At 61.1% G+C, this 56071-nt stretch carries 53 protein-coding genes (1 of these 53 cut by a window edge); 20 read left to right on the forward strand and 33 right to left on the reverse strand.

The genetic code is table 11. The features are described 5' to 3' along the window. Window positions 1–148: 148 nt before the first annotated feature. Window positions 149–466, reverse strand: coding sequence for a DUF883 family protein (locus tag ACLEJR_RS11730; protein WP_440792531.1), 318 nt, complete (start codon window positions 464–466; stop codon window positions 149–151). Between the two features lie 157 nt (window positions 467–623). Between ACLEJR_RS11730 and ACLEJR_RS11735 the strand changes: the two genes are divergently transcribed. Continuing rightward, window positions 624–878: a hypothetical protein gene (locus ACLEJR_RS11735; protein WP_440792533.1), complete on the forward strand. Its 255-nt coding sequence runs from the start codon at window positions 624–626 to the stop codon at window positions 876–878. 4 nt (window positions 879–882) lie between these two features. Here ACLEJR_RS11735 and ACLEJR_RS11740 read toward each other — a convergent pair whose 3' ends face one another. After that, window positions 883–1791, reverse strand: a complete 909-nt coding sequence (locus tag ACLEJR_RS11740; RefSeq protein ID WP_440792614.1) for a LysR substrate-binding domain-containing protein — start codon at window positions 1789–1791, stop codon at window positions 883–885. 85 nt (window positions 1792–1876) lie between these two features. Between ACLEJR_RS11740 and ACLEJR_RS11745 the strand changes: the two genes are divergently transcribed. Continuing rightward, complete coding sequence (locus tag ACLEJR_RS11745) at window positions 1877–2800, forward strand: carbon-nitrogen hydrolase family protein (protein WP_440792535.1); 924 nt, start codon at window positions 1877–1879, stop codon at window positions 2798–2800. Here the strand turns inward: ACLEJR_RS11745 and ACLEJR_RS11750 are convergent. Continuing rightward, window positions 2790–3260 (reverse strand): LEA type 2 family protein, encoded by a 471-nt coding sequence (locus ACLEJR_RS11750; protein ID WP_440792537.1) that lies wholly within the window; start codon window positions 3258–3260, stop codon window positions 2790–2792. The genes ACLEJR_RS11745 and ACLEJR_RS11750 overlap by 11 nt on opposite strands. A gap of 263 nt (window positions 3261–3523) precedes the next feature. Between ACLEJR_RS11750 and ACLEJR_RS11755 the strand changes: the two genes are divergently transcribed. From ACLEJR_RS11755 to ACLEJR_RS11770, 4 genes are all read left to right on the forward strand, one after another. Beyond that, complete coding sequence (locus ACLEJR_RS11755; RefSeq protein WP_440814092.1) at window positions 3524–4240, forward strand: helix-turn-helix transcriptional regulator; 717 nt, start codon at window positions 3524–3526, stop codon at window positions 4238–4240. A gap of 51 nt (window positions 4241–4291) precedes the next feature. Beyond that, complete coding sequence (locus ACLEJR_RS11760; RefSeq protein WP_440792541.1) at window positions 4292–4633, forward strand: nuclear transport factor 2 family protein; 342 nt, start codon at window positions 4292–4294, stop codon at window positions 4631–4633. A gap of 262 nt (window positions 4634–4895) precedes the next feature. Continuing rightward, entirely contained in the window at window positions 4896–6017 is a 1122-nt protein-coding gene (gene zapE / locus ACLEJR_RS11765; RefSeq protein ID WP_440814095.1) for a cell division protein ZapE, read from the forward strand. Between the two features lie 53 nt (window positions 6018–6070). Continuing rightward, entirely contained in the window at window positions 6071–6565 is a 495-nt protein-coding gene (locus tag ACLEJR_RS11770; protein WP_440792545.1) for a GNAT family N-acetyltransferase, read from the forward strand. Window positions 6566–6618: 53 nt separating this feature from the next. On the opposite strand, the gene ACLEJR_RS11775 is transcribed toward ACLEJR_RS11770, so the two are convergent. After that, window positions 6619–8358, reverse strand: coding sequence for a phosphoethanolamine transferase CptA (locus ACLEJR_RS11775; protein WP_440792547.1), 1740 nt, complete (start codon window positions 8356–8358; stop codon window positions 6619–6621). Between the two features lie 366 nt (window positions 8359–8724). Further along, window positions 8725–8898, reverse strand: coding sequence for a DUF6026 family protein (locus tag ACLEJR_RS11780; RefSeq protein WP_440792548.1), 174 nt, complete (start codon window positions 8896–8898; stop codon window positions 8725–8727). 249 nt (window positions 8899–9147) lie between these two features. Here ACLEJR_RS11780 and gnd point away from each other — a divergent pair, with 249 nt between their 5' ends. The 3 genes from gnd to ACLEJR_RS11795 are packed head-to-tail and all read left to right on the forward strand — an operon-like array spanning window position 9148 to window position 12487. Further along, entirely contained in the window at window positions 9148–10152 is a 1005-nt protein-coding gene (gnd, locus tag ACLEJR_RS11785; protein ID WP_440792616.1) for a phosphogluconate dehydrogenase (NAD(+)-dependent, decarboxylating), read from the forward strand. Next, complete coding sequence (gene zwf / locus ACLEJR_RS11790; RefSeq protein ID WP_440814097.1) at window positions 10149–11669, forward strand: glucose-6-phosphate dehydrogenase; 1521 nt, start codon at window positions 10149–10151, stop codon at window positions 11667–11669. The genes gnd and zwf overlap by 4 nt, the downstream gene beginning before the upstream one ends. Continuing rightward, on the forward strand, window positions 11666–12487 hold the full coding sequence (locus ACLEJR_RS11795) for an HAD family hydrolase (protein ID WP_440814099.1): 822 nt from the start codon (window positions 11666–11668) through the stop codon (window positions 12485–12487). The genes zwf and ACLEJR_RS11795 overlap by 4 nt, the downstream gene beginning before the upstream one ends. 68 nt (window positions 12488–12555) lie before the next feature. Here the strand turns inward: ACLEJR_RS11795 and nhaB are convergent, their stop codons facing one another. The 3 genes from nhaB to ACLEJR_RS11810 form a co-directional block, all read right to left on the reverse strand. Continuing rightward, window positions 12556–14058, reverse strand: a complete 1503-nt coding sequence (gene nhaB / locus ACLEJR_RS11800; RefSeq protein ID WP_440814100.1) for a sodium/proton antiporter NhaB — start codon at window positions 14056–14058, stop codon at window positions 12556–12558. A gap of 94 nt (window positions 14059–14152) precedes the next feature. Further along, window positions 14153–15442, reverse strand: coding sequence for a hypothetical protein (locus ACLEJR_RS11805; protein ID WP_440814103.1), 1290 nt, complete (start codon window positions 15440–15442; stop codon window positions 14153–14155). Window positions 15443–15799: 357 nt separating this feature from the next. Then, on the reverse strand, window positions 15800–16066 hold the full coding sequence (locus ACLEJR_RS11810; protein WP_440792558.1) for a hypothetical protein: 267 nt from the start codon (window positions 16064–16066) through the stop codon (window positions 15800–15802). A 341-nt stretch (window positions 16067–16407) separates the two neighbouring features. Between ACLEJR_RS11810 and ACLEJR_RS11815 the strand changes: the two genes are divergently transcribed. After that, on the forward strand, window positions 16408–17733 hold the full coding sequence (locus ACLEJR_RS11815) for a sigma 54-interacting transcriptional regulator (RefSeq protein WP_440792560.1): 1326 nt from the start codon (window positions 16408–16410) through the stop codon (window positions 17731–17733). Between the two features lie 131 nt (window positions 17734–17864). Here the strand turns inward: ACLEJR_RS11815 and ACLEJR_RS11820 are convergent, their stop codons facing one another. From ACLEJR_RS11820 to ACLEJR_RS11860, 9 genes are all read right to left on the reverse strand, one after another. Then, a complete protein-coding gene (locus tag ACLEJR_RS11820; RefSeq protein WP_440792562.1) occupies window positions 17865–19148 on the reverse strand; it encodes a hypothetical protein in 1284 nt (427 codons plus the stop codon). Window positions 19149–19193: 45 nt separating this feature from the next. Continuing rightward, window positions 19194–19940: a hypothetical protein gene (locus ACLEJR_RS11825; RefSeq protein ID WP_440792564.1), complete on the reverse strand. Its 747-nt coding sequence runs from the start codon at window positions 19938–19940 to the stop codon at window positions 19194–19196. 57 nt (window positions 19941–19997) lie between these two features. Next, a complete protein-coding gene (locus ACLEJR_RS11830) occupies window positions 19998–20678 on the reverse strand; it encodes a C39 family peptidase (RefSeq protein WP_440814105.1) in 681 nt (226 codons plus the stop codon). 66 nt (window positions 20679–20744) lie between these two features. Then, window positions 20745–21725 carry a heme utilization protein gene (locus tag ACLEJR_RS11835; RefSeq protein ID WP_440814107.1) on the reverse strand — a complete coding sequence of 327 codons (981 nt, stop codon included), beginning with the start codon at window positions 21723–21725 and terminating at the stop codon, window positions 20745–20747. Window positions 21726–21787: 62 nt separating this feature from the next. Further along, complete coding sequence (locus tag ACLEJR_RS11840; protein WP_440814109.1) at window positions 21788–22366, reverse strand: adhesin; 579 nt, start codon at window positions 22364–22366, stop codon at window positions 21788–21790. Between the two features lies 1 nt (window position 22367). After that, entirely contained in the window at window positions 22368–22820 is a 453-nt protein-coding gene (locus tag ACLEJR_RS11845) for a hypothetical protein (protein ID WP_440814112.1), read from the reverse strand. 337 nt (window positions 22821–23157) lie between these two features. After that, on the reverse strand, window positions 23158–23682 hold the full coding sequence (locus tag ACLEJR_RS11850; protein ID WP_440792618.1) for an AAA family ATPase: 525 nt from the start codon (window positions 23680–23682) through the stop codon (window positions 23158–23160). Next, entirely contained in the window at window positions 23679–24242 is a 564-nt protein-coding gene (pnuC, locus tag ACLEJR_RS11855; RefSeq protein ID WP_440792573.1) for a nicotinamide riboside transporter PnuC, read from the reverse strand. Before pnuC ends, ACLEJR_RS11850 begins: the two co-directional genes overlap by 4 nt. Window positions 24243–24497: 255 nt before the next feature. Beyond that, window positions 24498–26132 carry a methyl-accepting chemotaxis protein gene (locus ACLEJR_RS11860; protein WP_440792575.1) on the reverse strand — a complete coding sequence of 545 codons (1635 nt, stop codon included), beginning with the start codon at window positions 26130–26132 and terminating at the stop codon, window positions 24498–24500. 272 nt (window positions 26133–26404) lie between these two features. On the opposite strand from ACLEJR_RS11860, the gene ACLEJR_RS11865 reads away from it, so the two are divergent. Both ACLEJR_RS11865 and ACLEJR_RS11870 read left to right on the forward strand, forming a co-directional pair. Then, window positions 26405–27235, forward strand: coding sequence for an undecaprenyl-diphosphate phosphatase (locus tag ACLEJR_RS11865; RefSeq protein WP_440792577.1), 831 nt, complete (start codon window positions 26405–26407; stop codon window positions 27233–27235). Further along, window positions 27232–27657: a DUF1294 domain-containing protein gene (locus ACLEJR_RS11870; protein ID WP_440814114.1), complete on the forward strand. Its 426-nt coding sequence runs from the start codon at window positions 27232–27234 to the stop codon at window positions 27655–27657. The genes ACLEJR_RS11865 and ACLEJR_RS11870 overlap by 4 nt, the downstream gene beginning before the upstream one ends. On the opposite strand, the gene ACLEJR_RS11875 is transcribed toward ACLEJR_RS11870, so the two are convergent. Continuing rightward, complete coding sequence (locus tag ACLEJR_RS11875) at window positions 27654–28004, reverse strand: MmcQ/YjbR family DNA-binding protein (RefSeq protein ID WP_440792580.1); 351 nt, start codon at window positions 28002–28004, stop codon at window positions 27654–27656. The two genes, ACLEJR_RS11870 and ACLEJR_RS11875, sit on opposite strands and share 4 nt — an antisense overlap. Further along, complete coding sequence (locus ACLEJR_RS11880) at window positions 28001–28909, reverse strand: LysR substrate-binding domain-containing protein (protein ID WP_440814117.1); 909 nt, start codon at window positions 28907–28909, stop codon at window positions 28001–28003. The genes ACLEJR_RS11875 and ACLEJR_RS11880 overlap by 4 nt, the downstream gene beginning before the upstream one ends. Window positions 28910–29038: 129 nt before the next feature. On the opposite strand from ACLEJR_RS11880, the gene ACLEJR_RS11885 reads away from it, so the two are divergent. Both ACLEJR_RS11885 and ACLEJR_RS11890 read left to right on the forward strand, forming a co-directional pair. Further along, window positions 29039–29647, forward strand: coding sequence for an FMN-dependent NADH-azoreductase (locus ACLEJR_RS11885; RefSeq protein ID WP_440814120.1), 609 nt, complete (start codon window positions 29039–29041; stop codon window positions 29645–29647). Between the two features lie 179 nt (window positions 29648–29826). Then, complete coding sequence (locus ACLEJR_RS11890) at window positions 29827–30864, forward strand: alpha/beta hydrolase family protein (RefSeq protein ID WP_440814121.1); 1038 nt, start codon at window positions 29827–29829, stop codon at window positions 30862–30864. Here ACLEJR_RS11890 and ACLEJR_RS11895 read toward each other — a convergent pair. Both ACLEJR_RS11895 and ACLEJR_RS11900 read right to left on the reverse strand, forming a co-directional pair. Next, the gene (locus ACLEJR_RS11895) at window positions 30858–32051 is read right to left on the reverse strand and encodes an MFS transporter (RefSeq protein WP_440814122.1); all 1194 of its coding nucleotides are present in this window, start codon (window positions 32049–32051) and stop codon (window positions 30858–30860) included. The two genes, ACLEJR_RS11890 and ACLEJR_RS11895, sit on opposite strands and share 7 nt — an antisense overlap. Window positions 32052–32526: 475 nt before the next feature. Continuing rightward, window positions 32527–34113 carry an ABC-F family ATPase gene (locus ACLEJR_RS11900; protein ID WP_440792590.1) on the reverse strand — a complete coding sequence of 529 codons (1587 nt, stop codon included), beginning with the start codon at window positions 34111–34113 and terminating at the stop codon, window positions 32527–32529. Between the two features lie 402 nt (window positions 34114–34515). On the opposite strand from ACLEJR_RS11900, the gene lpxO reads away from it, so the two are divergent. After that, window positions 34516–35415 (forward strand): lipid A hydroxylase LpxO, encoded by a 900-nt coding sequence (lpxO, locus tag ACLEJR_RS11905; protein WP_440814124.1) that lies wholly within the window; start codon window positions 34516–34518, stop codon window positions 35413–35415. 225 nt (window positions 35416–35640) lie between these two features. On the opposite strand, the gene ligD is transcribed toward lpxO, so the two are convergent. Both ligD and ku read right to left on the reverse strand, forming a co-directional pair. Continuing rightward, on the reverse strand, window positions 35641–37611 hold the full coding sequence (gene ligD / locus ACLEJR_RS11910; protein WP_440814126.1) for a DNA ligase D: 1971 nt from the start codon (window positions 37609–37611) through the stop codon (window positions 35641–35643). A 33-nt stretch (window positions 37612–37644) separates the two neighbouring features. Then, window positions 37645–38535: a non-homologous end joining protein Ku gene (ku, locus tag ACLEJR_RS11915; protein ID WP_440792596.1), complete on the reverse strand. Its 891-nt coding sequence runs from the start codon at window positions 38533–38535 to the stop codon at window positions 37645–37647. Between the two features lie 216 nt (window positions 38536–38751). On the opposite strand from ku, the gene ACLEJR_RS11920 reads away from it, so the two are divergent. From ACLEJR_RS11920 to ACLEJR_RS11935, 4 genes are all read left to right on the forward strand, one after another. Beyond that, on the forward strand, window positions 38752–39087 hold the full coding sequence (locus tag ACLEJR_RS11920) for a hypothetical protein (RefSeq protein ID WP_440814129.1): 336 nt from the start codon (window positions 38752–38754) through the stop codon (window positions 39085–39087). Window positions 39088–39122: 35 nt separating this feature from the next. Then, the gene (locus tag ACLEJR_RS11925) at window positions 39123–40268 is read left to right on the forward strand and encodes a PQQ-dependent sugar dehydrogenase (RefSeq protein WP_440814132.1); all 1146 of its coding nucleotides are present in this window, start codon (window positions 39123–39125) and stop codon (window positions 40266–40268) included. 1196 nt (window positions 40269–41464) lie between these two features. Beyond that, the gene (gene ilvA, locus ACLEJR_RS11930; protein ID WP_440814135.1) at window positions 41465–42472 is read left to right on the forward strand and encodes a threonine ammonia-lyase, biosynthetic; all 1008 of its coding nucleotides are present in this window, start codon (window positions 41465–41467) and stop codon (window positions 42470–42472) included. Between the two features lie 384 nt (window positions 42473–42856). Continuing rightward, the gene (locus ACLEJR_RS11935) at window positions 42857–43138 is read left to right on the forward strand and encodes a DUF1652 domain-containing protein (protein WP_440791656.1); all 282 of its coding nucleotides are present in this window, start codon (window positions 42857–42859) and stop codon (window positions 43136–43138) included. A gap of 76 nt (window positions 43139–43214) precedes the next feature. Here the strand turns inward: ACLEJR_RS11935 and ACLEJR_RS11940 are convergent, their stop codons facing one another. From ACLEJR_RS11940 to ACLEJR_RS11985, 10 genes are all read right to left on the reverse strand, one after another. Beyond that, on the reverse strand, window positions 43215–44153 hold the full coding sequence (locus ACLEJR_RS11940; RefSeq protein ID WP_440814137.1) for a carbohydrate kinase family protein: 939 nt from the start codon (window positions 44151–44153) through the stop codon (window positions 43215–43217). A 12-nt stretch (window positions 44154–44165) separates the two neighbouring features. Then, entirely contained in the window at window positions 44166–45653 is a 1488-nt protein-coding gene (xylB, locus tag ACLEJR_RS11945) for a xylulokinase (RefSeq protein ID WP_440814139.1), read from the reverse strand. Between the two features lie 214 nt (window positions 45654–45867). Then, window positions 45868–47349 (reverse strand): mannitol dehydrogenase family protein, encoded by a 1482-nt coding sequence (locus tag ACLEJR_RS11950; RefSeq protein WP_440814141.1) that lies wholly within the window; start codon window positions 47347–47349, stop codon window positions 45868–45870. Window positions 47350–47364: 15 nt separating this feature from the next. Continuing rightward, window positions 47365–48468: an ABC transporter ATP-binding protein gene (locus tag ACLEJR_RS11955; RefSeq protein WP_440791663.1), complete on the reverse strand. Its 1104-nt coding sequence runs from the start codon at window positions 48466–48468 to the stop codon at window positions 47365–47367. 39 nt (window positions 48469–48507) lie between these two features. Then, entirely contained in the window at window positions 48508–49338 is an 831-nt protein-coding gene (locus ACLEJR_RS11960; protein ID WP_440814143.1) for a carbohydrate ABC transporter permease, read from the reverse strand. A 10-nt stretch (window positions 49339–49348) separates the two neighbouring features. Further along, entirely contained in the window at window positions 49349–50281 is a 933-nt protein-coding gene (locus ACLEJR_RS11965) for a carbohydrate ABC transporter permease (RefSeq protein ID WP_440814145.1), read from the reverse strand. Window positions 50282–50441: 160 nt separating this feature from the next. Further along, window positions 50442–51752: an ABC transporter substrate-binding protein gene (locus tag ACLEJR_RS11970; protein WP_440791667.1), complete on the reverse strand. Its 1311-nt coding sequence runs from the start codon at window positions 51750–51752 to the stop codon at window positions 50442–50444. A gap of 325 nt (window positions 51753–52077) precedes the next feature. Next, complete coding sequence (locus tag ACLEJR_RS11975) at window positions 52078–52983, reverse strand: AraC family transcriptional regulator (RefSeq protein WP_440814146.1); 906 nt, start codon at window positions 52981–52983, stop codon at window positions 52078–52080. A gap of 76 nt (window positions 52984–53059) precedes the next feature. Continuing rightward, window positions 53060–54352 (reverse strand): glycosyltransferase, encoded by a 1293-nt coding sequence (locus ACLEJR_RS11980; RefSeq protein ID WP_440791670.1) that lies wholly within the window; start codon window positions 54350–54352, stop codon window positions 53060–53062. A gap of 76 nt (window positions 54353–54428) precedes the next feature. Then, window positions 54429–54800, reverse strand: coding sequence for a response regulator (locus tag ACLEJR_RS11985; protein ID WP_440791672.1), 372 nt, complete (start codon window positions 54798–54800; stop codon window positions 54429–54431). Between the two features lie 257 nt (window positions 54801–55057). On the opposite strand from ACLEJR_RS11985, the gene ACLEJR_RS11990 reads away from it, so the two are divergent. Next, window positions 55058–56071 carry the start of a response regulator gene (locus tag ACLEJR_RS11990; RefSeq protein WP_440814148.1) on the forward strand. It continues 2475 nt past the right edge of the window, so only the first 1014 of its 3489 coding nucleotides appear in the window; it begins with the start codon at window positions 55058–55060; its stop codon lies off the right edge, out of view.

Below are 56071 nucleotides of genomic sequence, written 5' to 3' on the forward strand. Positions count from 1 at the left end.
ACGCCTTTCAAAAGTAACCCGCCGTAAAGGCGGAACCGTAAGAAGCCGTTACCGCAGCAACGGATATGCACCCGGTCAAAAACCCCATACAACCCGTGAGCCCGCCATCGCGACCAGGCTCGCTCCCACAGCTTGCGCAGGGCACCGCCTAACGTCGACCAAGCAGCAACCCCACCACCAGCCCGAACCCCGCGCTGATCGCCACGGTCTGCCATGGGTGACCACCAATATAGGTTTCGGTCGCATCGACCACCGGACGGGTACGTTCACGGGCGCTGGCAACCGAATCCAGTGCCTGTTGCAGTTTCAAAGAGATCTGCCCACGCAGGTTCTCAGCGTCCTCGCCAACCAATGTCGCGCTGCTCTTGAGCAGTTTCTCCGACTCCTCGATCAATGCCCTCAGTTCACTGAACACCTGATCCTTGATTTGCTCTCCGTTCGCTTGAAGAGTGCTTTTACGCGCCATTGAGTGACTCCTTGTTGATGACCTTGCTCTATGGAGTGCTGCACCGCCTTGAAAGTTGCGAGATGGGCGGCGCAGCAGGGTCGTTTCATAAAACCGGGTTAAGGCTGTGCAATTCAAGGTGTAAGATGGCGGCTATTTACGCAACAGGTAATCCCCCATGAGTTTCAATCTGGCAGACAAGCCCCTGGCCGAGCGCGCTGCGCTGGAAGACGAAAAATCCCGGCTGTTCGAGCTGTGGCAAACCAACCTGGGCAAGGCCAAGGGCGAAGGCGCTCGTTTGTTCGGCGAGCGCTCCAAGCGCAAGGGCAAATGGGCCGAGTGGGTGCGCGCTGAGCTGGATGGTATGTCGCCACCGGAATACGCCAACATGGTGCGCAGTGAGGTCAATCGTCTGATGGCTGCCAACAAATAAGCCGCTACGCGAATGTGGCGACGATAGCCTCACGTACCTTGACCACTGCCGGGTCCATCTGGGTGTGGGTTCGCCAGCCCAGTTCGATGGGGTAGCGTGGTAGCGCCAGGGGGCAGGGCAGCAACGCGAGGCCGCTCAGCGAGGCGATGGCACGGGCGGCGTGCGTCGGGATGGTCGCTACCGCCTGGCTGCCTTTGAGCAGGAACGGCAGCGCAGCGAAGTGAGTGGTCGAGGCGCATACTCGCCGGCTCAAGCCGACAGCGGCCAGCCCTTCGTCCGTGATGCCTATGAAACCGCCCGATGACACCAGCAGATGCTCACGGGCCACGAACGCCTCCAGGCTCAACGTCTGCTCGTTTGGCGAGAGGCTGGCCGGGTCCACCAGACAAGCGTAATCGCCTTCCCCCAGCACTTGACGGCTGAGTAATCGCTGCGCAAAACCTCCCGCCGTGATCGCCAGATCGAGGCTGCGCTCCAGCAGCGCCGGCCCGACGATCTGGCTGTGGGTCTGGCGGAAAATCAGCCGCAGGCCCGGCGCCCGACGTGTCACTTCTTCGATCAAGCGGCGCCCGTGGGCGATTTCGAAATCATCCGACAGACCGACGATAACCGAGCGCCCTGTGTAATGGTTGGCGTCCGGATCGACCATTGCCAGGCTCTGGCGACACTTGTCCAGCGCCTCGCTGATCACCGGCTTCAATTGGTTGGCCCGCAACGTCGGCGCCAGGCCGCGGCCGGTGCGCACGAACAGTTGATCGTCATACAGCCCGCGAAGACGACGCAATGCGGCGCTGATGGCCGATTGGGTTACGCCCAGGCGCAACGCGGCGCGGCTGGCACTGGATTCATCGTGCAGAGCTTCGAAGGTCTTGAGCAAGTTGAGGTCGATGTCGGAGATATTCATATGGCTCATATCAGTTAGCAGCATCCAGGGCTTTATTCATGATCGGCCGACGCCTGAGAATCAGCAACACCTGATGATCAAGGAGTTAAATTCCATGCCCAAATCCATTGTCGCTGCCCTGCAGATCGGTTCGTTGCCTGGCGGCACGGCCGAAACCCTGGCGCAGATCCTTTCCTATGAAGACGCCATACGCCAGGCCAATGCTCGATTGGTGGTGATGCCCGAGGCGCTGTTAGGTGGCTATCCCAAGGGTGAAGGTTTTGGGACGCAGTTGGGTTACCGCCTGCCGGAGGGGCGCGAGGCTTTTGCCCGGTATTTCGCCAACGCCATTGATGTCCCCGGTGTTGAAACCGAAGCCCTGGCCGGGCTTTCGGCACGCACCGGGGCGAGCCTGGTGCTGGGCGTCATCGAGCGGGCCGGAAACACGCTTTATTGCACCGCGTTGTATTTCGAACCGGAGGCGGGACTTGTCGCCAGGCATCGCAAATTGATGCCCACCGGCACCGAGCGGCTGATCTGGGGCAAGGGTGACGGTTCGACCTTGCCGGTCATCGACAGTCAGGTCGGGCGCGTCGGTGCGGCAGTGTGCTGGGAAAACATGATGCCGCTGCTGCGCACCGCAATGTATGCCAAAGGCGTGGATGTCTGGTGCGCGCCAACGGTGGACGAGCGGGAGATGTGGCAGGTGACGATGCGCCATATCGCCCATGAGGGCCGCTGCTTTGTGGTCAGTGCCTGCCAGGTCCAGGCATCGCCCCAGGCGCTGGGCATCGAGGTGGCGAACTGGCCGGCCGAGCGCCCTCTGATTGCCGGTGGCAGCGTGATCGTCGGGCCCATGGGCGATGTGCTCGCCGGGCCGCTGAAAGACACGGCCGGATTGCTCACGGCGCAGATCGATACCGACGAGCTGGTGCGGGCGCGCTACGACTATGACGTGGTCGGGCACTATGCCAGGCCGGACATCTTCGAGCTGGTGGTGGACGAGCGGGCCAAGCCTGGGGTGCGCTTCACCAGGTAGCTGGGGAGCGCTGTAAATCGAGCGTTCCTCGGTCGACGAAACGCATTGTTCCGAACAAACCACCGGCGAGCTTGCCCTTGAGTACATAGGGCAGCCCGTCCAGGCTCTGGGTCTGGCTCAGGCCCAGGGTCTGGCGCAGCACGGAAAAGGCCGAAATACTCACAGGGATGCTGACTATCGCTTCGGAATACCGTGGGATCGAGCCGGTCTGGTCGCTGACCCCGGAGGCCAACGGGCGGCCATTGACCTCCAGGTCCAATGCCACGCCGTTGTAGTCGATGCTGGTTTCGTTGGGGTTCTGCAACCGCAGTTTCACCGCAAAGCGCATCTCCAGTTCCTGGCTGGGCAACGGTTCGATACCGACCACGTTGATGTTCAGCGGATCCCGATGAGGGAAGAGGGCGCAGGCGCTGAGGCTCGCCAGCATCAGGAACAGGGAGAAGCCGAGGATTTTGCGCATGGATATTCTCTCAGGAAAATAAAGGCAGGATACCAATCTCTGTGGCGAGGGAGCTTGCTCCCGCTCGGCTGCGCAGCAGCCGTCTCGATAAGCAGAGGCTGCTTCGCCCGAGTGCGGACCGGCCCAGCGGGAGCAAGCTCCCTCGCCACAAGCGCGCTGGTCAATAAATAGGGGCGCTGCATGTATAGCCCGACAAGCTCCTGCCAATTTCTGACACCAACCTCTGCTAATCTGCGTCAACTTTTTCGCCTGGATTGTCCATCGTGTCCCGTACCACTCGGCTGCTCACTTTGTTGCAAGTCCTGCGGGGCAAGCGCTGCCCGGTTACCGCCGCAACACTGGCGGCGGAGCTGGGCGTGTCGGAGCGTACCTTGTACCGCGACATCGCCGAACTCACGGCCCTCGGCGCGCCGATCCAGGGCGAGGCGGGAATTGGCTATGTGCTGCGCAGTGGACTATTCCTGCCGCCCTTGATGTTCACGGCCGATGAAATCGAGGCCATCGTGCTGGGCTTGCGCTATGTCGATCAACGCGCAGACGAGGTATTGGGCAAGGCGGCCGCCGACGCGTTGGCAAAAGTTGCGGCGGTGTTGGCGCCGGACCTGGGAGACGCCTTGCGCAACCCTACGGTGCTGCCGGGACCGCCGGGTTATGGCTATCCGCGCAACACGGTAGAACTCAACGTGTACCGCCAGGCGATTCGCACGCAAGCCAAGCTGCGCATCGATTACGCCGACGTGAACCAGACCCCGAGCCAACGCCTGATCTGGCCGCTGGCCCTGGGCTTCTTCAACGAGGCGCGGGTGGTGGTGGCCTGGTGCGAATTGCGCGGCGCCTATCGAACCTTTCGCACCGACCGCATCGGGGCCGCCGTCGAGCAGGGCGAGCAGTATCCGGGCAGGCGCAGTGACCTGCTGCGGGCCTGGTTCAAGCTGATGCAGCTGGATGAAATGGGGCGTTTTACTCCTGACAAAAACTGACATAACGCTGTTTTAGCATGGTGCCAGATCGATAAAACAAGGAGCCGTACCATGTCCAACCCCGTCTCTTCCCTGGCCCCGGCCATCGCCGGCTACATCGAGGCCGCCAATGCCCGTGACAGTTCGGCGGCGACGCGTTTCTTCGCTGAAAATGCCAACGTGTTCGATGAAGGCCAGCACCGTGTCGGCACCCAGGCCATCGCCCAATGGATGGACGACACCGCCCGACGCTATCAGCCCCGGGTCCAGGTGCTCAATGTGCAGCAACGCACCGGCAAGGTACTGGTCCACAATCTGATCTCCGGCACGTTCCCCGGCAGTCCGCTGGAGTTGCGCTACACCTTCCGGCTTGATGAGCAGGGGAAGATCAGTCGGTTGGATATCTCGATCTAGGCCCCTGCCTGGCACAAAATTTATGTGGCAGAAGCGCTTTCTTTGGCAAAAGATGATTCCTGTGGCGAGGGAGCTTGCTCCCGCCGGGCCGGGCTGGCGTACCTGTGCGCGCCAACCGTCTCGATAAGCAGGGTTGCTTCGCAACCCAGCGGGAGCAAGCTCCCTCGCCACAGGGTTTGCGTTAAATCAACCGAGCGGTGATCGCGCCTCCATGCCGTCGACATGGCATACTCCCTGCTTTCGTTTTCCGGATCCGGGCCGTATGACTTTCGACTCCCCCCTGAGTGCCTGGCAGCATGCCATCGAACATCACGGCTTCGTCCAGGACGAGGCCCAGGAGCTGGCGATCCTGTCCCTGGAGCAATGTCACAAGGCGTTGCACGAGGGTCGCAAATCCATCAAGGGCGTCTATCTCTGGGGCCCGGTGGGGCGGGGCAAGACCTGGCTCATGGATCGTTTCTACGAAAGCCTCAAGGTGCCGGCTCGGCGTCAGCACTTCCATCACTTCATGGCCTGGGTGCATCAGCGCTCGTTCCAGCTCACTGGCACTCCCGACCCTTTGAAGGCCCTGGCCCGGGAGCTGAGTGCCGAGGTTCGGGTGCTGTGTTTCGACGAGTTGTTCGTCACCGACATCGGCGATGCGATCATCCTCAGCCGCCTTTTCCAGGTGATGTTCGAGCAGGGCATGGTGATGGTCAGCACGTCCAACCTGCCGCCGGAAGAGCTCTACGCCAACGGCCATAACCGTGAGCGCTTCCTGCCCACCATCACCGCGATCAAGCAGCATATGCAGGTGGTGCCGGTGAACGGCTGGCAGGACCATCGTCAGCATCCGGGGGCGTTGCAGCAGCGCTATTGGGTGCGCGGTCCCGAACAGCCCGAGCCGTTGGCTGGCGTCTTCGCCCAGCTCACTGCCGGGCAGCAACCGGGCAGCGGGCCGATCCAGGTCGGTCACCGCTTGTTGGAACCCGTGCAGGTTACGGACACGGTACTCTGGAGTCGTTATCAGGACCTTTGCGAACAGCCTTTCTCCGCTCTGGATTTCATGGCCCTGTGTGACCGTTTCAGCGTGATCCTGCTCGGTGAAGTGCCCAGTCTGAGCGCGGAGCAACGCGAGGGTCGGATTGCCCGTGGCACCGAAGACGGTGTCGAGCGGGTCGAGGCCGGGGACCGCGAATTGCCGCAATTGTCGGTCCACGATGATGGCGTGCGTCGGTTCATCGCCCTGGTCGACGAATGCTATGACCGCAAGGTTCCGCTGTACCTGTCGGCCCAGGTGCCGATGGACGAGCTGTACACCGAGGGCTATCTGCAATTTCCGTTTCGCCGTACCCTCAGTCGCCTTCAGGAAATGCAGATGCAACGTTTTGGTCAGCCCGGCTGACCGGTATCCCGCCGACGGCCGCGAGTCGTCGGTATCAACGAAGTGAGATGGTCATGGAAGAAGCCAAGGACATTCTGGTATTGCAAGCCAGCTACACCAACCCGGTCCACGCCGAAGCGATCTGTCATGTGCTCAATGGCTATGCCGAGGACCCGATGGGCGGCGGTCATCCGCTGCCTGCCGAGGTACTGCTGCATCTGCCCGAAGAACTGGCCAAGCGCCCCCATGCGTTCAGCGTATTGGCATTCGTCAACGGTGAGCCGGCGGGGCTGGTGAACTGTTTCGAGGGCTTCTCCACGTTTGCCTGCCGGCCGCTGGTGAATGTCCATGACGTGGCGGTAATGAAAGATTTTCGAGGGCTTGGGTTGAGCCAGAAGATGCTGCAGAAGGTCGAGGACATCGCTCGTCAACGTGGTTGCTGCAAGATCACCCTGGAAGTGCTTGAGGGCAACGCCGTGGCCCAGGCCAGCTATGCCAAGTTCGGCTTTGCCGCCGGCATGCTCGATCCAGACCACGGCCGCATGCTGTTCTGGACCAAGCCGCTGTAGGCTGGAGGGCTCTCTGAAACCGTGGCGAGGGAAGCTTGCTCCCTCGCCACGGTTTATTTCTGCACCACGGTCGTCGTCGGTGGCTTGGGTTTGATCAGGCTGAAGTCGATCAGGCCCTTGTGCTGGTTTTCATAAGGATTGCCGATCAGCAGCGGCCGGGCCTTGAACTCATCGCTGACCAGGCTCTTGCTGCGATCGAGTTCATCGAAACTCAGGCCCGCCATGTCGGCCCAAGTGTGGATCAGATGAGAGCTGCTGTAGGGCCTGGACAGGTCGCCGATGAAATCCCAGTCGTGGTTTTCGCGCCATTTGGGGGAAGCCCAGGCCATGAACGGAATGGTGTACATCGGCGCGGTCGGTTTGCCTTCGTTGCGGCCCAGGGTGCCATGGCCCTGAGAATCGAAGACATCTTCGCCATGGTCCGAAAGGTACAGCAGAAAGCCGTTGGGATCGCTCTTGGCGTAGTCCTTGATCAGGCTGGATACCACGAAATCGTTGTACAGCACCGCATTGTCGTAACTGTTGTAGGTCGGCAGTTGATCGTCACGAATGCCCGGTGGGACACCCTGGCGGTCGGTGAATTTGTCGAAGGTCGGCGGATAGCGGTACTGATAGCTCATGTGGGTGCCCAACAGGTGCACCACGATCAGCTTGCGCGGCGCGCTGTCGGCCAGGGCCTTGTTGAAGGGTTCGATCACGTCGCCGTCATACTGGGCCGCATTCTGGTTGCGGTTGTTGTTCAGGTACACCTGCTCGTCGGCCTGTTGGGAAAAGGTCGTGAGCATGGTGTTGCGCTTGGTCATGGTCTGCTGGTTGGTGATCCAGAACGTCTTGTAGCCGGCCTGTTTCATCATGCTCACCAGCGACGGTGTGCTCAGGTACAGATCAGGGTGCTCTTCATCGGCGAACGTCAAGACCTGTTGCAGCGCTTCGATGGTGTATGGGCGCGGGGTGATGACATTGTCGAACACCGAGAGCTGATCCCGGAGCTTGTCCAGTTCGGGCGTGGTTTCCCTTGGGTAACCGTACAGGCTCATGCGCTGGCGATTGGTGGACTCGCCGATCACCAGTACCAGGGTGGCCGGCTGGTTGGCCATGTCATCTTTGAGGTTGCGCAGGGGCGAGATTTTGCTGGCGCTGTGGAGCATGCCCTGCATGTTTTCCAGCTGTTCGCCGTAGCGACGATAGGCCACCACCATTTGCCACGGCACGGCGGGCTCGATGCGATCCTCGAATTTTTCCAGGGCGCCGGCAAGACTGCCGGTGCGCTGGGTCTGTTTGATCAACGGGTAACCGACCACGGCCACGACGATGGCGAGGGCGGCGACCAGCGCCTGGCCGCGGGGCAGGTAAACCGGCCGCAGGCGGGTCCAGAGCCAGTAGCCGATGGCGGTGTGGGCCAGGAACGCCGCGACCATCCACCAGGCAAAGTACTGCGTCAGGTACTCACCGGCTTCAGCCACGTTCGATTCGAACATGATGAAGATGACGCTCTGGGAGAATTCCTGCTGGTAAATGAAGAAATAGCCCAGGCTGGCCATGGAGCAGGCCCACAGCACCACGCCGATCAAGGCGGCAAGCAGGCGTGTCCGGGTGGGGAAGAGCAGCATTGGTGCCAGCCACAGCGCACTCATCACGAAGGCCTGGCGGAATCCGGTGAAACCAGAAGTATCACTGACCAGGATGAGCAGTTGGGTGATGCCGGAGAAATACCAGAAGAATAGAAACAGCCAGCCGAACCCGGCCCAATCGAAACCTTTCGCAGTCGTTTTGCTGCGTTTGAACAGACTCATCAAGCGCTCCAGCCTTAGTCGAGGCAGCTGCTGTCAGCCCAGTGGCGACCGCAGGCGTGCGTCGAGCAACCTTAAAGGCGCGGAGTATCGCGGCTAAGGTGTGAAAACTTTGTGAGTTTTTCGGTGACAAAACGACAGGAAAAGAAAGACTTGCCTGGCAAATCAAGTACAGGAGCAAAAGCTTCGTGGCGAGGGCGCTTGCTCCCGCTCGGTTGCGCAGCAACCGTAAAATCTGCGAAGCCGCTGCGCCCGAACGCGGACCGGCCCAGCGGGAGCAAGCTCCCTCGCCACGGGAATTTCTGAAGTCTTGGGGAAGTGACAGCGTCCACGCCGATGCCACTTCCGGATGCAGCGCTGCCGGAGCGCTTACCGAGCCAGGGCCTGGCCCTGATGGGACAGCTGGGAATGCTGCAGCTGCATGCGCAACTGCGTCACTTCATCAAGCAGGAGATCGCGCTCTTCCTTCAGAAGGCGCAATTCGTCGCGACGAATGGTCACATAAAGGGTTTGGGGAGGACGTGCGGTAACGACAGGGCCCATTGCTCACCTCGCAAATGGCGTACATCAACTATAGAGATGTCGCCAGTATTTGGTCGACACCTCTACTATCGGCGCCAATTCTGATTTCTTTTGCCTGTGATTGGAACTTTTTTATTTTTCATGGTCGCTGTGTCTTCGGCCGGGTTTGAAGCGTTATCCCTTGTGATTGCCTGAATTACCCGGAAACTATGCAGCAATGCTCTGGACTAACCTCCACTAGTCTTGGAGCTAAACCTTTGACTTACCTTTATTTGTAGTAGGGAGCATCAGCACATGCAACTCGGGATCATTGGACTGGGCCGCATGGGCGGCAATATTGCGCGGCGCCTGATGCTCAATGGGCACACCACTGTCGTCTACGACCGCAACAGCGCATTTGTCGATAACCTCAGTCAAGAGGGCGCCAAGGGCGTGGCGGACCTGCCCGCACTGGTCGCCGGCCTGGAAAAGCCGCGGGCGGTCTGGGTCATGTTGCCCGCTGGCGCACCCACCGAAGACACCATCAACGACCTCAGCCAGTTGCTTGAGCCGGGCGATGTGATCATCGACGGTGGCAACACGTACTATAAGGACGACATCCGCCGCGCCCAGGCCCTGGCGGAAAAAGGCCTGAGCTATATCGACGTTGGCACTTCCGGGGGCGTCTGGGGTCTGGAACGCGGCTACTGCATGATGATCGGTGGCGACGCCGAGGTCGTGAAACGCCTGGATCCGCTGTTCGACAGCCTGGCCCCGGGCATGGGGGACATCCCGCGTACCCGTGATCGCAAATCCGACGATGATCGTGCCGAACGTGGCTACATTCATGCCGGCCCGGCGGGTGCAGGGCATTTCGTGAAGATGATCCACAATGGCATCGAGTACGGAATGATGCAGGCCTTTGCCGAAGGTTTTGACATCCTCAAGACCAAGTCCAGCGAAAGCCTGCCACCTGAGCAGCGTTTCAACCTGAATGTCGCCGATATTGCCGAAGTCTGGCGTCGCGGCAGTGTGGTTTCGTCCTGGCTGCTGGACCTGACCGCCGACGCTCTGGCCAGTGACCCGCAACTCGACGGGTTCTCCGGCGAAGTCGCCGACAGCGGTGAAGGTCGCTGGACCATCGAGGCCGCCATCGAACAAGCGGTGCCGGTCCCGGTATTGTCCAGCTCGCTCTTCGCCCGTTTCCGCTCTCGTCAGCAAAGCACCTATGGCGACAAGATGCTCTCGGCGATGCGCTTCGGCTTCGGCGGCCATGTGGAGACACCGAAAAAATGACCTCGATCGGCAGCAAATCCAAGGCAGAACCGGCACCACCGACCACGTTGTTTCTGTTCGGAGCCCATGGCGATCTGGTCAAGCGGCTGCTGATGCCGGCGCTTTACCACCTCAGTCGTGACGGCCTGCTGGGGGATGGGCTGCAGATCATCGGGGTTGACCACAACGCGATCAGCGATGTGGATTTCGCCAAGAAGCTCGAGGACTTCATCCGCAGCGAAGCGGTCAACAAGGGCGGCGATGCCGAGCGCGCCCTCGATCCGGTGCTCTGGGCCAGGCTGGCCAAGGGCATCAGCTATGTGCAGGGTGATTTCCTCGAGGACGGCACTTATCAGGCGCTGGCGGCGAAGATCGCGGCCAGCGGCACCGGCAACGCGGTCTTCTATCTGGCGACCGCGCCGCGTTTTTTCAGCGAAGTGGTCAGCCGCCTTGGCGCGGCCGGCCTGCTTCAGGAGCAGCCGGATGCCTTTCGGCGCGTGGTGATCGAAAAGCCGTTCGGTTCCGACCTGCGAACCGCTGAGGCACTGAACGCCTGCCTGCTCAAAGTCATGAGCGAAAAACAGATCTATCGGATCGACCACTACCTGGGCAAGGAAACGGTGCAGAACATTCTGGTCAGCCGTTTCTCCAACAGCCTGTTCGAGGCGTTCTGGAATAACCACTACATCGACCACGTCCAGATTACCGCCGCCGAAACCGTCGGTGTGGAAACCCGCGGCAGTTTCTACGAACACACCGGTGCGCTACGGGACATGGTGCCCAACCACCTTTTCCAGTTGCTGGCGATGGTCGCGATGGAGCCGCCGGCGGCATTCGGTGCCGATGCGGTGCGCGGAGAGAAAGCCAAGGTGGTCGGGGCAATCCGGCCCTGGTCGGTGGAACAGGCCCGGGCCAATTCGGTACGTGGGCAGTACACCGCCGGCGAAGTGGGCGGCAAGGCAGTGAACGGTTATCGCCAGGAGGCCAACGTGGCCGAGGACAGTGAGACCGAGACCTATGTCGCCCTCAAGGTCATGATCGATAACTGGCGTTGGGTCGGCGTACCGTTCTACCTGCGCACCGGCAAACGCATGAGCGTGCGGGACACGGAAATCGTCATCTGCTTCAAACCGGCGCCTTATGCGCAGTTTCGCGACACCGAAGTCGATGAATTGCAACCTACCTACTTGAGAATCCAGATCCAGCCCAACGAAGGCATGTGGTTCGACCTGTTGGCGAAACGGCCAGGGCCGGCGCTCGACATGGCGAACATCGAACTGGGTTTTGCCTACAAGGACTTCTTCGAGATGCAACCGTCCACGGGTTACGAAACCCTGATCTACGATTGCCTGACCGGCGATCAGACGCTGTTCCAACGGGCCGACAACATCGAGAACGGCTGGCGTGCGGTGCAGCCATTCCTCGATGCCTGGCAGCAGGACCCGACATTCCAGCCCTACAAGGCCGGGGAAGACGGACCGGCGGCCGCCGATGATTTGCTGACTCGCGACGGTCGCGTCTGGCACGGCCTCGGATGAGTGAGTTGGTGACACAACCCATCCGATTCTTGCTCAGCGACATGGACGGCACGTTGTTGCTGCCCGATCACAGCCTGACCCAGCGCACCATCGAAGCGGTTCGCGCATTGCGCGAGGCGGGGGTGTTGTTTAGCCTCGCCACCGGCCGGCCGCCCCGGGCGATGCGCCAGCAGATCGAGGCCCTGGGCGTCGACCTGCCTACCGCCGCGTTCAACGGCGGCACGCTGGTGCATCCTGATGGCAGCTTCCTCGCGGTGCATTACCTGCCACCTGAGGCGGCGCTGACCACCCTGGCGCTGTACGCCGATCAGCCGGGTATAGAGGTCTGGGTCTTCGCCGACGGCGATTGGCTGGTGCTCGATGCCAACGGACCCATGGTACCGGTCGAGACCCGTGGCCTGGGCTATGCGCCGGTACAGGTTGAGAGTTTCGAGCCCTACCTTGAGCGCATCGACAAGATCGTCGCCACCAGTGCCAACACCCAACTGCTGGTAGAGCTGGAGGCGCGCCTGCACCCGTTGCTCGATGGCCAGGCCCAGGTGTCGCGTTCGCAACCGATCTATTTGGATGTCACGGCCATGAAAGCCAACAAGGGCGAGGCGCTGGCGACCCTGGCGGCATTCCTGAATGTGCCGCTGGCGCAGACGGCGGCGATGGGCGATGGCGGCAACGACCCGGCGATGTTCCATCGTGCGGGGCTGTCGATCGCCATGGGCCAGGCGCCGGAAGCGATCAAGCGCCAGGCCGATGTCATCACCGCTGCCAATACCGAAGACGGCGCGGCATTGGCAATCGAGCGCTATATCCTGCCGCGCTGACTCGCCGGTGGAAATCGAGGGAACGGATATTCTGGGAGCGAGCCTGCTCGCTCCCAAGGCGTTGCGCTCTACAGCCAGTCAGTGACCGCAAACCAGCCCAATCCACCCATCACCACGGTGTAAGGCAACGCCATCCAGACCATCCGGCCATAGGACAGGCGAATCAGCGGGGCAATCGCTGACGTCAGCAGGAACAGAAAGGCGGCCTGGCCATTGGGAGTGGCCACGCTGGGCAGGTTGGTGCCGGTATTGATGGCCACGGCCAGGGTTTCGAACTGTTCGCGGCTCAAGTGGCCGGACACGAAGGCCTGTTTCACTTCGGTGATGTAAATAGTCGCCACAAACACGTTGTCACTGATGGCCGACAACAGTCCGTTGGCGATGAACAGCATGCCCGGTTGTTGGTCGGCGGGAAGGGCCAGGACCCACTGGATCAGCGGCGTGAACAACTGCTGGTCATGAATGACCGCCACCACCGCAAAGAACACCACCAACAGCGCGGTGAACGGCATGGCGTCCTTGAAAGCGTTGCCGAGCCGGTGCTCGTCGGTGATACCGGTGAACGCGGTAATCAGCACAATCACCATCAGACCGATCAGACCGACTTCGGCAACGTGCAGTGCCAGGCCGATGATCAGGATCAACGCGGCGATTGCCTGAACGATCAGGGCGGCCCGTTGACGTGAGGTGCGCTCGCGGTTGTCCTGTTCGGCGTAGTCGGCCAGCACGGCACGGACATTGTCCGGCAGCAGTGTGCCGTAGCCGAACCAACGCAGTTTTTCCAACAGCACGCAGGTCACCAGCCCTGCCACCAGCACCGGCAGCGACACCGGCGCGACCTTGAGGAAGAATTCGGCGAAATGCCAGCCCATCTCATGGCCGATCAGAAGGTTCTGTGGTTCGCCCACCAGGGTGCAGACGCCGCCCAGGGCCGTGCCCACCACACCGTGCATCAGCAGGCTGCGCAGGAATGCCCGGAACTGGTCCAGGTCGGCGTGATGCAGCGAGGCCAAGGCGTGGTCTTCATCGATGTTGCTTTCCTGGCGCGGGTCGTGGCCTGACGCGACGCGGTGGTATACCGAATAAAATCCCACGCCGGCGCTGATGATCACCGCCGTGACGGTCAGCGCATCGAGGAATGCCGAGAGAAACGCCGATAGAAAGCAGAACATCAGCGCCAGCAACGCCTTGGAGCGTACCCCCAGCAGCAGTCGCGAAAACAGGAACAGCAGCAGGTCCTTCATGAAGTAAATCCCGGCCACCATAAACATCAGCAACAGGATTACCGGGAAGTTGTGCAGCAATTCCTGATACAGCGCCTGGGGCGTGGTCATGCCCAGCACCAGCGCCTCTATCAGCAACAGCCCGCCGGGCATCAGCGGGTAGCATTTGAGCGCCATGGCCAAGGTGAAAATGAACTCGATGACCAGCATCCAGCCCGCCGCGACCGGCCCCACCGTCCATAGCACCACGGCGTTGAGGATCAGGAAAGTGATGATGCACGCCTTGTACCAGCGCGGCGAGTGCCCCAGAAAATTGTGCGCGAAAGCCTGAGCCATTGAGCCGGACATCGGCTGCTCCTTTTAATTAGAAGCGCGCAAGTTGCCGTAAGAAATTAGGAATATCAAGGGTAGGAATAAATACCGGTCAGCTCGCCATCCTGAATCAGGCCCAATACCGTGCAATGACCGCTCGGTAACTGCCATGGAGTGAATATCCCCCCACCAGGATTTTCCCGTCTGCCTGCACCGCCAGGGTGGTGGCGGTGTCCAGGCTGTAGCCGATTCGAGTGCGAACCCAGCCTTCGCCCTGGCCGAAATCCGGGTCGAGACTGGCGTCCGGCAAATGCCGGGCGAGCAGGAAATCGGTTTCGATACCACCGAGGGTAGCCCCAGCCGTCACCAGCTTCCCGTCCGGTTGAACCTGGGCGGCGGTCCACTGGCTGGAGCTGCGTCCAATCTGCAGGAGCTGGCATTGGCCCTGGTTGCAGTGGCGGTCCGGCTCGCCGTCCTGGCTTACTTTCAGTGACAGACTGTGCATCGGGTCGCGGCTGCTGCCGAACGCCTGCAAGTCGCCGTTTGCGTGCTGCACGATCTGGCTGACCATTACGCTGTGGTCCTGCGCCTTGATTGACAGGAATCCTTGCTCACCGAAGGTTTCATCGAGCCCGCCGTCGGGGTCATAACGTGCGATCAGGCCTTGCTGGGGCAGGTCGATTGCACCGCCGACGACGATATGGCCGTCGGCCTGGAGCGCCAGGCAGCCCAGCCAGGTGTTTTTCAGCAGCCGCCGGACCATCACGAAGCCACGGCCGTTGAACGAGCCATCCAACTCACCGTCGGGCAACAGTCGGATCAGCACGCCGACGTGATCGGACAATTGAAAGTGATGATTGGCCAACAGCAGGATCCGGCCATCGGCCTGAACCTGCATGTCACAGGCTTCGAGGCCCGGTATGCCGGGCGGCAGCCACGGGTCACGCAGGCCTTGGGAGAGGTTGCCGCAGAGTCTGATGATCCGCCGGCCAGCGTTGCCGAAATCTTGCACGGGTCGGCCCTGCTGGTCGAACAGGGCGAGGGCGGGAAGGGTGTGGTCAGTGTTTTCGTAGTGCAGGCCTGACAGCAGAATATGGCCATTATCCAACTCGATGATCTTACCCGCCGTTGCTTCACAGCCATCTTCGAAGACACCGATCACACAGCCGTCGGCGCCAAAGTCTGGGTCGGTCGAGCCATCGGGGTTGAGTCGGGTCAGCCCGAACCGGCTGCCGTTGGGGGTATCGATCCGGGCCGCCACCTGGATTCGACCAGCGTGGTCGAGGGTCAGCCCGGTGGTCTGGCTCGAACGGCTGCCTTCAAAATGAATCCAGGCTTTACCGTTGTCGGCAAAGGTTGGATCAAGTTGCCCGGCGTAGATTTGCGCCGGTTCCAGCGCAAACGCGGATCGATCGTGCATGCGTGCCTCTCCTTGCGCGTCGACCGACCCCCAGGCTATGTACGAAATAGCTTGAAACTTGGTTATGCGGCGTTAAAAACCGGCTCGTGCGCGAGTCCGATCGGAATGCTCATTGACAACCAGTCAAGTCGAGCGCGACCCCGGCCGTTCCTCGCCGGTTTTTGCCTTGCCTAACCTGCGTTTCAAACCATTTCGTACACAGCCTAAGAACGGCGACAGCATGAGGGCAACATTCAATCCTTGAACGGATCAATGCACAACTGTCAGACCTTGCGTAAGTAGGGACGATTCGTGCCATAACAATGGCTTTGCGACCCAACGCCAAGCCCGCCACGGATAGCAGGCCTATCGGCGGCTTTATTCCGGCATCGACCAGGACTGCAACTTGTAGCCTTCCTGGCTCAATTCGGCGCGGGCCTGTTTCAACAGGTCCGCCAGTTTGGCCGGATCGGTATAGGCACTGCTTGGAATCTGTTTGCGCCCAATATGAGTATTGGTGCGGTCTACGACGGTCAGGCTGAGTTCACCGTTACCGTCTTGTGGAGCCCAGGCCACGCATTGGAAAGGACGAAATGCGCGGTCGGCAATCAAAAGAGCTTCGTTGATACGGAGCGGGGCGTTCATGGCGTTTTCTCTTCAATGTGCCCAATCAAATGATGTGCCGGCGGTTGGGCGTACCGTGCGGCAGGTTACTTGTACTGATGTTCCGAACCCGGGGGCGGGTCACACAATCTTTAAATAAATTTCGAATTTCTTTCAGACCAGGCTTCCAGGCTTTTGTTTGAAAGCGGGTTGAAAGAAAAACCGGGGGGGAAACTAACGAAACGGCTTCTTATAACCACTTTTATCGTTGTTCAATAATCAATCGATACAAGGGGGTGTCAACTTCTTGCTACTGTTACATGCAGGTTCGCCAAACGACTGTTTCTAATAACATTTCCTTATTTTGGCGCCAAGGATCAGTCATGATCGAAGCCAGTACGTCGCGTCGTCTGCTCGTGGTTGATCCCTGCGATGATTGCCATCGCCTGCTGCCCGGTCTGCGCAGCGTAGGGTGGGATGTGGACAGTTGTGCCCTGGAGCACGCCGGTGATCGGCCGTGCGATGTCGGGCTCCTGCGCTTGCAGCCGTTTCATCTCGAGCGCCCGGAGGCGGTCAAGGAATTGATCGGTCGCAGCGGCACCGAATGGATCGCGGTGCTCAACCAGGAGATGCTGCGCCTGCAGAATGTCGGTGATTTTGTCTGCGAATGGTTCTTCGACTTTCATACCTTGCCATTTGATGTTTCCCGGGTCCAAGTGACGCTGGGCCGGGCATTCGGCATGGCGCGCTTGCGTGGGCAGGGTACGATTCATGTCGATCAGCCTGAGCACGAACTGCTGGGCGACAGCCGACCGATGCGCGAACTGCGCAAATTGCTCGGTAAGCTGGCACCCACCGAGTCACCGGTGTTGATTCGTGGGGAGAGCGGAACCGGCAAGGAGTTGGTGGCTCGCACGCTGCATTTGCAATCGCACCGACGCCACAAACCATTCATTGCGATCAACTGCGGTGCCATTCCTGAGCACCTGATTCAATCCGAATTGTTCGGCCACGAGAAAGGCGCTTTCACCGGCGCTCACCAGCGCAAGATCGGGCGGATCGAGGCTGCGCACGGCGGAACGCTGTTCCTGGATGAAGTGGGCGACCTACCGATGGAACTGCAAGCCAACCTGCTGCGGTTCTTGCAGGAAAAACACGTTGAGCGGGTCGGTGGCAGCCAGCCGATTGCAGTCGATGTGCGGGTGCTGGCGGCGACCCACGTTGACCTGGAAGCAGCCATCGAACTCAAGCGTTTTCGTGAGGATTTGTACTATCGCCTCAACGTGTTGCAGGTCGTCATGGCTCCGTTGCGCGAGCGCCATGGCGACCTGGCGATGCTTGCCAGTCACTTCTCGCATTTCTACAGCCAGGAAATCGGCCGGCGGCCGCGCAGCTTCAGCGACGACGCCCTGGCGGCGATGGGCATGCACGACTGGCCTGGCAACGTGCGCGAACTGGCCAACCGTGTCCGTCGCGGGTTGGTGTTGGCGGAAGGTCGGCAGATCGAGGCCCGGGACCTTGGCCTTGCCAGTCCTCATGGCGTCGTCGCCCCGATGGGCACGCTGGAAGACTACAAGACTCGCGCCGAGCGCCAGGCGCTGAGCGACGTGCTCAACCGCCACAGCGACAACCTGAGCGTCGCTGCCAGGGTCCTTGGCGTATCACGGCCGACATTCTATCGGTTGTTGCACAAGCATCAGATTCGCTAATTCCGGTTTGGCGCAGTTCCCTGTGGGAGCGAGCCTGCTCGCGATTGCAGTGGGTCAGCCATGAACAGGTAACCGATCTACCGCTATCGCGAGCAAGCTCAGCGCCCACAGAGTGCAAGGGAGGTCTTGTGTCAGAAGTAATACGGGAATTTCAGGCTGAAGCTGAAGTCCGGTGCATCGTCCGTCAGGCCTATGGACAGGTTGGGCACGATGGTCAGGTTGTCGGTGGCGGCGACGGTCATGCCGATGTTGAAGTAGCCGGCGTTGGCGTCGCTGGAGACCACTGACTGCCAATCCCCGCCCTCCTGTTTGATCTTGCTTTTCTTCTGGATGAGGTCGGACACCGAGAACGACATGCTCATCTTCTCGTTCAATGCGAAGGCGATGCCCGCACCGAGCTGGAAGCTATCGCCGATCCGGACCTTGCCGGGGATCTTCTGGTTGACGGTGGAGCTGGTGTCGTCGAACGACTCCTCAAAGTTATGGGTGTAAGACAATGTGCCGAACAGCACGGCCGGGTCGAAGGTCTTGACCAGCGAGATCCCGGGGGTGATCGACCACACGCCGTTGCCGGTGGGCAGGTCTTCAGGCACGAACAGGTTGGTATTGGCCTGGGACTGGCGCAGCTTGATGCCGAACGGGTCCTTGCCGGTCGGGGCCTTGACCCGCAGGGTGACCACTGCATCCGGCGTGTCGATCGACTCATCCATGAACTTGTAGGCAATGCCGAAGTTCACGTCGCCGATGGTGGGGTCGCGGGTCACGGTTTCCTCGCTGGTGACTCCGGCAGCGCCGTTGTTGGCACCGCCGGACTGGTACGTCGACTCGCGGTAGATCACCGGCACGTTAAGGTCGAACTGCCAGCGATTGTCGAAGTTGTAGCGGCCGGTCAGGTCCAGGGTCCAGGTGTCGGCCTTGATCCGGTCCAGGTTGATGTTGCCCAGGAAGATCGAATCCAGGGCCAGGAAACCGTTGAGGATCAATTGCCGGGTGTCGTAGCGCGAATAGGTCACGCCGGTTTCGAAACTGAACTTGCCGCCACCGAAGAAACCGCTGGCCTCGTCATAAAGGTTGGAAACGCTCTGGGCCGGTTGCGAATCGTCGGCGAGGGACTGCCCGTAGCCGCTGCCACCGGTCCCTGCCGAACCACTGCCGGCCACGGTCTGGTTGCCTTTCATGTCAGCCGGGGATTTGGCCAGGCGCTTGGGGGGCGGGGCGGCGGGCTGGTCTTCCACCTGGCGAACCCGCTGTTCGAGCACCGCCAAAGCTTTTTGCTGGGCCTCGTATCGCTGCTTCAACTCCAGGAGTTCCTGCTTCAGGGCTTCGATGTCCGCGTCCGGCGCCGCGTGTAACACGGTCGCCGGTAACAACGTGCTCAAACACATGACAGCGCGCAACGATACGGATCGATACATGGAGAATGCCGTCCCTATTTGCCCAATGGTCGTCAGCAGCGTAGTTCAATATCCTAGGGTGCGCAGGCCTCGCAATTGCGTCAGGTTGCAGTCCAGGGCCCCGGCGCTGGGGCCGTTGTTGTTCAGCACCACGTTGAGTTGGGTCAGGTTGTTGACCTGGTTGCCGTTGCCAAGCAGGCGGGTGTTCTGCAGCAGGCCGCCCTGGGCCACCTGTTGCAGGGCACTGCCCTGGTTCTGGCTGGCCTGGATCGCCATCTGCACGCCGTTGCCGGTAGCGGTGACTGCCACGCTGCCGGCGGCATTGCTGCCGCTGATGGTCTGGCCACTGCTCAGCAGTTGGCCTTGGGAGGGCACCAGCGCAGGTGCCTGGTTGCTCTCCCTGACGTTGATATCGACATTGTTATAGGCCGTGTTGCCGTCGCCGGCGGCACGTACGCTCTGGGTCACGCCCTGGCTCGTACCCAGGCCTGCGCCACCGGTGATGTTGCCGCTGCCCTGATCCGGGATACCGCCATTACCGGTCTGCTTGATGGTGGACACATAGAGTTGGGGTTTGATCGTAGCGGCCTGGATCTGCAGGGTGCTGGAGGCGCCGATCAGGTCGCCGCTGGCGTTGCGCCAGGTACTGCTCATGACAATGCCGAAACTGATGACTCGGCCCGGCATCACATAACGACCGCGCAGCTCGGAAAGCTCCTGGTCCTTGACTTCGATCGGTTTGAATCCGGCATGGGCATAGCCCGAGGCAGCCGCGGCCAGGCAGGCCAGCGTCAGCCAGTGTGACGTTTTCATGTGCAGCTCCCGGAGCGTCCTGCTCCTCTTGTATTTATTGTTGGCAGTGTTCGGCGATTAAAAGAAGTCGCTCTGTATGAAACCGAAATCCATCAGTTCTGCATCCTGGACCGGATTGAAACCGTCCAGCTTGTTACGCGCCGTCAGCGGTTGCGGAGGGCTGCGCAAGGCGTTGGCTTTGTCATAGCCTGGCCCGACAATGGCAAAGACGATGCCATTCCAACCCTTGACGAAATCGTCATGGGCGTAGCGCTTGTGTCCCAGCACCGGGTCGGCAATGTAGACCCACTGCTTGTCGGCGCGCTGCAACACCACGAAGTGCTTGTAGCCGCGGATATCCATCAGGACCACCACAGGGATGGTCACCGCTTCGATTTTTTCGGGCGGTATCCGATAGCCACGGGCACGCATGCCGATGGTTTCGACATAGCGCTTCATGTCGAGCATGGAAAATCCTTGGGTGCGAACCAGGTCCTGGTCCGCGTTGACCAGCATGCCTTTGATGACGTGTTCTTCATCGACGTCCAGCCAATAGGCCTGGCGCAGCACCGTGGCCAGCGCGGCGGCGCCGCAACTGAAATCGGTCTTCTGTTCGACGATATCGCTGAACTTGCGCTCGCGCAGGCTTTGCACCGGTTTATAAATCAACATGCCGCCAGGCAAGGCGGCGACCGGTATCTGCGCGGCTTGAGCAACGCAGGCCATGGACAGAAGCAGGGAAAGGGCAGTCCCACGCATGACTGATACGCCTTTTGATAGTCCTGGAAAAGAAGCCCCGTCGCCGGGGCTTCGTTTCATGCGCGCTTACATGCAGGCCTTGCAGCCGGCAGCGATGGACAGCGAGTTGCTCTGCTGGTTACCCACGCCAGCCGAGACGTTGGCGCCACCGTTACCGGAGAAGCCGTTCATCGAGTTGCTCATGGTGGCGTTGTTGATCACAGGGTTTTTCCAGCCGTCGCGGGTCAGCACTTGCTGGGTATTGGTGCCGGACAGTTCAAAGGTGCCCACGGCGGTGAACTTGAACTTGTCATCATCATGACCGCCGCCGTAGCCGCCTTTGTTGCCCCAGCCGCCATGGTTGTCGCTTTCGGCAGTGCCATCGCCTTTGGCTTTGAACGTGCCGTTGGCTTTGTAGGTGCTGGTAAGGGTGTCGGTTTTATAGGTCCGCACACCTTTGTTGTCGACTTCCAGGCCGGTGGAGGTCTGGTCGGCCGCAGCAGCGGCTGTTGCAACACGGCCTCCGGACACGGCGATGGCCAGGTTGTTTTTCTGTTGGTTGAAGTTGCCGGCGGTCACGTTGATGCCGATGTTGCCGGAGCCATTGTTGCCCGCATTGGTGAGCGAAGCGTTGTTTTGAGTGGAGTTGTTCTTGACGTAATTGTTGTTATTGACTTGCGTGGCGCTGGACACGGCGACAGCCGAGCCGAAGATGAAGCTCTCGTCAGCGGTGGCCAAGGCTGCGGCGTTGTCTTGTTGGTTGCCGTCGCCGCCGGCAACGTTGGCGCCCATGTTGCCGTTGCTGCCATTGAGCGAGTCCTTGGCTTCGGCGGTATTTTTGGTGGCCTGGTTGGTGACTACGTTGCCGTCGCTGTTCTGTTCATCCAGCACCGATGCCGCAGCACCCGCAGTGATGGACAGTTGCTCCTGCCAGGTCGGACCTTTCGGACCATGGTTGCCATGGCCGTGACCATGCCCGTTGTTATCGTTTCCTCCGGCCTGCGCGGCCATTGCCATGACAGCGGCGAGAGCGAAAACCAATGGTTGGAGTGCCATCGTAGGTTTCATGGTGTTTCTCCTTGCTTGTCGTTGGTTAAGTGTCAGTACTTTCTTATGCGCACTGCGCCGGGTCAGTCGGCGACCCGGATGCTCAGGGTGTTAGCCATGCGGTTCCCCACCCCGGCACTCTGGTTCACCTGGATTACCCCACGGCTGCCGGTGAAGGCCTGGTCGCTGGTGACGACCTGGCGACTGCCGGTTGGGGCGCCAGTTGCTCCTGAGTTCGGTAGCAACGCCACGTTCTGTTGCGAAAGGACGCTGTCATCAATGCTCTGCGGCTGGGCGCTGATGCCCACGCGCATGACATTGGCCATCTGGTTATTGGCCCCGGCGGACTGGTTGACGCCCAGCACGCCGTTGCCATTGGTGAAGGAGTTGCCGCCGATGCGGGCGGTGGCGTTCATGGATGGGTCGGCTGGCGTATCGAGGCGTTGGCGCAGGTTGGTGCTGGCCTGTGCTTCGGTGCCGATCGCGATGGCCCGGACGTTGGTCTGCTGGGTCTGGTCGCCGGCGGCCTGGTTGACGTTGAAGTTGCCGCTGTAATGGCCGCCGGAATTCTGCAGGTTGGCGTCGGTGACCCGCGCCACGCCCGGATCGGCGAGGGTGAGGGAGGGACCGAGCAAGGCCAGCAGGAACAGGGCGGGCTTCATGTCACTGGCCTCCGGCAAGTCGACCCAGCGGGGCCAGGCCGGAACTCAGCGATCGGTTGATGGTGCCGGAGATCGCGCCGCCGCTGCCGCCACCATGACCGGCACCCATGCCAGGCATGCCGTTGGGGTTGGTTACCACGTTCAGCCCCTGTACGCCGGTATTGGTGTTGGTATTGATGGCGTTGCGGATCGAAGAGCCGCTGGCGATGCTGGCGAATTCGCCATCGCTCAGCTCGGTGCTGGCGGCTGCCTGGTTGATTCGAGCCGATGGGTTGGCGTTGACGGTGGTCGGGTAGGGGTCCTTGCCCCCGTTACGGCCGATGGCAATGGGTTGTACATCACGGCTCAGTACGATCACGCCGTTGCCCTCGGCCAGTACCGGTAGGCTGAACGACGCGCCGGCGGCGCAGCCGATCAGCAACAGGCAGGTCACGCCCCTATTGAAACTCCCCATGGCAGCGACTCCTTCTCTACGGCTGGCCCTAGTCAGCGTTGCGAAGGTCGCGAGCAGGAGTCGTGCCGATTTAAGAAATTCCTTTCGAATCAATTGGTTGTGTAGTGGCTGAGGATATTTACGGGCCGGGCTGTTTCATCGTTGAGACAACGGGCCGGATGAACAGCGCGACGGCGGCCGTCCAAGGCTCTGGATCCAGGCTTTGAGCGGGGTGTTGCAGCAGCTTTACAGTCTTGATGGCAATCCGGCGCAACCGCCGTGGATCCGCGTTCGGCGTGTCGGGGTTGTATCAGCTGCGTAACAACAGACGCGAGAGGTTGAGCGCCGCGCCAGGCGGTCAGGCTGCCAGTAGCCGCGAAACGGCGGCGAACACCTTTTCCCGGCGTTGCGCCCAGTTACCCTCGATGACTTGGAAGGGTTGTCGGTGCCGGACCAGCCAATCCTCGGTGGCCTGGAAAAACACCTTGCGTTGCGCCAGGTCCGGTTGGCAGCGCAACCCATCGCCGGTCCACTCCACTTGCTCGGGGCTCAGCAACAGATGCAAGTCGTAATGGCGCGCCAACAAGGCCGGCTCGAGCCAGCTCGGGCAATCGCCGAACAGGGTCTGGCTCCAGAGAATGTTACTCAACAGGTGAGTGTCGAGGATCAGCAAGTCTGGCTGATGGGCACGGGCCGCGTCTTCCCAGGCGAGCTGCCCGGTCGCGATGTCGGTGATGTCGGCCAGACAGGTGTCGCGCAGGTTCTGTTCCATGAAATGACGAACGTATTCATCGACCCGCAGGCCGCCGAAGTGCGCCTGCAACTGCGCTGCCAGCCAACTTTTGCCGCTGGATTCGGGGCCGGTCAATACCAGCACTTTCATGGGCGAAGGGCCGGATCGGCGCGCCATTCCCGCCAGCCTTGCACCGCCAGCAAGGTGAACAGGGCGTAGAGCGCGGCGGTCAGGTACAGGTCCTTATAGACGAACAGGCCGACGAAAATCACGTCCAGGACGATCCACAACGGCCAACATTGCAGGCGTTTCTGCGCCATCCACCATTGGGCGACAAGGCTGAAACCGGTCAGTGCCGCGTCGAGCCAGGGCTGGGCGGCGTCGGTCCAGCGGGCCATGGCCGCCCCGAGCGCCAGGCTGCCCACCGCCCCGACAGCCAGCCCGAACAACACCCAAGTCCCACCCAGACGAGTGACCTGGCGCCCGGCATGTTGCTGCCCGGCCCGGGTCCATTGCCACCAGCCATAGAGCTGCAGCACGGCGTAGACCCCTTGCAACAACATGTCCGAGTACAGCTTCACGTCGAAGAAAATCCAGCTGTACAGCAACACCATCACCAATCCGATCGGCCAGCCCCAGGGGTTCTGCTTGACAGTCAACCAGACAGCAATCACGCCGAGGGCCGCGGCAAACAGTTCAAGCCCGGACATGGTGGATCCTTGGAGAAGTAGGAGAGGGCGGCGATTGTATACGCGATGGTGGGGGCAGCTCCAATTTCAATGTTCGGATGTGCCACAGCTATCGCGAGCAGGCTCGCTCCCACAGGGTTTTGTGCATGGCAGATGGTTTCAGTTGTCACAAATCCACTGTGGGAGCGAGCCTGCTCGCGATGAGGGCGGCTCAGCTGGCACCAATGCTGAATGTACCGCCGCCATCGCGAACAAGCTCGCTCTCACAGGCCTCGCTCAAACCCGAAACTGCTTGAGCAACCCGTTCAACTGTTCACTCAACGCCTTGAGACGGCTACTGGCCAGGCTCGATTGCTCAGCCGCCAGGGCGGTGCTGTGGGACAGGCCGGCGGCCTGGGTGACGTTCTGGTTGATGTCTTCCACCACATGGGCCTGTTGCAGGGTGGCGCTGGCGATAGACGCGTTCAGGCTGTTGAGGTTGCGCAGGGCCTGGCCGATGGCATTGAGACTGGCGCCCGCCAGGCCGGCCTGCTCGATGGTCAATTGTGAGGCGCGGCTGCTGTCGCTGATGACTTTCACCGCAGCTTCGGAATGGTTTTGCAGGCGTTCGATCATCGCCTGGATTTCAGCGGTGGACTTCTGGGTGCGTTGGGCCAGCAGCCGTACTTCATCGGCCACCACCGCGAAGCCACGGCCCTGCTCCCCGGCACGGGCCGCTTCGATCGCGGCGTTCAGGGCGAGCAGGTTGGTCTGCTCGGCAATCGAGCGGATCACTTCCAGGACGCTGCCGATCTGCGTGCTTTCGCTCGCCAGGGTGCGGATCACTTCCACTGCCTGGTCGATGGTCTGGGAGAGTCGATCGATCTGTTGCAAGCTGCCGTCGATATTGATCTGGCCCTGTTGGGCCTGGGATTCTGCGTCGCGCATTTCGCTGGCGGCGTGTTCGGCGTTCTTCGCCACGTCCTGTACGCCATAGGTCACTTCGTTGATGGCCGTCGCTACCAGCTCCATTTGTTGCGACTGCTGCTGGCTGCGCTCCTGAGCCTGGGTGGCGTCGTTGCCCAATTCGTTGGAAGATTGCCCCAGCGCGCTGGCCGAATCCTGCAACTGACCGACCACCTGGCGCAGCTTGGCGGTGAAAGCATTGAAGTGTCGCGCCAACTGGGTGACTTCGTCCTGGCCGTGGGTGTCGAGGGTGCGGGTCAGGTCGCTCTCGCCGCTGGCAATGTTCGCCATTGCATTAACGGTTTCCTGCAACGGTCGCACGATGCTGCGCACGATCAGCGTTAACAGCAAGGCCATGATCAGCGTGATCGCCAGGCCGATGGCCGAGGCTTGGATCAGCTGGGAACGGAATTCAGCCTGGACGTCGTCCACATAGACGCCTGAACCGATGACCCAGCCCCACGGCTCGAACAGTTTGACGTAGGAGGTCTTGCCTACCGGCGCCTCGGCGCCCGGCTTCGGCCAGAGGTAATCCACCATGCCGGCGCCCTTGGACTTGGCGATGGCGACCATCTCGTTGAACAACGCAAAACCGTTCGGGTCGCGGATCGACGAGAGGTTCTGGCCTTCCAGCTTCGGGTTGGTCGGGTGCATGACCATGACGGGCGTCAGGTCATTGATCCAGAAGTAATCGGTGTCGTTGTAACGCAGGCCGCGCACGGCACTGAGCGCTTGTTTCTGCGCGGCGTCGCGGCTCAGGGTGCCTGCCGTTTCCAGGCCATGGTAGTAAGTCAGCACGCCACTGGCGGTCTGCACCACATGTTGGGTTTTCTGCACCTTGGCCTGATAAAGGTCGTTGTGGATCTGCTTGAGCATCAAGGCGCCCAACGTGAACAGCATCACGATGGCCACGACCAGGATGAGCCACAAGCGTCGGCTGATCGACACACTGCGCAAGCTATTCATACGCTATTACTCCGGTTTTTATTCTTGTCATCAACCACCGTCGGCGCTGTTGCATCACGCGGGAACGCCTGACTGACCTCAGGTATAACGCGGCAGCGTTATCAGTGCTTGTCTGATAGGATTTCGGCCCCGCAGCGCAAAACCTGAGCGCAAGTTGATTGTTTCATTGGTTTTTTCAGAGCGGTCACGGTTATGGTGCTGCCCGCTGCGTGCATTTGCAAAACACTTGAACATGACGAAACCTGCATAAAAAGCTTGTTTTTGGGGGATGAATGGATTTGTGGACCGCCTTTCAGGCACTGATTCTTGGCGTGGTAGAGGGTTTGACGGAGTTTCTGCCGATTTCCAGCACGGGGCACCAGATTATCGTCGCCGACCTGCTTCAGTTCGGAGGCGAGCGCTCGATGGCGTTCAATATCATTATCCAGCTGGGCGCCATCCTCGCGGTGGTCTGGGAGTTCCGGCGCAAGATCTTCGACGTGGTGCTGGGCTTGCCAACCCAGCCCAGCGCCCGGCGTTTCACGGCCAATCTGTTGATCGCCTTCCTGCCTGCGGTGGTACTGGGCGTACTGTTGGCCGACTGGATTCATCATTACCTGTTCAACCCGATCACCGTGGCGGCGGCGCTGGTGATAGGTGGCTTCGTGATGCTCTGGGCGGAGAAACGCCAGCATCAGGTGCACGCCGAGACAGTGGACGACATCACCTGGAAAGAAGCCTTGAAAGTCGGCTTGGCCCAGTGCCTGGCGATGATCCCCGGCACCTCCCGCTCCGGCTCGACCATTATCGGCGGGCTGTTGTTCGGCCTGTCGCGAAAGACCGCGACCGAGTTTTCGTTCTTCCTGGCAATGCCGACCATGGTCGGCGCTGCGGTCTATTCCGGCTACAAGTACCGCGAGTTGTTCGTCCCGGCGGACTTCCCGGTGTTCGCCGTCGGCTTCGTCACCGCTTTCATTTTCGCGATGATCGCGGTCAAGGGCCTGTTGCGTTTCATCGCCAGCCACAGTTACGCCGTGTTCGCCTGGTACCGGATCGCCTTCGGCCTGCTGATCCTGGCAACCTGGCAGTTTGGCTGGGTTGACTGGACCGCCGCCAAGCCATGAATGACGCAGGCCCCCGTAACCGCACGGCGCGCAGCAGCGAGGGCGCCGTGAAGAACCTGCGGCTGAAGCTGGTTGCATTTGCGCTGTTGTGTGCCTTGCCGCTGACCGGTTCGCTGCTGCTGGGGTTACGGGCGATATCCTGGGTGCCGATGGTGGCCTATGGCGTCGTCAGCGCGGTGGCGTTTCTGCTGTACTGGAGCGACAAGCGCAAGGCCCGCGCCGACGCCTGGCGCACTCCGGAGAACGTCTTGCACGCGGTGGAATTGGCGGGTGGCTGGCCGGGGGCGCTGCTGGCACAGCAAGCGTTTCGCCACAAGACCCGCAAGGTGTCGTTCCAGGTGGTGTTCTGGTTTATCGTGCTGTTGCACCAGGTGTTCTGGATCGACCAGTTGTTCCTCGGACGCCTGCTGACCCTGTTCTAAATCAGGAGGCCGACCTGCGTGCGCTTGGGCAACTTGCTCACGACCAACTGGTGGGAGCGTTGCAGCAGGCCACGCAGCTCCTCGGCGCCCAGCGGGTAGGGCACCTGCATGATGATCCACTGGGCCCGCGCCAGGTAAGGCGCCGGATGAATGCCGGGACGGTCGCAATGGCCGAGAAACAGATCCTTGTCGACCTTGAACGCCAGTGAGTCCCCGCGCAGGCCCTGAAGGGCAAACATCTTGTTGCCGGCGACGGAAAACACCCGCACGCCGCCCCACTTGTAATCTTCCTGCGCCCCGGGCAGGCCCAGGCAGAACTGCGCGACCTGCTCTTCGTTCCAACTCATAGCGTCCTGTCTCCACAGCGGTTGAATGCTTCGACCAAATGGTCGATCCAGGCCCTGACCGCCGGCAACACGCCTCGACGGTGCGGATAGACCGCTTGCAGCCAACCATCGGGTAATGACCACCCGGGCAATAACTCCACTAACGTACCGTCCTGCAATTCCTGCTCGCAATACATGGTCGGCAGCAGCGTGAAGCCGATGCCTGCGAGGGCGCAGGCGCGGCGGACAATGAAATCATCGATGCCCAGACGTGCTTCCAGCGCCATTTCGACACTTTGCCCATCGCCTTGGAGCAACCGCAAGTGCACCAGTCGATCAGCCTCCAGCGCTCCGAGTACTGGTAGCTGCCGCAGATCCTCGGGCGTTTCGATCCGTCGCCCTTCGACGAATGCCGGACTGGCCACCATGACCAGCCGTGCCTGGCGCAGGCGCCGGGTCATCAGCAGCGGGTCTTCATCGCCGATGTCGCGCACCCGCAACGCGACATCGATGCCCTCGCTGATCAGGTCCACGCGGCGATTGAGCAAGATCATCTCCAACTGAACCTGCGGATACTTGTCCAGGAAGCTGGCGACCAACCCGGCCAGCATTTCATGGGCCAGGCCTACCGGGCTCGAGACCCGCAGACGCCCGCGCGGCGCGCTGGACATGCTTGCCACCGCCTCGGCGGCCATCTCCGCCTCCAGCAACATAGCCTGGCAATGGCGCAGATAACGTTCGCCCACCGCGGTCAGTTTCAACTGCCGTGTGGTGCGTTGCAGCAGGCGGGCGTCCAAGCGCTCTTCCAGCTCGGCGATGCGCCGTGACAGCCGCGACTTGGGAATGCCCAGCGAACGCCCGGCCGCCGCGAAACCGCCGGCTTCGACGACTTTGGCAAAGTAATAAAGATCGTTGAGGTCTTGCATGGCGGTCTCGATTGTCCTGTGAGTGGGACGAACTATCGCATTTTTGCCGCCTTATCGACCATTGCTTTCATCGATAGGATTGTCCGCATCTGATCGCCTGTTTGCGATCCTCACTTGGAGAGCACACGTATGAAACTCTTGCACATTGATTCCAGCATCCTTGGCGACAACTCCGCTTCCCGCCAACTGAGCCGTGAGGTGGTCCAGGCCTGGAAAGCCGCCGAGCCACAAACCGTGGTGACTTACCGCGACCTGGCCGCCGACGCCATCAGCCATTTCTCCGCCCAGACCCTGGTTGCTGCCGGCACCAGCGCTGAACTGCGCGACGCAGCCTTGCAACACGAGGCTGAACTCAGCGCCGCGACGATGGCTGAGTTCCAGGCAGCCGACGCGATTGTCATTGCTGCGCCCATGTATAACTTCAGCATCCCGACGCAGCTCAAGGCCTGGATCGACCGCATCGCCGTGGCTGGTCAGACCTTTCGTTACACCGAAGCGGGTCCGCAAGGCCTGTGCGGCGGTAAGAAATTGGTGATCGTATCCACCGCCGGTGGCCTGCATGCCGGCCAGCCCAGTGGTGTGGCCCATGAAGATTATTTGAAGGTGTTGTTCGGTTTCCTTGGTATCACCGACATTGAATTCATCCGGGCAGAGGGCTTGGCTTATGGTGACGATATGCGCACCAAGGCCATGAGCGAAGCCAAGGCCCAAATCGGCGAACAATTCGCCGCTGCGTAAGCCTTGGGTAAAAAAACCAGGCGCTTGAAGCAACCTCTGGAAAACTCTGTATTCTGATCATCATTGATGGTCTGGGTGCAGGGTTTTTCTGCATCTGGCGTTGGGCTTCTGGCGCAGGTTATGCAGGCCAGGGCTGTGAGTCGCTGGCGCGCCGCCAGGCGGTGAAAGTGGAAAGTGCGATGATACGTCTTGGTGCAGCCATACTGCTTTGCCTGTTCGGCGGCCTGGCTTCGGTGCAGGCCGCGCCTGGGTTGCGTGCGCATTGGAGTGCGGGTTTCCATGAGCTGGTTTTCCTCGATCCGCTGGATCAACAGCCGATGCACGCCATCGCCTTCTATCCTTCCACCGATGCGGAGCAATCCAGCCCGCTGGGTGGCTACCAGATCGATGCTGCGCCCGACGCCAGGATCGCCATCGGCCGCTTCCCCCTGCTGATGCTGTCCCATGGCAACACTGGCACCCCACTGGCCCTGCATGACCTGGCCACGTCACTGGCGCGCAAGGGCTTCGTGGTGGTGGCGGTGATCCATCCCGGCGACAACGCCCAGGATCACAGCCGGCTCGGCACCCTCAGCAACCTGTATGGGCGACCGATCCAGATTTCCCAGGCGATCACCGCGACGCTGAACGACCCGATGCTGGCGCCGTTCGTCGATGCCGGGCAGGTGGGGGTGATCGGCTATTCCGCCGGTGGCGAGACTGCACTGATTCTGTCCGGGGCCACGCCGGACCTCAATCGGCTACGTCGTTACTGTCAGGAGCGGCCGGACGACCGTGATGCCTGCAACACTCAGGGCGAACTGATCGCCGATCGCGACGACCTGCAACCGCAAGCCGACCCCCGGGTTCGAGCCTTGTTGCTGATGGCGCCGTTGAGCCTGAAGTTCGGCCGTCATACCCTGGCCGATGTGCATGTCCCGGTTCTGCTCTACAGCGGCGACGGTGACAAGCTGGTGGCTTTCGACAAGAACGCCGCGGCATTGGCCCGCAAGCTGCCCATTGCACCGGACTTCAAGACCTTGGCTGGCGCTGGGCACTTTGTATTCCTGGCGCCATGCACCGATGAGCAGATCGCCGCGATGCCGGCGCTGTGCACCGATGCCGACGGGGTCGATCGCAAGGACATCCACCGCACGATGATCACCGAGGCCGACCGTTTCTTCAGTCAGGCCTTGAGTAAGGCGAGCCGGGCCGGGATGAGGACCGCTGATCAATAATCGGCTTTTACCGCGCGGCGACGCAGCAGCAGGGTCAGGCCCAGTCCGGTAACGGACAGCAATGCGGCGCAGAAAAAGATCGACGAATAGCCCATGTTCAGGGCAACCGCACCCATCAAGGGGCCGGCGATCGCCAACGCCAGGTCGAAGAACACTGCGTATGCGCTCAAGCCCGCGCCTCGGCTGGTATTGGGCACTTGCTTGATGGCTTCGACGCCAAGCGCCGGATACACCAGGGACAGCCCGAAGCCGGCCAGCCCGGCCCCGACCAGGGCGAACGCGGTGTTCGGTGCAATCCAGAGCAACACCAGCCCCAGGGTTTCGATGCTCATGCAGGCGATGGCCGAGTTGAAGCCGCCGAAGCGGGCGATGCTGGAGATGAACACCAGCCGCGCCAGGATGAAGCAGACACCGAAGACCGTCAGGCACCAGGCGGCACCGGTCCAGCCGCGACTGGCGTAAAACAGCGTGATGAATGTCGTGAGCGTGCCGTAGCCGATCGAAGCCAGGCTCAGGCCGGCGCCGTACGGTGCAATGCGTCCGAACACCGCCCAGAAGGGCAGGCGCTCGCCGCGGATGACCGGTACCGATGGCTTGTTGCGGATCAGTAACAGCGCCGCACCGCCCAGCAATGACAAGGCAATGCCCAGGCTGGCGAACCCCAGCGCTTGCACCATCACCACCCCCAGCGGGGCGCCAATGGCGATGGCACCGTACGAGGCGATGCCGTTCCAGGAAATCGAGCGGGCGGTGTGTTCCACCCCCACCTGGCCCATGCACCAACTGATGGTGCCCACGCCAATCAGCCCCTGGGCCACGCCCAGCAGCAAACGTCCGGCGATCAGAATCGACAGGCTGGTCAGCGGCAGACTCTGCAAGAGCGTCGAGAGCAGCGTCAGCAAGCCGCTGAGCACAATCCCCGACAATCCATAGACAATCGCCCGCTTGGTGCCGACGCTGTCCGACAGCCGCCCGGCCATGGGGCGGCTGAGCAGCGTCGCCAGGTACTGCGAACCGATGGTCAACCCGGCCACCACTGCGCTGAAGCCCAACTGCTCGTGCACATAGCCCGGCAACACGGCAATCGGCAGACCGATGCACAGAAACGCGATAAAGGTATAGAAGACGATGGAGACGATCTGCAAGGTGATCGACAGTGAACTGGGGGCGGCAGGCTGCGTGGACATGTGGCTCGTTCGCGGGCGGCGGTAAGAGAGCCCCATCATGGCGCGAGGCAAGCGTAAAAGGAAGCAGGCTAACTAAATGGGTAGGCGTAAGCGGGTTCAATTTGTGCCGGATGTCAGGGCCTCATCGCGAGCAGGCTCGCTCCCACAGGGCATTTGTGGCGAATGCGGGATATATGAACACCCGAGAATCCTTGTGGGAGCGAGCCTGCTCGCGATAGCGGTGAATCAGTGGCGGGGATGTCGGCTGACACGACCTGATCGCGAGCAAGCTTGGCTCCCACAGGGCATTTGTGGTGAATGCGGGACATATGAACACCCGAGAACCCTTGTGGGAGCGAGCCTGCTCGCGATAGCGGTGGCTCAGTAGCGAAGATGTCGACTGACACGACCTGATCGCGAGCAAGCTTGGCTCCGCAGGATGCAAAAAGCCCCGTCACCAGGGACAGGGCTTTTGGCTTGCAGCTCAGGGATAGTCTTAGAACATCACACCCTGACTGCGCAGGTAGTCATCGTAGGTGCCGCTGAAGTCCACCACGCCATCGGCGCTCAATTCGATGATGCGGGTGGCCAGGGACGATACGAACTCACGGTCGTGGCTGACGAAGATCAGGGTGCCGGGGTAGTTTTCCAGCGCCAGGTTCAAGGCCTCGATGGATTCCATGTCCAGGTGGTTGGTCGGTTCGTCCATCACCAGCACGTTCGGCTTCTGCAGGATCAGCTTGCCAAACAGCATGCGGCCCTGTTCGCCACCGGAGATGACCTTGACCGACTTGAGGATCTCGTCGTTGGAGAACAGCATGCGGCCCAGGGTGCCACGGATCATCTGTTCGCCCTGGGTCCACTGGCCCATCCAGTCGAACAGGCTGACGTCGTCTTCGAAGTCATGGGCGTGGTCCTGGGCGTAATAACCCAGCTCCGCGCTTTCGGTCCACTTCACTGCGCCAGCGTCTGGGGTCAGCTCGCCCATCAGGGTGCGCAGCAGGGTGGTCTTGCCGATGCCGTTGGGGCCGATGATCGCCACGCGCTCGCCGGCTTCGACGGTGAAGCTGAAGTTCTTGAACAAGGTCTTGCCGTCGAAGCCCTTGGACATGCGCTCGACGGTCACCGCCTGGCGATGCAGTTTCTTGGTCTGTTCGAAGCGGATGAACGGGCTCACGCGGCTCGATGGCTTGACCTCGGCCAGCTGGATCTTGTCGATCTGCTTGGCGCGGGAGGTCGCCTGCTTGGCTTTCGAGGCGTTGGCCGAGAAGCGGCTGACGAAGGTCTGCAACTCGGCGATCTGGGCCTTCTTCTTGGCGTTGTCCGACAGCAGTTGCTCACGGGACTGGGTGGCCGCGATCATGTACTCGTCGTAGTTGCCCGGGAACAGGCGCAGCTCGCCGTAGTCCAGGTCGGCCATGTGGGTGCAGACACTGTTGAGGAAGTGCCGGTCGTGGGAAATGATGATCATGGTGCTGTTACGCGCCGTGAGAATGTTTTCCAGCCAGCGAATGGTGTTGATGTCCAGGTGGTTGGTCGGTTCGTCGAGCAACAGCACTTCCGGATCCGAGAACAGTGCCTGAGCCAGCAATACCCGCAGTTTCCAGCCGGGGGCGACTTCGGTCATCGGGCCGAAATGTTGTTCCAGAGGGATGCCCAGGCCCAGCAGCAGTTCGCCGGCACGGGACTCGGCGGTGTAGCCGTCCATTTCGGCAAACTCGGTTTCCAGCTCGGCGACGGCCATGCCGTCTTCTTCGGTCATTTCCGGCAACGAGTAGATACGGTCACGCTCGGCCTTGACCTTCCACAGCTCTTCATGACCCATGATGACGGTGTCGATCACGGTGAACTGTTCGTAAGCGAATTGATCCTGGCGCAGCTTGCCCAGGCGCACGTTCGGCTCGAGCATCACCTGGCCGCCGGAAGGCTCGAGGTCCCCGCCGAGGATTTTCATGAAGGTCGACTTGCCGCAACCGTTGGCGCCGATCAGGCCGTAGCGGTTGCCCGCGCCAAACTTGACCGAGACGTTTTCGAACAGCGGCTTGGCGCCGAACTGCATCGTGATGTTAGCTGTAGAGATCAAAGGTTTATCCTGCGGAACATTCAGAGTAGCTAGGGTGCGGCAGTACCTGTCGAGTACCTGTCTGCGTTGTTACCGGCCGTGCAAAGGCTTTGCGGTCGCAAGCGCAAGGGTCCATCCGGCATAAGAGGACAGCTGCATACGGAGCGCCTGGTCCGGTAGACGTGCGCCGAAACCGGATGAGCGGTATCGGCCAAGGGGGCGCGTGAAGTTTGGCGGCGATTGTACTGATCTGGCCGCCTGAACGATAGGGTATTGCCTGGGCAAGACAGTTTTTCACAACTCTGGGATAACCTTCGGTTACAAAATGTGGCTAAATTGCCATCTCACCCGCTGCCCATCTTCCTTGCCGCTTGGTTGGCCGAAGAATGCAGCCTGTTCACTCCCGAACCTGTGACGAACTCCGTGAAACTCATCATTGTCGCGCTCTACATCGTCTCCATTGCTTATGTGCACCTGCGCGGTCGCGTGCGGCACAAGCTCGGTCGCCAGTTGAGCGATCACTCTTCGTTCCTGGCACCGATCAACTGCCTGCTGTACCTGTGTTCGAAACTGCCCAACCGACCGTTCTTGCGTCCTGAGGATTTTCCCGACCTGAGCCCGTTGCAGGCGCACTGGGAAGAGATCCGCGCCGAGGGCCAGGAACTGCTGCGGGCGGGGGCGATCAAGCGCTCCGACCAGTACGATGACGTCGGCTTCAATTCGTTCTTCAAGACCGGTTGGAAACGTTTCTACCTGAAGTGGTATGGCGATAGCCATCCGTCGGCCATGAAGTTGTGCCCGCGCACCACGGAGTTGGTGCAGAGCATCGGCTCGATCAAGGCGGCGATGTTCGCCGAGTTGCCGCCGGGTTCGAAACTGGTGCGCCACCGCGACCCCTATGCCGGGTCCTATCGCTATCACCTGGGCCTGGAGACGCCCAACGATGCTGGTTGCTACATCAATGTCGACGGCGAGCATTACCACTGGCGCGACGGCGAGGCGGTGGTGTTTGACGAGACCTTCATTCACTTCGCCGAGAACACCACGCCGCACAACCGCATTATTCTGTTCTGTGATGTGGAGCGCCCGATGAAGTATCGCTGGGCCACGGCGTTCAACCGCTGGTTCAGCCGTACCGTCATGGCTGCCGCCGGCGCGCCCAACGATGCCGGTGACAAGACCGGCGGCTTGAACCGCGCGTTTTCCCGCCTCTACAAGATCCGCTTGCGAGGCAAGGCCCTGAAGAAACGTAACCGCAAGCTGTATTACTTGCAGAAATGGGCATTCTTTGGCGGGTTGCTGGCGATTTTCGTCTGGATCTGACCACGGTCTTTCTATAACACAGACCCTTGTGGCGAGGGAGCTTGCTTGTGGCGAGGGAGCTTGCTCCCGCTGGGCTGCGAAGCGGCCCCCGAAAAAGCTTGCGAGCGCTGCGCACTCGAGCGGGAGCAAGCTCCCTCGCCACAGGTTTGCTTACTGCCACAGGTTTGCTTACTGCCACAGGTTTAGCTACTGCCCCAGGTTTGGCTACTGCCAGGTGATCGGTGCTCACCCTTCAGGCGCTTGCGCCCCCAATTGCTCCCACATCCTGGCCGTGATCCGCTGACGATGGCTGTAGCCCTCCCATGGATCGGCTTTCAACCCCCTGGCTCGCTCCAGGGCGGTGTGGATATCCCATTGCTGAGCGTTACGCAGACCATCCAGCTCGGCCCGGGCAATCGGCACCGAGACCGGCAGGCCTGGCCGCGCGCGGACCGAGTAGGCGGTCACGGTGCTGGCACCGCGAGCATTGCGCAGGTAATCGACGAAAATTTTCCCGACCCGGTTCTTCGGTCCCATGGTGGCGGTGATCTGTTGAGGCATCTGGCGGGTCAGGAACTGCGAGATGGCCTTGGCGAACGCCTTGGTCGTGTCCCAGCCTTCACTGCGGGCCAACGGTACGATTACATGCATGCCCTTGCCGCCGCTGGTTTTCAGGAAGCCCTGTAAACCCAGTTCGTCGAGCACCGACAGCGTCATGCGAGTCGCTTCGAGCATGGCGCTCCAGGGCAGTGATGGATCGGGGTCGAGGTCCAGGACAAACAGATCCGGCGTTTCGATCCGGTCATGGGTGGCTGTCCAGGTGTGCAGTTCCACGCTGCCCATCTGTGCGGCGCTGACCAGCGATTGCACATTGTCGATTCCCATCAGCGCCGCATGGCCTGGGTCCAGTTGCGGGCTCAATTGCTTGATGTGGGGAATGTCGAGGCGATCCGCGTGCTTCTGGAAGAACTGCTCCTCGCCAATCCCGTCCGGCGCCCGCAACAAGGCAACGGGCCGCTGGTGCAGCCAGGGCAGGATCCACGGCGCGATGTCGGCGTAATACTGGGCCAGTTCGACTTTCTGCACGCCGCTGACGCTGTCGATCACACGCTCGGGGTGAGTGATTGTCACGCCTTCGATCTCTACGGTTTTTTTCCTGCTGCGCCTGGTGCTCGACGCCAGGGTCCTGGTCGGCACAGGATGCTCGTGCACCACTTTCCCTACCGGCATGTCAGCCAGCAGCTCCACGAAACTCGCCCGCTTGACGATGCCGCTGCTGCTCCATTCGGTGAACTCCACCTCGCAGACCTGGGCAGGCTCGACCCACTGCACACCTCGCCCTTGGGCTCCGCTGAGGGGTTTGCTCAGCGGTGAGCTGTCGCGCAACTGTGCGCTCAGTTGCTCATGCAGCGCCTTGATCCGAGCCTGAGTGAAGCCTGCACTGACCCGGCCGGCATATTCCAGACCCGTCGGACCGTTGACCGCGAGCAGTAATGCGCCGAAGCCGTTGCGCCTGCCCGGGGGCTGGGTAAACCCGACGATGACGAAGGCCTGGCGCAGCCGACACTTGAGATCGACCCAATCGCTGCTGCGCCGCGACACATAAGGACTGCCCAAGCGCTTGCCGACGACGCCGTCCAGGGCCAGGGCGCTGGCGCTTTCGAGGATCTCGTCTTCGTTGGCGCAGAACGCTTCGGAAAACCTCAGCCGCTTGCCGGCATTATTCCGGAGGACTTTTTTCAACGCCGCACGACGCTCCTCCACCGGCGTCTGCCGTAAGTCCACGCCGTTGAGAAACGGCGCATCGAACAGCACATAGACCATGTCCACGGTGCGACCGATCTCGAAGCAATCGCGCAGGGCTACCGGGTCGGACTGGCCGGCGTCATCCAGCAGGATCAGGTCACCGTCCAGCCAACTGTCTTCCAGGCCTAGCTCGGCCAGGGCTTCGGCGTGCAATTGCAGGCGTTCGGTCCAATCCTGATGCTCGCTGTTGAACAGGCGCACCTCGCCTTGCTCGATGCGGGCCAGCAATCGGTAGCCGTCGAATTTGACCTCATAGCGCCATTCACCGGTGGGCGGCTGTTCCACCGGCGTCGCCAGTTGTGGCATCAGGCGTTCGGGGAGCCGTTTTTTTTGACTTTTACGGCTTTGGTTTGGTTTTTCATCCTGAACAGCATTGGAAACGCGGGCAGATTCATGCTCGGCCTTGGCCATGACAGATTCCCTTGTATAGCTGGCATCCTGAGTTTAGCCCCGAGAGGCCTTGGTGGCTTTTTTTGCGGGAGTGGATTTGCTGGTCTTCGCGGGCTTCGCAGAGGTCTTCTCGGCGGTCTTGCCCGATGCCTTGCCTTTGCCGCCCAGGCTGCGCTTGAGCAGTTCGGTAAGGTCGATGACATCGGCGGTCTTGCGCTGGTCTTCGCCCGGATCGGTTTCCACCGCTTCGAGCCGGCCTTCGTTGGCCTTCTTCTCCACCAGCTCCATGATTTTCTCCTGGAAACTGTCGCGATATTCCTCCGGCGACCAGTCAGCGCTCATGTCCTGTACCAGGCGCTTGGCCATTTCCAACTCGCCCTTGGCAAGAGTCGGGTCGGTGACTTCATCGCCCAGTTCGAGGATGTCCAGCCCGCGCACTTCCGCTGGCCAGCGCAGCATCACCAGCACCAGCGCAGACTCCAACGGCATGAGCGCCGCCAGATGTTGACGGGTGTGCAGCACCACCAGGGCCAGCGCCACCTTGTTGGTCTTGACCAGGGTTTCGCGCAGCAGGGCATAGACTTTGCCGCCGCGCTTGTCGGGCGCCAGGAAGTAGGGCGTGTCGATGTTTTGCAGGGGGATCTTTTCGCTGTCGACGAAGGAAAAGATATCGATGGTCTGGGTGGACTTCGGATGGGCGTTGCGGATTTCCTCTTCGCTGAGCAGCACGTACTGACCTTTCTGGTACTCGACGCCCTTGACGATATCTTCCTTGGTCACTTCCTTGCCGGTGACTTTGTTCACCCGCTTATAGCCCACCGGCTCCATGCTGCGTTTGTCCAGCCAATCGAAATCCACGCCCTGTGAAGAGGTGGCCGATACCAGCGCCACGGGAATGTGGACCAGCCCGAAACTGATTGCGCCTTTCCAGATTGCCCGTGCCATGGTGGTGTTATTTCCTTGCCGATGGGTGTCTCTCTGGTGACCTCTCGCCTTTGAAAAAAGTTTCCCCCGTGCGCTGGCTGGCTCATTGCCTGAACGGCTGTTTAGAGACTCCTCGTTACATTTGCCCGGACACTTCGCTTAACACATTTCGCTTAACAACTGCGAACCTACGGCGTAGCGTGTTTTCGATATGCCTGAAACCAAGAGGGTGCTCGAATGTACAGGCTGATGCTGGCTATCACGACGCTATTCCTGGCGGCAACTGTCCAGGCTGCTCCACCGCCCGGCCCGCAGCAACTGGCGCAGAACCTGCCGGGAAACAGCAATCCCTACAACAGCCCGACGCGACGGGCCAATCCCAACAGCATGCAGGGCACCCGGCCCAATGTGCCGATGATCCACAACAATCCAACGGTGCCGGTGCCACGCCCACCCACCCTGGAAAACGGCGGGATCGGCAACGGCTATCCCAGGTCCGGCCAGCCGCCGGGTTCGCCACGGCCCACCATCGAATCGCCGACGCCGCCCAGGAGTCCACAGGACAACCGCTAGGTTGCCACTTTTCAATCCCACAGAAGGAAGTGTGCATGTTGCGTAAAACACTCCTGGCCGCCTTTTGCGCCAGCGCTGTCCTGACCCTTTCCATGCCGGCCTCTGCCGAATCAACCCAGCAGCTCAAGAGCGAAGAGGGCACGCTCGAACTGACCGCCGTGGTCAAGGGGCTTGAACACCCTTGGTCGATCGCGTTCCTGCCGGGGCAGGGCATGCTGGTCACCGAGCGCCCGGGCAACCTGCGGGTGATCGGTCCTGACGGGAAACTGTCCGAACCGCTGGGGGGCGTGCCGCAAGTCTGGGCCAAAGGCCAGGGCGGACTGCTGGACGTGGTGCTGTCACCGGACTTCAAGCAGGACCGTACCGTTTACCTGTCGTATGCCGAGGCCGGTCCGGACGACAAGGCCGGCACCGCTGTCGGACGCGGGCAACTGTCCGACGATTTGAAAACCTTGAAGAACTTCAACGTGATCTTCCGCCAGCAACCCAAACTGTCCACGGGCAACCATTTCGGCTCGCGCCTGGTTTTCGACCGGGACGGCTATCTGTTCATCACCCTGGGGGAAAACAACGACCGGCCCACCGCCCAGGACCTGGACAAGCTGCAAGGCAAGATCGTGCGCATCTACCCCGACGGCAAGGTGCCGGACGACAACCCTTTTGTCGGGCAGAAAAACGTCCGGCCCGAGATCTGGTCCTATGGCATCCGCAACCCCCAAGGCGCGGCGCTCAATCCCTGGAACGGAACGTTATGGGAGAACGAGCATGGGCCGAAGGGGGGCGATGAATTGAACCTGATCGAGCGCGGCAAGAACTATGGCTGGCCGCTGGCAACCCACGGCGACAACTATTCCGGCGCGCCGATTCCAGAAGCCCAGGGCAAGACCGTTGAAGGCACGGTCGGCCCGCTGCACGTCTGGGAAGTGTCACCGGGACTCAGCGGCATGGCGTTCTATGACAGCGACCGCTTCCAGCCCTGGCAACACAATGTGTTCATCGGTGCCCTGGCATCCAAGGAACTGATCCGCCTGGAATTCGACGGTGACAAGGTCGTCCACGAAGAACGCCTGCTCGGTGAACTTGGCGAACGGGTTCGTGACGTGCGGCAAGGACCGGACGGCTACTTGTATGTGCTGACGGATGAGGACAGCGGGGCGTTGTACAAAGTGGGGCTTAAATGATTAATCAAGCCTCCACCATCACCGCGAACCCTGTGGCCGCGAGCCTGCTCGTGATGGCGGTGCATCAGACATATTGATGCAAGCTGCGCCGGCCCTATCGCGAGCAGGCTCGCTCCCACAATGGGATTGGGTATAACCGCAGGAGATTGGTCGGCTGTCAGGCCGCCTTCGCGGGCAAGCCCGCTCCCACAGGGTCCAAGTACGACGAGAAGCACCAAGTCGGCTATAAGGCCGCCTGGCTTTTGCTTTTGCTTTTGCTTTTGCTTTGCTCTTGATCTCAGGCGCCCCGTTAACCACAAGGGCCGAACGCAGGCATTGCGCAGTGGGCATCCCGGCATGGATGCCGGGATAGCCGCGCTGGACCATGGATGGTCCTTCGCGGCGGGCCCACGGAGCAATGCCGGAGTGAGGGAACACCGAGCCTTGGCGAGGTGCCCAGTGGTGGGGCAAGGCGCTTTTGGTTACTTTTGACGCCTTTCAAAAGTTACCCGCCGTAAGGGCGGAACCGTAAGAAGCCGTTACCGTAGCAATGGATATACACACGAAAATCCAGGTCGACTGCCAGACCGCCATCGCGAGCAGGCTCGCTCCCACAGGGTCCAAGTACAACGGCAAGCGCCAGGTCGGCTGTCAGGCCGCTTTGCTTTTGCTTTTGCTTTGCTTTTGATCTTGGGCGCCCCGTTAACCACAAGGGCCGAACGCAGGCATTGCGCAGTGGGCATCCCGGCATGGATGCCGGGATAGCCGCGCTGGACCATGGATGGTCCTTCGCGGCGGGCCCACGGAGCAATGCCGGAGTGAGGGAACACCGAGCCCTGGCGAGGTGCCCAGTGGTGGGGCGAGGCGCTTTTGGTTACTTTTGGCGCCTTTTCAAAAGTGACCCGCCGTAAAGGCGGAACCGTAAGAAGCCGTTACCGCAGCAACGGATATATACACGAAAATTCAGGCCGCCATCGCGAGCAGGCTTTGCTCCCACAGGCCCCGCAAGAAACATAGCCCACCGCCACGACGCCATTGACTCACCCCCACCCCCCGAGCTAACTTCCAGCCATGACCCTGACCATACTGCCCAGCCAGCCAAGCATTATTACCGCCATTCCTTATATGGCGGGCTAGCTGACGGCTGCACCCAACCCGCCCTGGAGGCGGGTTTTTTCTTTCTGTCTCCCGGGTTCCGCCCAAACCAGGAGACCGCCATGCCCGTTACCCCCGCCGAACAAGCCTTGCTGGAACACTACGTCAAGAAAATCCTCGCCGCGCCAGTGTACGAACTGGCCGTGCACACGCCGCTGCAACCGGCGCCTGCGCTGTCCGAGGCCCTGGGCAACCGGATCCTGCTCAAGCGCGAAGACCTGCAACCGACCTTTTCCTTCAAGATCCGCGGCGCCTATAACAAGCTGGTGCAGCTGACGCCCGAGCAGCGGGCCATGGGCGTCATCACTGCATCGGCCGGCAATCATGCCCAGGGCGTCGCGCTGGCGGCGCGGGAGCTGGGGATTTCGGCGAGCATCGTCATGCCTTCGACCACCCCGCAATTGAAGGTGCTGGGCGTGCGCAACCGGGGCGCCGAAGCGCTGCTGCATGGCGAGAGCTTCCCGTTCGCCCTGGCATACGCGCTGGAGCTGGCCCGGCAGACCGGACGGGAGTTCGTTTCGCCGTTCGATGATCCTGAGGTGATCGCCGGGCAGGGCACCGTTGCCATGGAAATCCTGCGTCAGCACCCGGGCAGGTTGGAAGCGATATTCGTTCCGGTTGGTGGTGGGGGTCTGATCGCCGGGATTGCGGCCTATGTGAAGTACCTGCGCCCGGAAATACGCGTCATCGGCGTCGAGTCGCAACACTCCGCTTGCTTGCAAGCGGCGCTTGCGGCCGGGGAGCGGGTCTCCTTGCCTGCGGTCGGAACCTTTGCAGACGGGGTGGCGGTGGCGCAGATCGGCGCCCATGGCTTTGAGATCTGTCGCTTTTGCGTGGATGAAGTGTTGACCGTGAGCGACGACCAACTCTGCGCGGCGATCAAGGATATCTATGACGATACGCGCTCGATCACCGAGCCGTCCGGCGCGCTGGCTGTCGCCGGTATCAAGCATTACGTGGCGAAAACGGGCGCGCGAGACCAGGTCCTTGTGGCGATTGATTCCGGAGCCAATATCAACTTCGACAGTTTGCGCCACGTGGCCGAGCGTGCGGTCGTGGACGTCTTTTGATTTTTTTACAGTGCGTCACACTTTTTTCGAGGCAGGCGACGGGTGCCCGGTATGCCGATCACAATAAGGACTACTCTAGGTTGGCAGCGGCGATTCAAACCCTTGCACATTGCATGAGCAAATCACCGTTTCCATGCAAATTGCACGAGCGAGTCGTCACGCAGCGAAGCTAAGCCATTGATTTACATCGATGGACGATATCCACGATACAGGCATATTTTTTGCGGTGTGATCAGGGAGTTCGCTTCATGGGGCTCAATTATTCGAAAACGCCAAGAACGAACGAACGGCACGGCATTCGTAGTCCCAGTCCGCAGGGAAGAAACGGACGAAAATACCGCCGCCGTGAACATAAATTGGCCGCCTCAACAGGAGAGAGTTGCCATGTTTTTATCTGCCCTCGAAATGCGAAACATCATTGAAAGCAGTCTGCTGCCCAAGCGCTCGCAATGCACTTTGTCACCTGACTTGTCGATGACGGTCAAGATCTACGACGATCATGAAACCGATCGCGTGGCCTTGATCAAAACCGACATCGATGCCAAGAAGCTCACCGGCTGCCGGGCGATCAACGACCTGATCGCCGAGCTGCGTACCGAGCTCGATCATAGCCACGCTTCAGGCAACCAGTTCCACGCGCAACATCATCGTATGACCGGGCGTTAACAGCGAGCTTTACCCGGTATCCTGACGCTGGGTCGGCTATTGTCCGAGCCCGGCGTCCAGTTTTTTATGCGTCCGATCAGGCCAGTTGCCGGCGGTAGGGCAGGTCTGGTCCGGTGTTACCGCACGTCAGGGCCGCAGCGCCCATGGCGAAGTCGAGCATGGCGCTGATCTGTTTGCGGGTCAGGGTACACATCCCTTCGACAGAGTCGAGTCCCTGTTCCGTCAGCCAGGTAATCAATGCTGCCTGAAAGGTGTCGCCAGCACCTACGGTGTCGGCAATCTTCACCGCTCGGGCTGGGGCCGACCAGCTACCATGTTGCCGGCTGAATACCGTCGCCCCTTCACCGCCCCGCGTCAGGAACACCAATTGGCAGCGGTGCTCCAACCAACCTTCAATGACCGCCCTGGGATCGAGCTCGGGATAGAGCAGGCGCAGGTCTTCGTCACTGACCTTGATCAGGTCGGCATATCCCACCAGCGTCGCGATCCGCGAGCGCCACAACTCGATGTCCGGTTGCGGGTTGAGCCGTACGTTGGGGTCCAGGCTGATCAGGCGCCGACCGCTCTCACGTTTCGCCAGGGCCAGCAACGTGTCGGCAATCGGTTGCACCACCAGGGAAAACGAGCCGATATGCAGGCCGCGCACTTCGGGGCCCAGGGTGGGTAGATGTTCCAGACTCAGCTGGCGGTCGGCGCAACCTTCGCCGCGAAAGCTGTAGTGAGGCGAGCCATCGGCCCCGACGGCCACCATCGCCAGAGTCGTCGGCGCCTCGAACTCCAGCAAATACCGGTCACTGACACCTTCATCAAGTAGCACCTTGTGTAACCGCCGACCGAGGTAATCGGTAGACAGCCCGGCAAACAAGGCTGAATCCACCCCCAGGCGCCGCAGCCCCACCGCTACGTTGAACGGCGAGCCGCCGGCAATCGCCTTGAAGTTCACTTGCGAGGCCGGGCCCTGCGCTTCGTTTTCGCTGAAAAAATCAAACAGTGCCTCACCACACACCAGATACATAGTTGCTTGCTCTCACAGGATTGCGACGTGCTGTCGATAACGTTCATAAGCGGTTTGCGCTGCCGCGACGTTCCCGGCGTCCGGCCGGGTTTCGCTGGCCGGGTCGAGCTTGACGCAGCGCTCGCACAGGTCGGCCAGGCCCTGGGGTGAACCTGAATGGCACCAGGCTGCCTGGATCGCCGCTCCGAGGGCGGCCGCTTCACTTTGTTCGGTGCAGATGACCGTAGTGTCCATGATATCGGCGACGATCTGCCGCCACACCGCGCTCTTCGAGCCGCCACCGATCAGGCGGATGCTTTGGGCCTGCAGGCCGTTGGCCCGCAGCAGATCCAGGCCGTAGCGCAAGCCGAAGGTCGTGCCCTCGACCACGGCCCGGCACAGGTTGGCCCGGGTCAGGTTGGTGGTGGTCAGCCCCAGCAGACTGCCCGTGGCATGGGGCAAGGCGGGGACGCGCTCGCCGTTGAGAAATGGCAGCATGCTCACGCCGTCGGCGCCGATGGGGGCCTCGGCCACCAAGGCATTGAAGGTTTCGATGTCCAGCGCCAACAGCTCGCGGATCGCTCCGGTGGCGTTGGTCAGGTTCATGGTGCAGATCAGCGGCAGCCAGCCGCCGCTGGAGGAGCAGAAGGTCGCCACCGATGGTTGCGGGCTGACCGCGGGCTCGGCGGAGTAGGCGTAGACCGTGCCGGAAGAACCGAGGCTCATGGTAATCACGCCGGGCTGGATGTTCCCGGTGCCGATGGCGCCCATCATGTTGTCCCCTCCGCCGCTGGCCACCACCGCGTTGGGGTTGATACCAAGGTGCGCCGCGATGGTCGGCAGGATCTGTCCCACCGGTTGATGGGCTTCGATCAATTCCGGCAGCGCCTTGCACAGGCGACCGCTGGGGTCGATGTGCTGCAGCAACTGCGTATCCCACTGGCGGGTGCGGATGTTGAAATAACCGGTGCCCGACGCGTCACCGTATTCCGTGCAATGGCGCCCGGTGAGCCAATGATTGAGGAAGTCGTGGGGCAGCAGGACGCTGGCGATGCGGTTGAACAACTGCGGATGCTGTTCGCGGGTCCAGAGCAGCTTGGAGACCGTGTAGCCCGGCGCGATGACCACGCCCAGACGCTCCAGAGAGCCGCTTTCGCCGCCCAGGTGGGCCAGCAGCCGATCATTCTCCGGGGTGCTTTCAGTGTCGCACCAGAGCTTGGCCGGACGCAGGACGGCGCCTTGCTCATCGAGCAGCACCAGGCCGTGCTGCTGGCCGGAAACGCCGATGCCGAGGATGGCCTGACCATCGACCCCCGCGGCTGCCAGTGCCTGGCGAGTCGCCTCGGCGAACGCGTCGAGCCACTGCGCGGTGTCTTGTTCGCGGCAGCCGTTGGGGCCGCTGATCATCGTGTGGGCTGCAGCGCCCAGGCCCAGGACCTGACCACTGCTTGCATCCAGCACAAGAGCCTTGGTGCCTTGGGTGCCGCAGTCGATGCCCAGGTACAGTTGTTGATTCGCCATGGAAATCCTCAGGTTATGGGTCTCGGTACACAATGATCAGTTGAACACGGTCCCCCGTGGCGAGGGAGCTTGCTCCCGCTGGGCTGCGAAGCAGACCCAAATGCCTGACACCCGGTCCGTCAGACTCACCGCGTCGTCCGGTTTGGGGACTGCTGTGCAGCCCAGCGGGAGCAAGCTCCCTCGCCACAGGAATAATGTTCAGTACGCACGCAGTCTAGCCTGCATCCGCCAACACCCGCTCCAGCGTGTGCGTCACGCCATGCTCGCGCAAGCTGTTGCAGCACCACTCGAATGCTGCCACGAACTCCGGAGAACGAGGGATGGCGCTGCCGAAAATCTCCTCCACCTCCAGCATCCGTTGAGTCACCAGCGCATCGTCGGCCACCAACGCCTGGCAGAACGCTGCCCGCGGATCGGGAATCGAGTAGCTCACGCCATTTTCGTCCACGCCCTTGAGGTATACCGCCCAGGCCGCCACCACCAACGCCGCACGCCGGGTTTCGGCGCCGTCGGCAATCAGGCGGTTGATGGTCGGCACGGTGAACTTGGGAAACTTAGACGAGCCATCCGAACACACTCGCTCCAACTGATCGGCAATCGCCTGGTTGGAAAAACGCTCCACCAGGGTGTTCTTGTAATCGGTCAGGTCGATGCCGGGCACCGGCGCCAGTTGCGGCGTCACGTCCAAGTCCATGTAGGCGCGCATGTAGCGTACGAACAGTGGATCATTCATCGTTTCATGGACGAAGCGGTAGCCCTTCAGGAAACCGAGGTAGGTCAGGGCCAGGTGGCTGCCGTTGAGCAGCTTGATCTTCATTTCTTCGTAGGGCGTCACGTCGGCGGTGAACTGCACGCCGACCTTTTCCCAGGCCGGACGACCGTTGACGAACTTGTCCTCCAATACCCACTGCACGAACGGTTCGCAGACCACCGGCCAGGCGTCGTCGATGCCATGTTCGTCATGCAGTTGCAGGCGATGGGCGACGCTGGTCATGGGCGTGATGCGGTCGACCATGGCGTTGGGGAAGCTGACGTTATGGTCGATCCAGTGCGCCAGCTCGGCGTCACGCAAGATTGCGAAGGCCAGCAGCGCCTTGCGGGTCACCGCGCCGTTATGGGGCAGGTTATCGCAAGACATCAAGGTGAACGCACGGGTGCCATTGGCCCGTCGTTTGGCCAGGGCGGCGCAGAGAAAACCGAACACGGTCTTCGGCGCGTCCGGGTGGGCCAGGTCGTGCTGGATCTGCGGCAACTGCGCCATGAACTCGCCGGTGCTGTCGTCGATGCAGTAGCCGCCTTCGGTGATGGTCAGCGAGACGATGCGGATCTGCGGGTCGGCCAGTTTGTCGATCAACGCCAGGGCGTCGTCCTCGGCCAGCAGCATGTCGTTGATGGCGCCGATCACGCGCACTTCGGTGTCATCGGTATCGCCCAGTTCATACAGGGTGAACAGATAGTCCTGCCCGGCCAGGTCGTCCCGGGCGCGGCGGTCTTCAGCGCGCAAGCCGACGCCACAGATGGCCCAGTCCAGGCCTTCGCCGGTATTCATCAGGGCATCGGTGTAGTACGCCTGGTGGGCCCGGTGAAAACCGCCGACGCCGATATGGGCGATGCCCTGGCGAATATCGCCCAACGGGTAGGCGGGCAGGGCGATGCCCGGGGTGAGGTGGTGCAGGTTTTGTCGGTTGAGTTTCATTGCAGGTCTCGGCAATCAGGCAGCGGCGCGCAGCGCGCGGGTGACCGCTACGCCATCGGCATCGAATAAGTGGCAGTGCTCGGCATCCAGGTGCAGGTTCAGCTGTTCGCCGAAGCGGCTCGCCAGGTCACCACGAACGCGCATGGTCAGCGCCTCGCCGGACGCCGTGACGACGTGGCAGAAGGTATCGCTGCCCAGCCGCTCGCTGACGTCAGCGGTGACTTGCAGCGTGCAATCGCCCGGTTGCGCCAGGTTCAGGTGTTCCGGGCGAATCCCCAGGGTCACCGGGCCGCCGACGTTCAGGCTGGCGCCGTTCAAGGGCAGATTGATGCGGGTGCCGGCATCCAGCAGGACTTCACAGCCCTGGCTGTCCAACGCGGTGACCTTACCTTTTAGAAAACCCATTTTCGGTGTGCCGAGGAACCCGGCGACAAACAGGTTGGCCGGCTGGTGGTACAACTCCAGCGGCGAGCCGACCTGCTCGATGCGCCCGCCATTGAGCACCACCACCTTGTCGGCCAGGGTCATGGCTTCGACTTGATCGTGGGTCACGTAGATCATGGTCGCTTGCAACTCCTTGTGCAGCCGCGCCAGCTCCAGACGCATCTGAACCCGCAGCGCGGCATCGAGGTTGGACAGCGGCTCGTCGAACAGGAAGATCTTCGGATTGCGCACGATGGCCCGGCCGATCGCTACCCGTTGGCGCTGGCCGCCGGACAGTTGCTTGGGCTTGCGCTCCAGCATCGGCCCCAGTTCGAGGATACGCGCCGCTTCGTTGACCTTTTTCTCCACCTCAGCCTTGGGCACGCCCGCCAGGTCCAGGGCGAAGGACATGTTCTTTCGCACGCTCATGTGCGGATACAACGCATAGGTCTGGAACACCATCGCCAGGTCGCGCTTGGCCGGGCTGACTTCGGTGATGTCTCGGCCATCGAGTTCAATGGTGCCGTCGCTGACTTCTTCCAGGCCGGCGATCAACCGCAGCAGCGTGGATTTGCCGCAGCCCGAGGGGCCGACGAAGACCACGAACTCGCGGTCGTTCACCTCAAGGTCGATGCCCTTGATGATCGAGAAGCCCTCGAAGCCTTTCTGCAGATTCTTGATTTTCAGGTTGGCCATGATGATGGGCCTCCACTTCTGATAATTATGTAGGGCGCGCTATTTCACGGCGCCGAAGGACAAACCGCGCACCAGCTGTTTCTGGCTGATCCAGCCAAAAATCAGGATCGGCGCACAGGCCAGGGTCGAGACGGCGGACAGCTTGGCCCAGAACAAACCTTCGGGGCTGGAGTAGGACGCGATCAACGCGGTCAGCGGCGCGGCTTTGGACGAAGTCAGGTTCAGCGACCAGAAGGCCTCGTTCCAGCACAGGATCAGCGATAGCAGCACCGTGGAAGCCAGGCCGCCCTTGGCAATCGGCAGCAGCACCCGGACCATTTCCTGCCACAGCGTGGCACCGTCCAGCCGGGCCGCTTCGAGGATGTCGCGGGGGATGTCCTTGAAATAGGTGTAAATCATCCAGACCACGATCGGCAGGTTGATCAGCGTGTAGATGAAAATCAGCGCCAGTCGGGTGTCCAGCAGGCCGAAACTCTTGGCCAGCAAGTAGATCGGCATCAGCACGCCCACCGGCGGCAGCATCTTGGTGGAGAGCATCCACAGCAGGGTGCGTTTGGTGCGCTGGGTTTCGTAGAACGCCATGGAGTAGGCCGCCGGCACTGCGATCAACAGGCACAGGGCGGTGGCGCTGAAGGAAATCACCACCGAGTTCCAGGCGAAACTGAAATAGTCGCTGCGTTCATTGATGTGCAGGTAGTTCTCCAGCGTCGGCGTGAAGATGAACTGCGGCGGCGTAGCGAAGGCATCGATTTCGGTCTTGAAGCTGGTCAGCACCATCCAGAAGATCGGGAAGAAGATCAGGATCGCGATGGCCCAGGCCAGCGTGCCCAGCAGCAGGCTTTGCAGGCGACGGGATTGTTGAAGGGTCATGGCTGCGGCCTCAAGGCTTGTCGGTGAGGTTTTTGCCGATCATCCGCACCAGGATGATGGCGGCGATGTTGGCGATCACCACGGCGATCAGGCCACCGGCCGAAGCCATGCCGACGTCGAACTGCACCAGCGCCTGGTTGTAGATCAGGTAGGCCAGGTTGGTCGAGGCGAAGCCGGGGCCGCCGTTGGTGGTGGTGAAAATCTCGGCGAACACTGACAGCAGAAAGATCGTCTCGATCATCAGCACCACGGCAATCGGCCGGGCCAGATGCGGCAGGGTCAGGTGCCAGAAAATCGCAATTGCTCCAGCGCCGTCCAGGCGGGCGGCTTCTTTTTGCTCCTGGTCGAGGGACTGCATGGCCGTCATCAGGATCAGGATCGCGAAAGGCAGCCATTGCCAGCTGACAATGACGATGATCGACAGCAGCGGATAGTGGGCCAGCCAGTCCACCGGCTCGGCGCCGAACAGTTTCCACACCGCGGCGAGAATCCCCGAGACCGGATGGAAAATCAGGTTCTTCCAGATCAGCGCGCTCACGGTGGGCATGATGAAGAACGGCGAAATCAGCAACACGCGCACGATCCCGCGACCAAAAAACTCACTGGCCTCCAGCAGGGCGCTGATCAGCACGCCCAGCACGACACTGATCAGCAACACGCTGCCCACCAGCAACAGTGTGTTGGTGGCGCCCGGCACGAAACCCGAATCCGTCAGGAAGTAGGTGAAGTTCTCCAACCCGACGAACTCGTTCTCGCCGGGATAGAGCAGGTTGTAGCGGATCGTCGAGAAGTAGACGGTCATGCCCAGCGGCACGATCATCCACAGCAGCAACAAGGCTACCGAAGGGCTGACCAGGAACCAGCCAGGGTTCGCCAGACGGATCTTGCGCGCCGGCGGGGCAATCTCGATGGGGGCTTTGGCGGTTGTTGTTGAAGTATTCATGGCGATCATTCACTCGTTAGGCAGTCATTCCCTGTGGCGAGGGAGCTTGCTCCCGCTGGGCTGCGCAGCAGACCCAAAGAACCAGGGCCGCTGCGCGCTGGAGCGCCAGCCCGGCCCAGCGGGAGCAAGCTCCCTCGCCACAAATGGAGTGTTTCAGACCTTATTTTGGATACCCGGCGCGCTTCATCTCACGCTCGGTGGTCGACTGCGCGGCGGCCAGGGCCTGGTCCACGGTCTGCTGGCCGGTCAGCGCGCCCGAGAAGAACTTGCCCACCTGGGTGCCGATGGCCTGGAACTCAGGGATGGTCACCAACTGGATGCCGATATAGGGCACAGGCTTGAGGGTCGGTGCCTTCGGGTCGGCGACTTTCAGCGATTCCAGCGTCACCTTGGCAAACGGCGCGGCCTTCATGTACTCATCGCTGTAGGTCGAGGTGCGGGTGCCTGGCGGTACATTGGCGATGCCGTCGGTCTTGGCCACCAGTTGGCTGTATTCCTTGGAGGTCGCCCAGGTGGTAAAGACCTTGGCGGCGTCCTTGGCTTTCGAGCTGGTGGGGATTGCCAGGGACCAGGAATACATCCACGAGGTGCCCTTGTCGGTTTTCTCATGGGGCGCGAAGGTGAAGCCGACGTGATCGGCGACTTTGCTCTGGGTCTTGTCGGTGACGAACGAACCGGCCACGCTGGCATCGACCCAGATCGCGCACTTGCCGCTGTTGAACAGCGCCAGGTTCTCGTTGAAACCGTTGCTGGATGCGCCTGGCGGGCCGGATTTTTTCATGTTGTTGACGTAGAAATTCAGCGCGTCTTTCCACTCGGGCCCGTTGAATTGCGGTTGCCATTTCTCATCGAACCAGCGCGCGCCATAACCGTTGGCCAGGGTAGTGATCAGCGCCATGTTCTCGCCCCAGCCGGCTTTGCCCCGCAGGCACAGGCCGTACTGTTCCTTGGACTTGTCGGTGAGTTTCTCCGCGAACTCGCCGATCTGGGTCCAGGTCGGGTGTTCGGGCATGGTCAAACCGGCGTCCTTGAACAGGTCGGTGCGGTAGTAGGTAATCGAGCTTTCGGCATAGAAGGGCAGGGCGTACAGCGACCCCTTGACGGACAAGCCGTCACGTACCGAGGCGAACACATCATCCAGGTCGTAGGAAGCCGGCAGGTCTTTCATTGGCTCCAGCCAGCCCTTGGCACCCCAGAGTGCAGCTTCGTACATGCCAATGGTCAACACGTCGAACTGCCCGCCTTGGGTGGCAATGTCTGTGGTCAGGCGTTGCCGCAGGACATTCTCTTCAAGCACCACCCAGTTCAGCTTGATGTCCGGATGCTCGCTCTCGAAGGTTTTCGAGAGCTTCTGCATACGGATCATGTCGCTGTTGTTGACGGTGGCAATGGTCAGGGTCTGCGCGCCGAAACTGACGCTGCTGAGGGTCATGCAGGTGGAGACAAGCAGAGCTTTTACCGAAGGTTTCATCGCGCACTCCTTTTCCGCGCCGATAGGCTACAGAAGGACAGTTATTGTTTTTGTGTCTTCCGGATGAAGGGAAGAATGTGCGCTGATTACAGCCCTCTATGGACGGCATGACAAATCATCCGTCGCACTTGTGCTGATACTTTTTTGCACTGATCGAGAACAGGGTGAAAGGATTAACCTGTGGCGAGGGGATTTATCCCCGCTGGGCTGCGGAGCAGCCCCCTTCATCCTGATCGATATACCGCAGTGGTAGAGGTATCTGGGGCCGCTGCGCAGCCCAACGGGGCGGTGCGACGTTTCGCTAAGTCCCCTCGCCACAAGGGGCTCAGCCCTGGTTCTGCTCCGTCAGGCGCTGCACCGCCAGCCGGCGGTAGTGAGAAGGCGTCATGCCTTTGAGCTGCTGGAAGCGTCGGTTGAAGTTGGAAATATTGTTGAAGCCCGATTCGAAGCATACGTCTGTCACTGGTTTGTCGCCGTCGGCCAGCAGTTCGCAGGACTTGCTGATGCGCAGGCGATTGACGAACTCAATGAAGCAGCGCCCGGTGGCCTGCTTGAACACCCGACTGAAGTAGGTGGGTTTCATGCCCAGGTGCTCGGCGACTTCTTCCAGGGACAGCTCTCGGGCGTAGTGGGCAAAAATGTAGTCCACCGCGCGGTTGGTGCGGTCGATGCTGTGCTCGTCCGTGGATGGCGTGGACGTCGACCCCGACAGCAGTTGGTAGTCGTCGCTGGCGGCCAGCAGGTCCATCAGGATGAAAAAGTATCCGAGACGGCTCATCCCCTGGGAGTCGGCGATGCGTTGCATCAGGATCATCGCCTGGCGAATGGTGCGCTTGCAGCGAAACTCGATGCCGTATCGGGCCCGTTCGAGCAATGGCGCAATGGACTTGAGCTCGGCAAATACCTGATGACCGCTGTCGAACAACTCATCGGTGAAGTTCACCAGCATGTCGCGCTTGGGCACCACCTCATCCTCGGTCACCTGGCTGATCCAGTTATGAGGCAGGTTGGGCCCGGTGAGAAACAGCGTCTGCGGATAGAAATTGCCGATGTAATCGCCGATGAACACCTTGCCGGAGCTGGCGGTGATCAGGTGCAGCTCGTATTCCTTATGGAAATGCCAGCGCACCAGCGGGCAAGGGAAGCCGTGCTGACGGTAGATGATGGACAGGCCGTTGTGGTCGTCCATCAACTCGTAGGAAGGGTCGGTGACTCTTGCGGTTCGGGTCATGGGCCTGAGGCTTTTGTTGTTATCGCCATTGGATAATGCCCCCTTCGCCGGATCGGTGCCAGCCCGGACGGTCGGTTCAGTGGTTGCGGTTCTTTTCTTCGATCCACTGGGACATGTATTGGGTGCTCTTGTGCTGGTGGTGGCGCAGCATGCTGCCGGTGAAGTTGTCGCGGCGGCGTTGCGCCAGGTTGGTGCGGCAGGCGTCGATGCTTTCGATCAGTGCCGGGCCATGCACCTGCCGTCGGTAACGCTTGGCGAGCAGGGCGAGGCCGGCGTCCCGGGCCTGGGTCCAGCGTGCCGGGTCGCTGTAGAGCTGCACCGCAGCGTGGGCGATGCCATCGGCGCTGCGGGCAATCGATCCCGGCCAGGGCAGGTCGCCGTGCATGGCCTCGGCGCCCACCGGGGTGGTGACATTCGGTGTGCCGCAAAGCATCGCGTCGATCAGTTTGCCCTTGATGCCGGCGCCGAAACGCAGCGGTGCCAGGCAGATGCGCGCCGCCGACATCACCTGCAAGGCGTCTTCGGCCCAGTTCATGATATGAAAGCCCTGGGCCGGATTGTGCAGGGCGGCGGCCTTGGGCGGGGTGTAGGCGCCATATAAATGCAGTTGTGCGCCAGGCAGTTGCTGGCGGATCAGCGGCCACACGGCGTTTTTCATCCAGAGCACGGCGTCCCAGTTCGGCGCATGGCGGAAATTGCCGATACTCAGAAAATGCGCCCGTTCTTCGAAAGGCACGAGGGGCGCGCTGGGCGGGTCCGGCATCAACGGGCACCAGTGCAGCAGGCTGCGGGGCAGCTTGAAGTGTTCCACCAGCAGCTCGATCTCCACCTCCGAGACCATCAGGTTCAGGTCGCAGCGATATAGCGCGGCGATTTCGCGCTTGGCCAGGTCGGTGTCGGCCATCAGCTCGAATTCCTCGCGCAGGGCAGGGGCAAACAGGTCGCTGAAATCCTCGGATGCATCATCGGCCTTCAACCGCTCCTTCAGGCGCTGATGGCGGGCGTGACGCAGGCTTTGCAGGTCGGAAGTCTCCAGCACACGCAGGGCATCGGGGCAGTGTTTCTCGACACGCCAACCGAACTGTTCTTCCATCATGAATTGATCGAACAGCACGATATCCGGCGCCAGTTCCCGGATGAACGCGTCGAAACTGCTGTTATTGAGTTCGATCGGCACCTCCCGGATGCCCAGCGCCGCCAGATCGGCGCGGTGCTCGCCAAATCCTGCGGGGCTGCTGAAGGTAATGTCCCAGCCTTCGTCGAGGAAGGTTTCGAGGATCTGCATGACATGGCCACTGGCAGCGGATGAGCGCGGTTCCGGCCAGACGTAGCCGATGACCAGGACCTTAGTGGCAGCGGGATGAAGCATGAGCAGGCAATCCTAAAGGCGAATCAGGCGCAGTCGGCGCGCGGGGCGCCGATAGTGACCAACAATCGGATCCGGCTCAAGCAAGAATACGTTGGACCTTGTCGCGTAGCTGGTCGATGGAAAACGGCTTGCCGATCACCGCCATGCCTTCCGGTACATCGATGCTCTCGGCGTAGCCGCTGGCAAACAGGATCGCCAGCCCCGGCCGCACCAGTCGGGCCTGCTTGGCCAGCTCTCGGCCGTCCATCACCGGCAGGCCGACATCCGTCATCATCAGGGCGATGGGCAGCGCCTCGTCGCGCAAAAATGCCAGGGCCTGATCACAACCATCCGCCTCCAGCACCTGGTATTCGAGTTCTTCGAGCACATCGACGATCAGCATGCGCACGATGTCATCATCCTCGACGACCAGGATGGTGGGTGGGTGGATGGGGGCGGGGATGGACATAGTCGGTCTTCTCAAAAAATGAAATCGGGACGAGCGTAAAAAACGGCCTCCTGCATGAGTAAGTTGCAGGGCGGCACAAGTTCCCCGACTTGTACAACAAAGGATCTATAGTACAAGAGCTGACAAGGATAGTCGCTGCGTCGCGACAGGGCAGTTCGCTGTGGGAATTGTGCCTTTTATCTTGTCAGATATGTGGATACAACCGACATTTTTCGGGCAAACTCCACGGTTTTCAACTGTCCACCAAGGCCTATTCCATGACTCCTTCGTCTACGGTTGACGAACAAAGCTTTCGCAAGCTCCTGAGCCGCAACATCAGCCTGCCGTTGGGCATCGGCGCGCTCAGCGCCGTGTTCTTCATCGTGTTGATCACTTATCTGTTGTCGGTGATCCAGTGGGTCGGGCATACCGACCGGGTGATCAATAACGCCAACGAAGCGCTGAAGTTGAGCGTGGACCTGGAAACCGGTATGCGCGGCTACCTGCTCAGCGGCGATGAGCACTTCCTCGACCCCTATGAAGTCGCCAAGCCTCGTATTGCTGTGGCCCTGGAAACATTGTTGGAATTGACAGCCGACAATCCGACCCAGACCGACCGCCTGCACAAGGTACAGGCACTGCAGGCGGAATGGACCAGCTACGCCCAGAGCATGATCGACCTGCAACGCTCCAGCGGCGACTACAGAGGGGCGATCAAGGCCGGGCGCGGCAAGCGTCTGACGGACGAGATCCGCAACACTTTCGAGGAAATCGTCGAGACTGAACAGCAGCTGCGCGTGGCCCGCAACGAAGACGTGCGCGCCACCACGATCTGGAGCATCGCCCTGTACCTGCTGTTCGTTGCCGCCGTCAGCGGACTGCTGGCCTATATCGGCCGCCGGGATCTGTTGAGCCTGTCCAACAGCTATAGCGCCACCCTGAAGAAACAGCAGCAAAGCGCCGAGCGTCTGGAGAAGCAAGCCTGGCTGCGCACGGGGCAGACCCAGCTGGCGGAGCAGGTCCTGGGGCAACTGACCCTGAATCTGTTGGGGCGCAATATCCTGCAATTTTGCGCCCGATACCTGGGCTCCGCCGTCGCTGCGTTGTATGCGCGGGAAGAGACCGGCGTGCTCAGGCGTGTCGCGACTTACGGGATGTCCCGGGAGGACGACGAGCAGCACCAGATCATCATCGACGGCGAAGGCATCGTCGGTCAGGCCGTCAAGCAAGGGCGAGCTATCCGTCTGGACGAGGTCCCCGACGATTATCTGAAAGTCAGTTCCGGGCTCGGC

This window comes from Pseudomonas sp. SMN5 (assembly GCF_052041925.1).
Classification (GTDB): Bacteria; Pseudomonadota; Gammaproteobacteria; order Pseudomonadales; family Pseudomonadaceae; genus Aquipseudomonas.

Excerpts from the sequence above, each read along its gene's own strand:
- ACLEJR_RS11865 (WP_440792577.1), top strand. The coding sequence starts at position 26,405 with ATGGATTTGTGGACCGCCTTTCAGGCACTGATTCTTGGCGTGGTAGAG.
- ACLEJR_RS11860 (WP_440792575.1), bottom strand. The coding sequence starts at position 26,132 with ATGAATAGCTTGCGCAGTGTGTCGATCAGCCGACGCTTGTGGCTCATC.
- ACLEJR_RS11950 (WP_440814141.1), bottom strand. The coding sequence starts at position 47,349 with ATGAAACTCAACCGACAAAACCTGCACCACCTCACCCCGGGCATCGCC.
- ACLEJR_RS11850 (WP_440792618.1), bottom strand. The coding sequence starts at position 23,682 with ATGAAAGTGCTGGTATTGACCGGCCCCGAATCCAGCGGCAAAAGTTGG.
- ACLEJR_RS11750 (WP_440792537.1), bottom strand. The coding sequence starts at position 3,260 with ATGCGCAAAATCCTCGGCTTCTCCCTGTTCCTGATGCTGGCGAGCCTC.
- zapE (WP_440814095.1), top strand. The coding sequence starts at position 4,896 with ATGACTTTCGACTCCCCCCTGAGTGCCTGGCAGCATGCCATCGAACAT.
- ACLEJR_RS11885 (WP_440814120.1), top strand. The coding sequence starts at position 29,039 with ATGAAACTCTTGCACATTGATTCCAGCATCCTTGGCGACAACTCCGCT.
- ACLEJR_RS11760 (WP_440792541.1), top strand. The coding sequence starts at position 4,292 with ATGTCCAACCCCGTCTCTTCCCTGGCCCCGGCCATCGCCGGCTACATC.
- ACLEJR_RS11795 (WP_440814099.1), top strand. The coding sequence starts at position 11,666 with ATGAGTGAGTTGGTGACACAACCCATCCGATTCTTGCTCAGCGACATG.
- pnuC (WP_440792573.1), bottom strand. The coding sequence starts at position 24,242 with ATGTCCGGGCTTGAACTGTTTGCCGCGGCCCTCGGCGTGATTGCTGTC.
- nhaB (WP_440814100.1), bottom strand. The coding sequence starts at position 14,058 with ATGTCCGGCTCAATGGCTCAGGCTTTCGCGCACAATTTTCTGGGGCAC.
- ACLEJR_RS11960 (WP_440814143.1), bottom strand. The coding sequence starts at position 49,338 with ATGACCCTTCAACAATCCCGTCGCCTGCAAAGCCTGCTGCTGGGCACG.
- ACLEJR_RS11830 (WP_440814105.1), bottom strand. The coding sequence starts at position 20,678 with ATGCGTGGGACTGCCCTTTCCCTGCTTCTGTCCATGGCCTGCGTTGCT.
- ACLEJR_RS11740 (WP_440792614.1), bottom strand. The coding sequence starts at position 1,791 with ATGAGCCATATGAATATCTCCGACATCGACCTCAACTTGCTCAAGACC.
- ACLEJR_RS11770 (WP_440792545.1), top strand. The coding sequence starts at position 6,071 with ATGGAAGAAGCCAAGGACATTCTGGTATTGCAAGCCAGCTACACCAAC.
- ACLEJR_RS11955 (WP_440791663.1), bottom strand. The coding sequence starts at position 48,468 with ATGGCCAACCTGAAAATCAAGAATCTGCAGAAAGGCTTCGAGGGCTTC.
- ACLEJR_RS11840 (WP_440814109.1), bottom strand. The coding sequence starts at position 22,366 with ATGAAGCCCGCCCTGTTCCTGCTGGCCTTGCTCGGTCCCTCCCTCACC.
- ACLEJR_RS11730 (WP_440792531.1), bottom strand. The coding sequence starts at position 466 with ATGGCGCGTAAAAGCACTCTTCAAGCGAACGGAGAGCAAATCAAGGAT.
- ACLEJR_RS11965 (WP_440814145.1), bottom strand. The coding sequence starts at position 50,281 with ATGAATACTTCAACAACAACCGCCAAAGCCCCCATCGAGATTGCCCCG.
- zwf (WP_440814097.1), top strand. The coding sequence starts at position 10,149 with ATGACCTCGATCGGCAGCAAATCCAAGGCAGAACCGGCACCACCGACC.
- ACLEJR_RS11735 (WP_440792533.1), top strand. The coding sequence starts at position 624 with ATGAGTTTCAATCTGGCAGACAAGCCCCTGGCCGAGCGCGCTGCGCTG.
- ilvA (WP_440814135.1), top strand. The coding sequence starts at position 41,465 with ATGCCCGTTACCCCCGCCGAACAAGCCTTGCTGGAACACTACGTCAAG.
- ACLEJR_RS11925 (WP_440814132.1), top strand. The coding sequence starts at position 39,123 with ATGTTGCGTAAAACACTCCTGGCCGCCTTTTGCGCCAGCGCTGTCCTG.
- ACLEJR_RS11985 (WP_440791672.1), bottom strand. The coding sequence starts at position 54,800 with ATGTCCATCCCCGCCCCCATCCACCCACCCACCATCCTGGTCGTCGAG.
- ACLEJR_RS11980 (WP_440791670.1), bottom strand. The coding sequence starts at position 54,352 with ATGCTTCATCCCGCTGCCACTAAGGTCCTGGTCATCGGCTACGTCTGG.
- ACLEJR_RS11825 (WP_440792564.1), bottom strand. The coding sequence starts at position 19,940 with ATGAAAACGTCACACTGGCTGACGCTGGCCTGCCTGGCCGCGGCTGCC.
- xylB (WP_440814139.1), bottom strand. The coding sequence starts at position 45,653 with ATGGCGAATCAACAACTGTACCTGGGCATCGACTGCGGCACCCAAGGC.
- ku (WP_440792596.1), bottom strand. The coding sequence starts at position 38,535 with ATGGCACGGGCAATCTGGAAAGGCGCAATCAGTTTCGGGCTGGTCCAC.
- ACLEJR_RS11920 (WP_440814129.1), top strand. The coding sequence starts at position 38,752 with ATGTACAGGCTGATGCTGGCTATCACGACGCTATTCCTGGCGGCAACT.
- ACLEJR_RS11970 (WP_440791667.1), bottom strand. The coding sequence starts at position 51,752 with ATGAAACCTTCGGTAAAAGCTCTGCTTGTCTCCACCTGCATGACCCTC.
- ACLEJR_RS11940 (WP_440814137.1), bottom strand. The coding sequence starts at position 44,153 with ATGTATCTGGTGTGTGGTGAGGCACTGTTTGATTTTTTCAGCGAAAAC.
- ACLEJR_RS11880 (WP_440814117.1), bottom strand. The coding sequence starts at position 28,909 with ATGCAAGACCTCAACGATCTTTATTACTTTGCCAAAGTCGTCGAAGCC.
- ACLEJR_RS11820 (WP_440792562.1), bottom strand. The coding sequence starts at position 19,148 with ATGTATCGATCCGTATCGTTGCGCGCTGTCATGTGTTTGAGCACGTTG.
- ACLEJR_RS11870 (WP_440814114.1), top strand. The coding sequence starts at position 27,232 with ATGAATGACGCAGGCCCCCGTAACCGCACGGCGCGCAGCAGCGAGGGC.
- ACLEJR_RS11775 (WP_440792547.1), bottom strand. The coding sequence starts at position 8,358 with ATGAGTCTGTTCAAACGCAGCAAAACGACTGCGAAAGGTTTCGATTGG.
- ligD (WP_440814126.1), bottom strand. The coding sequence starts at position 37,611 with ATGGCCAAGGCCGAGCATGAATCTGCCCGCGTTTCCAATGCTGTTCAG.
- ACLEJR_RS11815 (WP_440792560.1), top strand. The coding sequence starts at position 16,408 with ATGATCGAAGCCAGTACGTCGCGTCGTCTGCTCGTGGTTGATCCCTGC.
- ACLEJR_RS11975 (WP_440814146.1), bottom strand. The coding sequence starts at position 52,983 with ATGACCCGAACCGCAAGAGTCACCGACCCTTCCTACGAGTTGATGGAC.
- ACLEJR_RS11895 (WP_440814122.1), bottom strand. The coding sequence starts at position 32,051 with ATGTCCACGCAGCCTGCCGCCCCCAGTTCACTGTCGATCACCTTGCAG.
- ACLEJR_RS11810 (WP_440792558.1), bottom strand. The coding sequence starts at position 16,066 with ATGAACGCCCCGCTCCGTATCAACGAAGCTCTTTTGATTGCCGACCGC.
- ACLEJR_RS11845 (WP_440814112.1), bottom strand. The coding sequence starts at position 22,820 with ATGGGGAGTTTCAATAGGGGCGTGACCTGCCTGTTGCTGATCGGCTGC.
- ACLEJR_RS11935 (WP_440791656.1), top strand. The coding sequence starts at position 42,857 with ATGTTTTTATCTGCCCTCGAAATGCGAAACATCATTGAAAGCAGTCTG.
- ACLEJR_RS11890 (WP_440814121.1), top strand. The coding sequence starts at position 29,827 with ATGATACGTCTTGGTGCAGCCATACTGCTTTGCCTGTTCGGCGGCCTG.
- ACLEJR_RS11780 (WP_440792548.1), bottom strand. The coding sequence starts at position 8,898 with ATGGGCCCTGTCGTTACCGCACGTCCTCCCCAAACCCTTTATGTGACC.
- ACLEJR_RS11835 (WP_440814107.1), bottom strand. The coding sequence starts at position 21,725 with ATGAAACCTACGATGGCACTCCAACCATTGGTTTTCGCTCTCGCCGCT.
- ACLEJR_RS11745 (WP_440792535.1), top strand. The coding sequence starts at position 1,877 with ATGCCCAAATCCATTGTCGCTGCCCTGCAGATCGGTTCGTTGCCTGGC.
- ACLEJR_RS11805 (WP_440814103.1), bottom strand. The coding sequence starts at position 15,442 with ATGCACGATCGATCCGCGTTTGCGCTGGAACCGGCGCAAATCTACGCC.
- ACLEJR_RS11875 (WP_440792580.1), bottom strand. The coding sequence starts at position 28,004 with ATGAGTTGGAACGAAGAGCAGGTCGCGCAGTTCTGCCTGGGCCTGCCC.